This window comes from Actinoplanes sp. CA-252034 (genome assembly GCF_050956125.1).
Lineage (GTDB): Bacteria > Actinomycetota > Actinomycetes > Mycobacteriales > Micromonosporaceae > Actinoplanes.
The window spans coordinates 8,626,677-8,683,589 of sequence record NZ_CP191846.1; the positions used below are offsets into that span (position 1 = coordinate 8,626,677).

Genomic DNA, 56,913 nt, shown 5'->3' on the forward strand with positions numbered 1-56,913 from the left:
GGTAATGCGGGCCACGTCGGCGTCGTCCGTGACGTACGGCGGCATGGTGTAGATCAGATCCCGGAACGGCCGCAGCCAGACTCCCTCGGCCACCGCCGCCGCGGTCGCCCTCGCCATGTCCACCGGCCGGTCCAGCTGCACGACGCCGATGGCGCCGAGGACCCGCACGTCCGCGACTCCGCGCTGTCCGCGAAGCGGCTCCAGACCGCTTCTCAGGCCCGATTCGATGTTTTGTACGGCCGACGCCCACCCGCCCTCACGCAAGAGGCTCAGCGAGGCCAGGGCGACGGAACAGGCGAGCGGGTTTCCCATGAAGGTCGGCCCGTGCGCCAGTCCGCCCCCGTCCCCCGCTGAGATCGCGTCGGCCACCGCCCGCGTGCACAGGGTGGCCGCCAGGGTCAGATATCCCCCGGTCAGCGCCTTGCCCAGGCACATGATGTCCGGGCTGACCCCGGCGTGATCAGCGCCGAAGAACCGCCCGCTGCGCCCGAAGCCGGTCGCGATCTCGTCGAGGATCAGGAAGATCCCGTGAGCGGCCGTCACCTCACGCAGCACCCGCAGGTACTCCGGATGGTGAAACCGCATCCCCCCGGCGCCCTGGACCACCGGTTCGACGATCACCGCGGCGATCTCGTCCGCGTGACGCTCGATCGTGTCGGTCAGCCGCGCCGCGTAGCCTTCGTCCCAGTGGGTGGGAGGCGCCTCGGCGAAGACCTGAGTCGGCAGCACCCCCGTCCAGAGCGAGTGCATGCCGCCGACCGGGTCGCAGACGCTCATCGGGTGAAACGTGTCACCGTGATATCCGCCGCGCCAGGTCGCCAGACGGCTCCGGCCCGGCCGGCCGAGAGCCCGCTGAGCCTGCAGTGCCATCTTGATCGCCACCTCGACGCCGACCGAGCCGGAGTCGCAGAGGAAGACGTGCTCCAGCCCGGCCGGTGTGATCTCCACCAGCTCGGCGGCCAGCCGGATCGCCGGCTCGTGGGTGAGCCCGCCGAACATCACGTGGCTCATCCGGCCGGCCTGCTCGGCCAGCGCCGCGTCCAGGACCGGGTGCCGATAGCCGTGGATCGCCGCCCACCAGGACGACATCCCGTCGACCACCTCACGGCCCCCGGACAGGCGCAGCCGCACCCCCTCGGCGCTCTCCACCAGGTACGGCTCGCTGCGGCCGGGCATCGGGCCGTACGGATGCCAGACGTGCGCCCGATCGAGCGCCAGCAGCGCCGCCGCGCCGCCGTCGTCCGGCCGCGTGGAACCCGGCGCCGTCCCCGCCCCCGCGGAAGCCGGCGCCGAGGTGACGGACGACGGGCCGAGCGCAACGCGGTCGCGCTCGGCCGCGCTCATCGGGCCGCTGCCGCCCGCGACGGGCGGGCGCCCCGGGCGACCTCCAGGACCAGGTCCGGGCCCTTGTAGATGAACCCGGAGTAGAGCTGCACCAGAGCGGCGCCGGCGTCGAGCATCCGGGACGCGTCGTCGGCCGACATGATCCCGCCGACCCCGATGATCGGCAGCTTCCCGCCGCTCTCGGTGTGCACGAACCGGACCACCTCGCGGGACCTGGCGGTCAGCGGCGCCCCGGAGAGCCCGCCCGCCTCGTCCGCCAGATGACTGTCGGCCGGGGCCAGACCGTCGCGGGACAGCGTCGTGTTGGTGGCGATGATCCCGGCCGCGCCGTGGTCCAGGCAGACCCCGAGCAGCTCGGCGATGGCCGGCTCGGTCAGGTCGGGCGCGATCTTGACGAGCACCGGCACCGGGCCGGCCAGCGCCTTGAGCAGCGCCGCGATCGAGTCCCGGTCCTGCAGAGCGCGCAGACCCGGGGTGTTCGGCGACGACACGTTGACGGCGATGTAGTCGGCATACGGGTGCAGCAGCCGGTAGGACGTCAGGTAGTCCTCGACCGCGTCCGGAAGCGGCGTCACCTTCGACTTGCCGAGCGAGACGCCCAGCGGCACGTCGAGGGGGCCCAGCTCGGCCAGGCGGTCGGCCAGGGCGGCCGCGCCGGCGTTGTTGAAGCCCATCCGGTTGACGATGCCCTCGCTGGCCTTCGCCCGGAACAGGCGCGGCTTGTCGTTGCCGGGCTGCGGCTTCGCGGTGACCGTGCCGACCTCGACGAAGCCGAAGCCGAGCGCCGGCCACGCGGGCAGGGCGATCCCGTTCTTGTCGACACCGGCGGCCAGGCCGACCCGGTTCGGGAAGCGGACGCCGAAGACCTCGACCGGGTTGGAGAACCCGTACCAGCGGCGCATCGCGGCCAGCGCGGGCGCGGGCAGCCTGGCGAGCCGGTCGAGCGTCCACTCGTGGGCGTGCTCGGCGTCGCCGCCGCCCAGCCGGAACAGAGCCGGCCGGGCGACGCGCGTGAACAGGCTCACTCGTCACCTCGGAGCAGCTTGTGCAGCTCCTGCAGCGGGCGCACCGACATGTCGCCGGCGCGGAGGGCCTCGATGCCCATCACCGCGGCCGCGGCGCCGGGCACCGTGGTGATGCTCGGGACGTCGGCGGTGACGGCGGCGCTGCGGATCTCGTACCCGTCGCGGCGGGCGCTGGCGCCGGAGCCCTGCGGGGTGTTGATGATCAGCGAGATCTCGCCGGCCAGGATCAGCTCGACGGCGTTGCGCTCGCCCGGCTTCTCGTAGTGCTTCGGGACGATCTCGCAGTCGATGCCGTACCGTCGCAGCACCTCGCCGGTCCCGGCCGTGGTGACGATGGTGAAGCCCAGGTCGGCGAGCCGCTTCACCGGGAAGATCATCGACCGCTTGTCCCGGTTGGCGACCGAGACGAACACCTTGCCGCTGGTCGGCAGCGAACCGTAGGCCGCGGCCTGCGACTTGGCGAACGCGTGGCCGAAGCCGGCGTCGATGCCCATCACCTCACCGGTCGACTTCATCTCCGGGCTGAGCAGGCTGTCCACGTTCTTGCCGGAGAGGGTGCGGAACCGCTTGAACGGCAGCACCGCCTCCTTGATCGCGATCGGCGCGTTCGCCGGCACGTGACCGCCGTCGCCGGTGGGCAGCAGCATGCCCTCGGCCCGCAGCTCGGCGATGGTGGCGCCGAGCATGATCCGGGCGGCCGCCTTGGCCAGCGGCACCGCGGTCGCCTTGGAGACGAACGGCACGGTCCGCGAGGCCCGCGGGTTGGCCTCCAGCACGTAGAGGGCCTCGTCCTTGAGCGCGTACTGCACGTTCATCAGGCCGCGCACGCCGATGCCCCGGGCCAGCGCCTCGGTGTAGCGGCGAACCTCGGCGATGTGCGAGGCGGCCAGGGTGATCGGCGGCAGCGAGCAGGCCGAGTCGCCGGAGTGGATGCCGGCCTCCTCGATGTGCTCCATGACGCCGCCCAGGTAGACCTCACCGGTGGCGTCGCAGAGCGCGTCCACGTCGATCTCGACGGCGTCGTCGAGGAACCGGTCGACCAGCACCGGGTGGTCCGGTGAGATCTCGGTGGCCCGCTCGATGTAGCCCTTCAGGGTCGGCTCGTCGTAGACGATCTCCATGCCCCGGCCGCCCAGCACGTAGGAGGGGCGGACCAGGACCGGGTAGCCGATCGTGTCGGCGATCGCCTTGGCCTCGCCGAAGCTGGTCGCGGTGCCGTGGTCGGGCGAGCGCAGCCCGTTCTCGGCCAGCAGCGCGCCGAACAGGCCGCGGTCCTCGGCCAGGTCGATCGACTCGGGCGTGGTGCCGACGATCGGGATACCGGCCGCCTTGAGCCGGTTCGCCAGGCCGAGCGGGGTCTGCCCGCCCAGCTGCACGATCACGCCGACCACACCGGGCCCGCCGGCGGCCTTGCCGGAGCTGTCCTCGGCGTGGAAGACCTCGAGGACGTCCTCGAAGGTGAGCGGCTCGAAGTAGAGCCGGTCGGCGGTGTCGTAGTCGGTGGAGACCGTCTCCGGGTTGCAGTTGACCATGACGGTCTCGAAGTCGACGCCGCGGAGAGCCTGCACGGCGTGCACGCACGAGTAGTCGAACTCGATGCCCTGCCCGATCCGGTTCGGCCCGGAGCCCAGGATGATCACCTTGGGCCGGTCGCTCGGCACGACCTCGGTCTCCTCGTCGTACGACGAGTAGTGGTAGGGCGTGTTCGCCTCGAACTCGGCCGCGCACGTGTCGACGGTCTTGTAGACCGGCCGGATCCCGAGCCGGTGCCGCAGCGACCGGACGCCGTCCTCCCCGGCCAGCTCCGGCCGCAGCGCAGCGAGCTGCTTGTCGGAGAGCCCGGACCGCTTGGCCCGGCGCAGCAGCTCCTCGTCGAGGTAGGGCGCGGCCAGGATCTCGGCACGCAGGTCGACCAGGGCCTGGATCTCGTCGAGGAACCACGGGTCGATCCGGCCGGAGGCAGCGTGTACCTGCTCGACCGTGGCGCCGAGCCGCAGCGCCGCCTCGACCGTGTAGAGCCGGCCGTCGTGCGGGATCTTCAGCGCCTCCAGGGCCTCGTCGACGTCGGTGAAGGTGGGCGCGGTCCAGAAACCGGCGGCCTTGGTCTCCATCGAGCGCATGGCCTTGTTGAGCGCCTCGGCGAAGTTGCGGCCCAGGCTCATCGCCTCACCGACCGACTTCATCGTGGTGGTGAGCTCCTTGTCGGCGCCCGGGAACTTCTCGAACGCGAACCGCGGGATCTTCACGACCACGTAGTCCAGGGCCGGCTCGAAGGCGGCGGGCGTCTTGAGCGTGATGTCGTTGGGGATCTCGTCGAGCGTGTAGCCGATGGCCAGCTTCGCGGCGATCTTGGCGATCGGGAAGCCGGTGGCCTTCGACGCCAGCGCCGACGAGCGGGACACCCGCGGGTTCATCTCGATCACGATCATCCGGCCGTCGTCCGGGTTGATCGCGAACTGGATGTTGCAGCCGCCGGTGTCCACCCCGACCTCGCGCAGAACGGCGATGCCCAGGTCACGCAGCTTCTGATACTCCCGGTCGGTGAGCGTCATGGCCGGGGCCACGGTCACGCTGTCGCCGGTGTGCACGCCCATCGGGTCGATGTTCTCGATCGAGCAGACGACCACGACGTTGTCGTGCTTGTCGCGCATCAGCTCGAGCTCGTACTCCTTCCAGCCGAGCACGCTCTCCTCGATGAGCACCTCGTGCACCGGGGAGGCGGCCAGGCCGGCGCCGGCGATCTGCTCCAGGTCCTCAGCCGTGTGGGCCATGCCCGAGCCCAGGCCGCCCATCGTGAAGGACGGCCGGATGACGACCGGCAGGCCGATCTCGGCGACCGTCGATCGGACCTCGTCCATCGAGTGACAGACCCGCGACCGCGGGGTCTCGCCACCGGCCAGCGCCACGATGTCCTTGAAGAGCTGCCGGTCCTCGCCCTTGCGGATGGCGTCGACGTTCGCGCCGATCAGCTCGACGCCGTACTTGTCCAGGACGCCGCTCTCGTGCAGGGCGATCGCGGTGTTGAGGGCGGTCTGGCCGCCCAGCGTCGGCAGGATCGCGTCGGGGCGCTCCCTGGCGATGACCAGCTCGACGAACTCGGGTGTGATCGGCTCGACGTAGGTGGCGTCGGCGAACTCCGGGTCGGTCATGATCGTGGCCGGGTTGGAGTTGACCAGCGAGACGCGGATGCCCTCGGCGCGCAGCACCTGGCAGGCCTGGGTGCCGGAGTAGTCGAACTCGCAGGCCTGGCCGATGACGATCGGGCCGGACCCGATCACCATGACGTGCTTGAGATCTTCACGCTTCGGCACGTGCTCAGCCCTTCTTTTCCACAAGGTCGACGAAGCGGTCGAACAGGTAGTCCGCGTCGTGCGGGCCGGCGGCGGCCTCGGGGTGGTACTGGACGGTGAAAGCCGGGACCTCCAGGCCCCGCAGGCCCTCGACCACGTTGTCGTTCAGGCAGACGTGCGAGACCTCGACACCACCGAACTCGGTGTCGATCCGCTCGCCGATCGGGGCGTCCACGGCGAAACCGTGGTTGTGGCTGGTCACCTCGACCTTGCCGGTGGTCCTGTCGAGCACCGGCTGGTTGATGCCGCGGTGGCCGTACCCCAGCTTGTAGGTCCCGAAGCCGAGCGCGCGGCCGAGGATCTGGCTGCCGAAGCAGATGCCGAAGAGCGGCACCTGCCGGCGCATCACCTCCTGCGCGAGCGCGACCGGGCCGTCGGCGGTGGCCGGGTCGCCCGGGCCGGGTGAGAAGAACACCGCGTCCGGGCCGACCGCGAGCAGGTCCTCGATCGACGAGGAGGCCGGGAAGACGTGCGTGGTGACGCCGCGCGCGGCCAGCCGGCGGGAGACGTTGCGCTTGATGCCCAGGTCCAGCGCGGCGACCGTGTAGCGGTGCTCGCCCTCGGCCTGGACGGTGTAGCGCTCCGGCGTGCTGACCTGGGCGGACAGGTCGGCGCCGAGCATCTGCGGCTGGGCCAGGACACGCTGCTGCAGCGCCCGCGGGTCGAGGTCGACCGACGAGATGCCGACCCGCATGGCGCCGCGCTCGCGCAGGTGGCGGGTGAGGGCGCGGGTGTCGACGCCGCTGATGCCGACGACACCCTCGGCCTTGAGCCGGTCGCCGAGATCGCCGGTGGAGCGCCAGTTGGACGGGCGGCGGGCCGGGTCGCGGACCACGTAGCCGGCCACCCAGATGCGGTCCGACTCGTCGTCCTCGTCGTTGACGCCGGTGTTGCCGATCTGCGGGGCGGTCTGCACCACGACCTGCTTGTGGAACGACGGGTCGGTCAGCGTCTCCTGGTAGCCGGTCATGCCGGTGGTGAACACCGCCTCGCCGAACGTCTCACCCACCGCGCCGTACGCGCTGCCGTGGAACGTGCGCCCGTCCTCGAGCACGAGGATCGCCTTGCTCATTTGACTGCCTTCCCGTCCAGTACCGTCGCCTCGCCCCGCAGGAAGGTCGCCACGATGCGACCGGGCAGGGTCATGCCCGCGTACGGCGTGTTGCGGCTGCGGCTCGCCAGCTCCGACGGGTCGACGACCCGGCGCGCGGACGGGTCCACCAGCGTCAGGTTGGCCGGGGAGCCGACGGTGAGGTCACCGCCGTGCCCGGCCAGACCGGCGATCCGGGCCGGGGCCTGCGACATCCGGTCGGCGATCAGGTCCCACTGCGGGCCGTAGATGCTCAGCACGATCGGCAGCGCCGTCTCCAGGCCGAGCATGCCGGGACGCGCGTGCGACCACTCGCATTCCTTGTCCTGCACGGCGTGCGGGGCGTGGTCGGTGGCCACCACGTCGATCACCCCGTCCAGCAGCGCCTGGCGCAGGGCGTCGACGTCCTTGCGCGTACGCAACGGGGGGTTGACCTTGAAGACCGGGTCGTAACCGGCCGCGAGCTCGTCGGTGAGCAGTAGGTGGTGCGGGGTGACCTCGGCCGTCACGCGGACGCCGCGGGCCTTGGCCTGGCGCAGCACCTCGACCGAGCCGGCCGTGGAGACGTGGCAGACGTGCAGGCGGCTACCGACGTGCTCGGCCAGCAGCACGTCGCGGGCGATGATCGCCTCCTCGGCGACCGCGGGCCAGCCGGTCAGCCCGAGCCGGGTGCTGACCTCGCCCTCGTGCATCTGCGCGCCCTCGGTGAGGCGGTGCTCCTCGGCGTGCTGGGCGATGACGCCGTCGAACGCCTTCACGTACTCCAGGGCGCGGCGCATCAGCTTGGGGTCGGCGACGCAGAACCCGTCGTCGGAGAAGATCCGCACGTTCGCCGCCGAGGTGGCCATCGCGCCCAGCTCGGCCATCTGCTTGCCGGCCAGGCCGACCGTGACCGCGCCGATCGGCTGCACGTCGACCAGCCCGGCCTCACGGCCCAGGCGCCAGACCTGCTCGACCACGCCGGCGGTGTCGGCGACCGGCGAGGTGTTGGCCATCGCGCAGACCGCGGTGTAGCCGCCCAGGGCCGCGGCCCGGGAGCCGGTCTCGACGGTCTCGGCGTCCTCCCGGCCGGGCTCGCGCAGGTGGGTGTGCACGTCGACGAGGCCGGGCAGTGCGACCAGCCCGGCCGCGTCGATCACCTCGGCGTTCTCGACCGGAGCCGAGATCACGCCGTCGTTGATGTAGAGATCGGTCGGTTCGGCACCGAGGATCGAGACGCCCTTGAGCAGGTACGCCATCACTTGCCTCCCAGCAGCAGGTAGAGGACGGCCATCCGGACACTGACGCCGTTGGCGACCTGTTCGACGATCGTGGAGCGGGGTGAGTCGGCCACCTCGGGCGCGATCTCCATCCCGCGGTTCATCGGGCCGGGGTGCATCACGATCGCGTGCTCCGGCAGTTTCTTCATCCGGGCCACGTCGAGCCCGTAGCGGCGGCTGTACTCGCGCGCCGAGGGAAAGTACGAGTCCTGCATCCGCTCGGTCTGCACCCGCAGCATCATGACGACGTCGCTGTCCGGCAGCACCGAGTCCAGGTCGTAGGAGACCTGGGTCTTCTCGGCCAGCGCCGCGGCCACGTCGATCGGGATCAGGGTCGGCGGCCCGACCACGGTGACCTGCGCGCCGAGCGTGGTGAGCAGCAGCACGTTGGACCGGGCGACCCGGCTGTGCAGCACGTCGCCGACGATCGCGACCTTCAGCCCGTCGAGACGACCGAGGCGGGACCTCATGGTGTACGCGTCGAGCAGCGCCTGGGTCGGGTGCTCGTGGGTGCCGTCGCCGGCGTTGACCACCGACCCGTCCACCCAGTTGGCCAGCCGGTGCGGGGCGCCACTGGCCGAGTGGCGGATCACCACGGCGTCGGCGCCCATCGCCTGCAGGGTGAGCGCGGTGTCCTTGAGGCTCTCGCCCTTCGACACGCTGGAGCCCTTGGCGGAGAAGTTGATGACGTCCGCGGAGAGCCGCTTGGCGGCCGCCTCGAAGGAGATCCGGGTGCGGGTGGAGTCTTCGTAGAAGAGGTTGACCACGGTGCGGCCGCGCAGCGCGGGCAGCTTCTTCACCTCGCGGCCGGAGAGCGCGGCCATCTCGGCCGCGGTGTCCAGGATCAGCGTGGCGGTGGCGGCGTCCAGGTCGGCCGCGGAGCGCAGGTGCTTGATCACGACAGGCCTCCGAGCAGCTTGACCTCGTCGGCGCCGTCGGTCTCGGTGAGGGTCACCTTGACGCTCTCGCTGAGCGCGGTCGGAATGTTCTTGCCCACGTAGTCGGCGCGGATCGGCAACTGCCGGTGACCACGGTCGACCAGCACCGCGAGTTGCACCGAGCTGGGCCGGCCGATGTCGTTGAGCGCGTCGAGGGCGGCGCGCACCGACCGGCCGGAGAAGAGCACGTCGTCGACGAGGATGACCCGCAGGCCGTCGATCCCACCGGGCGGCAGCTCGGTGCGGCCGAGCGCGCGGGTGGCCTTGAGGCGCAGATCGTCGCGGTAGAGCGTGATGTCCAGCGAGCCGACCGGGACGTCGACACCCTCGAAGGCGTGAATCCGGGCGGCGAGGCGGTGGGCGAGCGGGACGCCCCGGGTCGGGATGCCGAGCAGCACGGTCCCGGTGGCGCCGGAGGTCTTCTCGAGAATCTGATGGGCGATCCGGTCGACGACCCGGTGCAGGTCGGACTCCGCCAGAATGATCTTGCTGGGTGTGTCTGCGCGTGGTTGTGCCACGGCGGACCTCCTTCCCCGCCTCACGGGACGGGTCGTTAAAGGATGTCAGTCGACGCTACGTTACCAGTGGACGCGGCGTTGACCATGGTGACGTGCCTGACTGGAACAGAACGGACAAATCACACCGACTAGGGATACAGCCGGTAACTTTGGTGCGGCCCGCGCGACTCATCGGTAACCAACACTTGACCGGCGGTCGCAAACTCCGTACCGTCACGCAGCGTAGCGATCCGTGAGGAAAGAACCCTCCGGGCCAGCACAGTACCGGGAGTGTCCGTATGCCGTCTGAGTACGCGAAGTCGCTGGGCGCCCGCCTGCGCTCCATCCGTCAGCAGCAGGGCCTGTCCCTGCAGGGTGTCGAAGAGAAGTCCAACGGCCGCTGGAAAGCGGTCGTGGTCGGCTCCTACGAGCGGGGCGACCGAGCCGTCACCGTGTCACGTCTGGCCGAACTGGCCGACTTCTACCGTGTGCCCGTCTCCGAACTGCTGCCCGACGGCAGTGGTATCCGGCTCGAGGCCACCAACAAGATCGTCCTCGACCTGGAGAAGCTGTACGACACCACGGGTGAGGACCTCGCCTACGTGGCGCGGTACGCCCGGGCTATCCAGCAGCAGCGTGGCGACTACAACGGTCGCGTGCTGTCCATCCGAGCCGACGACCTGCGCGCGCTCGCCATCGTCTACGACATCTCGCCGTCCGGCCTCATCGAGCGCCTGACCGAGCAGGGTGTCCTGGTGGCCGACCCGCGCGCGTTCTTCGCCAGCTGAACCGTTGAGCCGGCGTAACTGAACAAAATCAGCAACACCCTGTAGCGCCCCCCGTAAAGCCCGCGTCCCCCCGACGCGGGCTTTCGCCATTCTTGAACCGGATCGTCACCCTGCCCGTACCCCCGGGCATGAAGAAACGGCCCGCATCCGAGGATCCGAGCCGTTCCGTGGCGCGCGAGCCGGGTGGTTCAGCGGGTGGCGAAGGCCGCGATCCGGTCCAGCAACCCGTTCAGGAAACGGGGGCTGTCGTCGGTCGACATCTCCCTGGCCAGCTCGACCGCCTCGGTGATCGCCACCGGATCGTCCACGTCCGGCTCGAAGAGCAGCTCGTAGACCGCGATCCGGGCCAGGTTGCGGTCGACCGCGGGCATCCGGTCGATCGTCCAACCCTCGGCGTAACTGGCGATCAGCTCGTCGATCCGGTCGAGATGCTTGGCCACACCCTCGATGAGCGTCTTCGAGTACTCGAGGTGCTCCGGGTGTGGCTTCGCGATCCGGTCCAGGTACGTCAGGAGCACCTGGCCCGGCGGCAGATTACGCAGGTCAGCCTCGAAGAGGACGTCCAGCGCCCGCTTGCGGGCCTTGCGACGCGCGAGCCGTTCCTTCTTGGGACCTTCGGCCATCAGCTGCGGCCGAGGTAGCGGCCGTCGCGGGTGTCGACCTTGATCTTCTCACCGGTGGTGATGAAGAGCGGAACGTTGACGGTCGCGCCGGTCTCGACCGTGGCGGGCTTGGTGCCGCCGGTCGAGCGGTCGCCCTGCAGGCCCGGCTCGGTGTAGGTGACCTCGAGGAACACGCTGGTCGGCAGCTCGATGTAGAGCGGCACGCCCTCGTGCAACGCGACGGTGACCTCAGCCTCGGCCAACAGGTAGTTGGCGTTGTCACCGACCGTGGTGCCGGTGACGGGAATCTGGTCGTACGTGTCCAGGTCCATGAAGACGAAGTCCTCACCGTCCTTGTACAGGTACTGCATGGTGCGCTTGTCCACGGTCGCGGTCTCGACCTTGGTGCCGGCGTTGAAGGTCTTGTCCACCACCTTGCCGGACAGCACGTGCTTCAGCGTGGTCCGCACGAAGGCCGGACCCTTACCCGGCTTGACGTGCTGGAACTCGACGACGCTCCACAGCTCCTTGTCGAGGTTGAGCACAAGGCCGTTCTTCAGGTCGTTGGTGGAAGCCATGTCCTGCCTTGATCTTGATACGTATCGGTGACCGAACCACCTTACCGGCGGGAAGCTGGCCGGAGCGAATCGGGCCTACCGGGCGATGTGCTCCAGGGCCAGGCGATATCCGTCGAAACCCAGTCCCGCGATCACGCCCGTAGCGACAGCCGAGACGACCGAGTGGTGCCGGAACTCCTCCCGGGCGTGGACGTTGGAGATGTGCACCTCGACCAGCTTGCCGCGCAGCATCGCGCAGGCGTCGCGCACGGCGTAGTTGTAGTGCGTCCAGGCGCCCGGATTGAGCACCACGTCGGCGCCCTCGTCGGCCGCCTTGTACAGCCACTCCAGCATCTCGTGCTCGGCGTTCGTCTGCTTCACCTCGACGGTCACGCCCAGGTCGTCGGCGACGGCCTGGCACATCTCGACCAGGTCCTGGTAGGTCGACGACCCGTAGACGCCGGGCTCACGCAGGCCCAGCCGGCCCAGGTTCGGCCCGTTCAGCACGTAGATCATCGGGCCACCGCCGCATACGCCCGGCGCAGCAGGTCCTCGGCCGGCCCGGCCAGGATGCCCGGCTTCGCCAGGCCGTCCAGGACCACGAACCGCAGGGTGGCCGCCCGCGCCTTCTTGTCAACGCGCATGGCGGGCAGCAGGTCGCTCCAGGCCTCTTCGGCGTACGCCGTGGGTAGCCCCAGCGACTCCAGGATCGTCCGGTGCCGGTCGGCGGTGGCATCGTCCAGCCGCCCGGTGAGCCGGCCCAGCTCGGCCGCGAAGATCAGGCCCACCGCGATGGCGTGCCCGTGCTTCCAGGAGTATTTCTCCCGTCGCTCGATCGCGTGACCCAGCGTGTGCCCGTAGTTGAGGATCTCCCGCAGCCCGGACTCCTTGAGGTCCACCCCGACCACGCCGGCCTTCACCCGGATCTTGCGCTCGACCAGCTCGCGCAGCACGTCGCTGCGCGGGTCGAGAGCGGCGGCGGGATCGGCCTCGACCAGCTCGAGGATCCTCGGGTCGGCGATGAAGCCGCCCTTGACCACCTCGGCCAGGCCGGCCGCGATGTCCTCGGCGGGCAGCGTGTCCAGCGCGTCCAGGTCGCAGATCACCCCGGCGGGCGGATGGAACGCGCCGACCAGGTTCTTGCCGGCGGCGATGTTGACCGCGGTCTTGCCGCCGACGGCGGCGTCGACCATGCCGGCCACCGAGGTGGAGACCGGCACCCAGCGGACCCCGCGGAGCCAGGCCGCCGCGACATAGCCGGCGAGGTCGGTGGTCGCGCCACCCCCGACACCCACCACCACGTCGGTACGGGTGAAGCCCGCGGCCCCCAGCTCGTCCCAGCACCGGGCGGCGACCTCGATCGACTTGCCCCGCTCGGCGTCGGGCACCTCGATCGGCACCACCGTCGCGCCCCCGGCCGACTTCGCGACGGCCTCGGCGCGCTCGCGAAGGGTCGGCGGGTGCAGCACCGCCACCCGGGCCGCGCCCTCGATCATCGGGGGCAGCTCGTCCGCCAGCCCTCGGCCCACGACCACGTCATATGGACGGTCGCCCGCCACCGGAATCCGCGTCACCACGGTCTCCACCCTATTCGTACGCCCGCGGGCCTCCATGGGGTTATATACAGATGACCCCAAGCGGGTTACACATGATGCATGCCGAAAATCAACGTCTACCTCCCCGACGACCTCGCCGACGCGGTTCGCGAGACCGGCCTGCCCGTCTCCCCGATCTGCCAGCGCGCCCTGGAGCACGCGGTCCGCCGCATCACCACCATCCGGCAGGCCGTCCTGACCGACATCGACCCGGCCTGGGTCGCCGAGCGCCTGCCCAGCTTCACCGCCCGCCTGGTCACCGTCCTCAACCTGGCCGCCGCCCGCGCCCGGGAGGCCGGCGCCGCCTCGGTCACCACCGGTGACCTGCTGCACGGCCTGCTCGCCGAGGGACAGAACCTGGCACTGCAGATCCTCACCGCGATGGACGTCGCCCCCGGCTCGCTGACCGCCCCCGGCACCCCGAGCGGCCGGCGACCCCCGGCGCGCTGCGGTTCAGCGCCCCGGCCGCCGTCGCCCTCGAGCTCAGCGTCGGCGAGGCGATCGGTTTCGGACACAACTACGTCGGCTGCGAGCATCTACTGATCGGCCTGGCCGCCGAGCCCGACGGCGCCGCCGGTGACCTGCTGCGCTCCCGGGCCGTCGACGGCAAGGCCGCCCGCCGGACGGTGGCCGCCGCGCTCGCCGGCTACGACCACCTCCGCGCCACCACCTCCGACCAGGCGACTCCCCCCGCTCTGCTGAACGCCGTCCGCGCCGAGCTGGCCCCCCTCGTGCGCCGCATCGAAGCCCTGGAGACCCGGCTGCCGGACGCCGGTTCGCCGCCCGTCCCCTGACCGGCGGAACGAGATCACTCGAACCGCTGAACTTCCCGTTGCGGTCTTCCGATACTCTCGCTGACCGCAACGGGGGAACATGACAATGGGTATCAATCGACGTACGGTCATGCGGCGTGCACTCCTGGCCACCGGCGGGGTGGCCGTCGGCGCCGCCGGGGCGGTCGGTCTGCCCCGGCTGTTCGGCTGGGACCGGCCCCCGCTCAGCGGTGGGTACGCGGCGGCCGCCGACGCGCCCGCCGACCTGCAGAACCCCGGGCTGTCGGTGCGCTACTACGTGCAGACGACCGAGCCGGTGGTGGCGTTCACCTTCGACGACGGGCCGGCGCCGGACTGGACACCGATGGTGCTCGACGCCCTCGACGCGGCCGCGGTCCCGGCGACGTTCTTCATGGTCGGGCGCAACCTGGAGGCCAACGCCGATCTGGTCCGGGACCGGATGGGCCGGCACGAGATCGGCAACCACTCGTGGTCGCACGACGACCTCGCCACCCTGGACCGGGCCGGTGTGACGAGCGAGCTGTCCCGCACCCACGAGATGATCCAGAAGGTGTTCGGGCGGACGCCGACGCTGATGCGCCCGCCCTACGGGCACCTCGGCGGCTCGACCGTGCTGGCCGCCGACTGCATGGGCTACGACATCGTGCTCTGGTCGCACCTGATGCGCGAGCTGTACTTCGAGAAGGACCCGGACGGGCAGGTGCGCGACATCGTCGACAACGTACGCCCGGGGTCGATCGTCCTGGCCCACGACACCGGCAAGCAGCACCGGCTGGTGTCGCTGCGCGGTCTCCCCGCCATGTTCGCCGGACTGAAGGCGCGCGGCTTCCGCTTCGTGACCGTCTCCGAGCTGCTCGCCCTGGAGAACAAGACGACCCCGGCCGCCTAGCGCAGCAGGGCGACGACCTCGGCGGCCACGTCCTGCTCGGCACGGCCGTCGGTGGTGACGGTGTGGGCGGCCACCGACAGGTAGAGCGGACGCCGCTGGTCGAGCAGGTATTTCAGGGTGGCCCGCGGGTTGATCGCCAGCAGGGGACGGCCCGCGCCCAGACCGACCCGCTTGATCGCGTCGGCCAGCTCCACGGACAGGTAGACGACCGTGTGGTCGGTGAGGATCTTCCGCGTACCCTCGTCGAGGATCGCGCCGCCGCCCAGGGCGAGGACGCCGCCGAAGGTCTCCAGGGACTCGGCCACGACCTCGCGCTCGAGGGCGCGGAACGCGGCCTCGCCGTCGTCGACGAAGATCTCCGGGATCGGCTTGCCGGCCCGCTCCTCGATGATCGAGTCGGTGTCGCCGAAAGGCACGCCCAGCTCGGCCGCGACCGCCCGGCCGACGGTGGTCTTGCCGGCGCCCATCACACCGACCAGGACCGCGACCGGCGCCATCAGTGGATGATCAGATTGTCGAGGTACGACTGCAGGTTGCGCCGGATCTCCGCGACCGAGTCACCGCCGAACTTCTCCGTCGCCGCCTCGGCCAGGACCAGGGCGACCATCGCCTCGGCGACGACCGCGCCGGCCGGGACCGCGCAGACGTCGGACCGCTGGTTGATCGCGGTGGCCGCCTCGCCAGTGACCACGTCGACGGTCTGCAGCGCCCGGTTGAGCGACGAGATGGGCTTGAGCGCGGCACGCACGCGCAGCGGCTCGCCGTTGGTGATGCCACCCTCCAGGCCACCGGCCCGGTCGGTCACCCGCTTCACACCGTCGGGCGTCGGCACGATCTCGTCGTGGGCGACCGAGCCGCGCGAGCGGGCCTGGGTGAACCCGTCGCCGATCTCCACACCCTTGACGGACTGGATCGACATGAGCGCCGTGGCCAGACGGGCGTCGAGCTTGCGGTCCCACTGGACGTGCGAGCCGAGACCCGGCGGCACGTTGTAGGCCAGCACCTCGACGATGCCGCCGAGCGTGTCCGCGTCCTGCTTGGCCGCGTCGACCTCGGCCACCATGCGGGCGCTGGCCTCCGGGTCGAGGCAGCGCAACGGGTCCTCATCGATGCGGTCGAAGTCGTCCGGCGTCGGGATCACACCCGGCTTGGCGGCGACCGAGCCCAGCTCGATGACGTGCGAGACGATGTCGATGCCGAGCGCCTGCTTGATCAGCTGCTTGGCGACCACGCCGACGGCGACACGGGCCGCGGTCTCCCGGGCGCTGGCGCGCTCCAGGATCGGGCGGGCGTCGGTGTGCCCGTATTTCTGCATGCCGGCCAGGTCGGCGTGGCCGGGGCGCGGCCGGGTCAACGCCGCGTTACGCGACTGCGACGCCAGCACCTCCGGGTCCACCGGGTCGGCCGCCATGACCGTCTCCCACTTGGGCCACTCGGTGTTGCCGATCCGGATCGCGACCGGCGAGCCCTGCGTCACCCCGTGCCGGATGCCGCCGATGAGCTCCAGCTCGTCCTGCTCGAACTTCATCCGGGCGCCGCGGCCGTAACCCAGGCGGCGGCGCACCAGATCACGGGTGATGTCAGCGCTCGTCACCTCGATCCCGGCGGGGACACCCTCGAGCAGCGCGACGAGCGCCGGTCCATGCGATTCACCTGCAGTCAGCCAGCGCAACACGGCAACAGTCTGGCACGGCGCCGGTCCGTGCCGGCACGTGGCCGTCCGCATCCCGCCCTACGGACACCCGGCCGGCTGTCACCCCCGGGCCGCGACCGCCTCGCCGAGCGCCCTGCGCATCGCCTCCTGCGGCGCCTCCGCCACCCCGGTGAACTGCTCGAACTGACTGAGCGCCTGCGCCAGCAACAGGTCCAGCCCGGAGACCACCGGAATGTCGTGCTTGGTCGCGGAGGCGGCGAGCGGCGTGGGCCACGGGTCGTAGAGGGCGTCGAAATACACACTGCCGGGGCGCCAGGTGACCCGCTCGGCCAGCTCGTCGGCGGCGCCCTTGGGAACGGTGGACAGCACCGCGTCGGCGTCGAAGGCCCCCGCGGCGCCGGCCCAGTCGACACCGTCGACGGTCAGGCCGAGAGCCACCGCCACCGGTGCCAGCTCGTCATGGGCCCCGGGCCGGCGGGTGACCACGGTGACCGTCTCGGCGCCCAGCTCGGCCGCGGCGGCGAGCGCGGCCCGGGCGGTGCCGCCGCCGCCGAGCACGGTGATCCGCGGCGGCGCCTCCTTGACCGCGTGCCGGCCGCGGCTCAGGCCGAGACCCGCCTCCCGCAGCACGTGCACCATGCCGGGGACGTCGGTGTTGTCGGCGTGCCAGGAGCCGTCCGGCTGCCGCACCAGCGTGTTGGCCACACCGGCCGCGATGGCGACCGGGGACGCCGAGGTGGCCAGCCGCAGAGCGGCCTCCTTGAGCGGCATGGTCAGCGACAGACCGGCCCACTCCGGGCCCAGCCCGGCCACCAGGTCCGGCAGCTCGGACTCGGCGCATTCGATCGCCTCATACGTCCAGCCGGTCAGCCCGGCGGCGGCGAACCCGGCATTGTGGATCACCGGGGAGAGCGAGTGTGCGATCGGCTTACCGCACACGGCGGCCTTCCGGCCACCGGCCGGGGTCTCGTCTTGGCTCTGCACCCGGCCCACTTTACGGGGCCGGGGAACAGGCTCACTTCCCGCAGAGGTTGATGCCGTTGGCGCAGGCCTTCTGCACGTTCTTCTGGTGCTCGGCGTCGGTGACGGCGAACGCGGACCGGCCGCTCTTGTCGACCGCCACGAAGAACAGCCACGGCCCGTTCGTCGGCTTCAGCGAGCCGATCAGCGCCGCCTTGCCGGGGTTGTTGATCGGCCCGATCGGCAGGCCCTTGACGATCTCGGTGTTGTACGGGTTCTTCGGGTCGTCCATCTCCTTCTGCAGGAGCTGGCCCGAGTGCTTGGGGTCCTTGCCGTTGAGCTGGAGCCAGTAGTTCGTGGTGACGTCGAACTGCAGGGGCATGTCCTTGACGTACGCCCGGTTGTAGGCGACCCGGGCCACCTTCGGCAGATCCGCGGCGATGCCGGCCTCGGCCTGGGCCAGCGACGCCACGATCAGCGCCTCGTACGGCGACACCTTCCGGTTCTTCTGCACCTCGTCGGCGAAGCTCATGTCGCCGGTGACGGTGAGGAAGTGCTCCACCATGGTCCGCAGCGCCTGCTGGGCGGTCACCTTCGTGTCGAACTCGTAGGTGTCCGGGAAGAGGAAGCCCTCGATGCTCTTGGCCGACGGCTTGCCGTCGCCCCGGTTGAACCACCAGTCCGGCACGCCGAGCGCCACCGGGTCCTTCGCCGCATCCTCGAAGTCCTTGACCGGGATGCCGGTGCCCTTCGCGAGCAGCTCGAAGGTCTGCTTGGTGGTCTTGCCCTCGGGAACCGTCACGCCCTTGCTGAGCCGCGTGTTCGGGTCCAGCAGCTGGGCGAGCGCCTGCTTCGCCGCCATCTGCTTGCGCAGCACATAGGTGCCGGCCTGGATGTTCTTGCTCTTCGGCTCGGCGTCGGCGGCCTCGGTGAACGCCTTCGTGCTCTTCACCACATCGGCTTCGACCAGCTCGTTGCCGATCTCGGTGAGCGACAGGTTCTTCCGGATCGTCACCTCGACCGGCGTGGACCCGGAGCCCTCGTAGTCGGCGGCGACGAAGAAGCTCGCGACCTTGGTGTAGCCGAAGTAGACGCCACCACCCAGGACCGCGAAGAGCAACAGGGTCATGACCAGCGCAATGGCCGACCGACCCCGCCCTTTCTTGGCGCTGCCGCGCCGTGCCCCACTCGACTCGGCGTCCTCTTCAAACGCCACATCCAGTTCGTCGATCATCTCCGTCTGCCTCCGCTGCCCGTCCGGCCGACTCCGGTCAGAACACGACCAGCACTGACGCGCACCATACCCACATCGATGCCTTCGCGCCCACCCCTGCGTTCCTGCCTAACGCGACGTGGCCGACTGGAGCAACCCCGGCCGGCCACAGCACCCGTCAGAGGGTCAGCAGATCGGGATACCGTTCCTGCACGCGATCTGAATGTTGGCGTTGTGCTCGTCGAATGTCTTGCCGTACGCCATGGTGCCCTTCGCGTCGATCGTCACGAAGAAGAAGTAATCGCTCTTAGGCGCCTCGATCGCGCCGGTGAGGGCCACCTCGCCGGGGTTGCTGATCGGCCCGATCGACATGCCCGGCGCGTTGTACCGGTACGGGTTGTCCTCGCCGTGCATCTCGTCGATGGTGAGCTTCTCGGAGGACTTGCCCTGCTTGCCGTTCAGCCGCAGCCAGTAGTTGACCGTGCTGTCCAGCTGGAGGCAGCCGCAGGGGAAGTCACCGGAGTACGCCCGGTTGTAGAGCACCCGCGCCACCGGTCCCATGTCCACCTTCAGCAGCGCCTCCACCTGCGTGATCGAGGCGGCGACCAGCGCCTCGTACGGCGAGATCTTGAGCTTTGCGGCCTTGGCCTCGAAGTCGAGCTTCTTCATCTCGGCGTTGAAGTTCTTGACAAGCAGCTTCAGGATGTCCTCGGCCGTGGCGTTCTTCGGCAGCTCGTAGGTCGCCGGGTAGAGGAAGCCCTCGATGTTGGACTTGTCGACCTTCTTGCCGTCGGTCCGCTTGAGCCAGGCCGCCGTGACACCCAGCTTGGTGATGTCCGAGGCGGCCTTCTCGAAGTCCTCGTACTTGAGTCCGCTGGCCTTCGCGAGCTCGGTGAAGACCTGCATCTTCGTCCACCCCTCGGGGATGGTGACGGCGCCCTCGACGTACTTGTTCTTCAGGTCCAGCAGCGCCAGCACGGCGTCGCTGGCCTTCATCTCCTTGCGGATCTTGTATTGCCCGACCTGGATGCCGGTGCTGTCCGGGTTCTCGTTGGCCGCGTTGACGAACGCCCGGGTGCTCTTGACCACACCCGCGCCGTGCAGGGTCTCGGCGATCGCGGAGGCGCTGTCGTTCTTCTTCACCTCGACGATCACCTCGCCGGTGCCGGGACCGTCGAAGTCGGCGGCCAGGAACCGGCCCGCGAAGCGGTCGTAGCCATACCACCCGCCGGCGCCGAGAGCGCCGACCAGCAGCAGGACCATCACGAACGCGATGACGGAGCGGCCCTTGCCCTCATCACGGCGGTGACGCCACCGCCCGGGGTCCGGGTTGCTCTCGAACCTGAGTTCCATCTCGTCGCTCAATTAAGTCTGCCTCCGCTGCGCGTTCAGCCAGCCCTGCAGGATCTCCACGGCTGCCGCCTGGTCCACCACCGCGCGCTGGCGCTTGCCCTTCACACCGCGCTCGGACAACCGGCGGCTGGCCACGACCGTCGACATCCGCTCGTCGGCCAGCAGCACCGGAACCGGAGCGAGCACCGCGCTCAGCCTCTCCACGTACGCGCGGACGTGGCCCGCCGCCACACCCTCGCGCCCGTTGAGCGCCACCGGCAACCCGACGACCACCTCGGTCGCCTCGTGCTCGGCCACCAGGCGAGCCAGCTCCACCATGTCCTTCGGGGTGCCGTCGTCGCCGGTCTCCTGGTCCCGTGACACGGTCACCACCGGGCTGGCCAGGATCCCGTCCGGGTCGCACTTGGCGACACCGACCCGCACCTGACCAACGTCCACACCCAGGCGAACGCCCCGAGTGAAGCGCATGATCACGCTCCCACCCTGCACCGCAGCAACCCGCATCTCCCGTCCCCGATTACGCACTGATGCGAAGACCTGTGAACGATCCCTTTGATGATCGTCACCGATCGCGACCAAGAGCTTAGCCCCCTCGCTGGCCGCAGCGCCGCCACCCGGGGCAAGGCCTAAAGTTCCGCTAAGAAACGGAGTACCCAAACGACAGAGGACAATCACTCAGCGTGACAGCAAGAACGCCCCGGAAAGTGCTCCGGGGCGCTCTCACCACGTGAGACCTCAGCCCTCGTCGGCGATCGCCTGCTCGATCGCGGCGAGCAGCCGGGGCGCCTCCTCCGCCGGGACACCGCCGCCCTGCGCCAGATCGGCGTTGCCGCCGCCCCGGCCGGACAGCGCCGCCTTCACCAGGTCCTGCGCGGACACGCCGCGGCTCTTCGCCGCGCCGTTGATCGCGACGATCAACGACGCCTTGCCGTTGGACCGGGAGGTCACCGCGACCACCGCGGGACGCGCCGCGTCGATCTTGCCGCGGATCTCCTGCGCCAGCGTGCGCACGTCGTTGCCGGCCGCGCCCTCCGGCGCCTCGGTGCCGACGAACGCCACACCACGCACGTCCTTCGCCTGGCCGGCCAGCGCGGCCGCCCCGCCGAGGACCATCTGCGCCCGCAGCTTCTCCAGCTCCTTCTCCGCGTCGCGCAGCGCCGTGACGGTCTGCTCGACCCGGTCGGCGACCTGCTCGCCGGGCACCCGGAACAGGTCGGCCAGACGGGACACCAGCAGGTGCTCCTTCGCCAGGAAGCTGAACGCGTCGAGGCCCACGAGGGCCTCCACGCGGCGCACGCCGGAGCCGATCGACTGCTCGTTGAGGATCTTCACCAGGCCGAGCTGGCCGGACCGCGCCACGTGGGTGCCACCGCACAGCTCACGGGCGTAGTCACCGACCTCGACCACGCGGACCTCGTCGCCGTACTTCTCGCCGAACAGCGCCATCGCGCCGAGCCGCCGCGCCTCCTCCTGCGAGGTGACGAACGCGTTCACCTCGAGGTCGCGCAGCAGCACCTCGTTGATCTGCTGCTCCACGTCGAACAGCACCGACGGGTTGACCGCGCCCGGGGTGTGGAAGTCGAACCGCAGCCGGCCCGGCGCGTTCAGCGAACCCGCCTGGGTCGCCGACTCGCCGAGGAAGTTACGCATCGTCTGGTGCACCAGGTGCGTCGCGGTGTGCGAGCGGGAGATCGCCTTGCGCCGGTTCACGTCGATCTCGGCCAGCGCCGTCTCGCCCGCGCGCACCTCGCCACGGACCACCCGCGCCTTGTGCACGATCAGGCCGGGGATCGGCTGCTGAACGTCGACGATCTCCAGCCGGCCGTTGCCGACGTTGATCACACCGGTGTCGGCCTGCTGGCCGCCGCCCTCCGCGTAGAAGGGCGTGGTGTCCAGCACCAGCTCGACGAAGTCGCCCTCGCCGGCCACCTCGACCCGGCCCGAGTCACCGATCAGCGCCCGGACCCGGGTCTCCCGGGTGATCTCCTGGTACCCGGTGAACTCGACCGTGCCACCCGCGTCCAGCGCCGACCGGTACGCCGACAGGTCGGCGTGGCCGGTCTTGCGCGCCGCCGCGTCGGCCTTCGCCCGGGACCGCTGGTCGGCCATCAGCCGCCGGAAACCCTCCTGGTCGACCTGCAGGCCCTGCTCCTGCGCGATCTCCAGGGTCAGGTCGATCGGGAAACCGTACGTGTCGTGCAGCTGGAACGCCTTCTCCCCGGAGAGCCGGCCCTTGCCCTTGCTCTTGGACTCGGTGATCGCGGTGTCCAGGATGGTCGTGCCGGCCTTCAGTGTGGAGAGGAACGCCTCCTCCTCCGCGTAGGCGTAGGTGGAGATCCGGCCGAACTCCTTCTCGATCTCCGGGTACGACGGGGACATGCAGTCCCGCGCGATCGGCAGCAGGATCGGCAGCGCCGGCTCCTGCCAGCCGAGCAGGCGGATCGCCCGGATCGCCCGGCGCATGATGCGGCGCAGCACATAGCCGCGGCCCTCGTTGGACGGCACGATGCCGTCACTGATCAACATCAGCGCGGTACGGACGTGGTCCGCGATCACCCGCAGGCGCACGTCGTCCGGGTGGCTCTCCGACGCGGCGTGACCGGACTGCTTGCCGTACTCCCTGCCGGTCATCTCGGCGGCCTTCGCCAGGATCGGCTTGACCTCGTCGATCTCGTACAGGTTGTCGACACCCTGCAGGATCGACGCGATGCGCTCCAGGCCCATACCGGTGTCGATGTTCTGCTTCGGCAGGTCACCGACGATCGTGAACTCTTCCTTCGACTTCACATCGGTGATCTCGTTCTGCATGAAGACCAGGTTCCAGAACTCCAGGTACCGGTCCTCGTCGACCTCCGGGCCGCCCTCCTTGCCGTAGGCCGGCCCCCGGTCGTAGTACAGCTCGGAACACGGGCCCGCCGGACCCGGGATGCCCATCGACCAGAAGTTGTCCTTCTTGCCGCGGCGCACGATCCGCTCCGCGGGCAGACCGGTCCGCTTCCACAGCTCGATGGCCTCGTCGTCGTCCAGGTAGACGGTCGCCCAGATCTTCTCCGGGTCCAGACCGAAACCACCCTCCTCGACCGGCTTGGTGGACAGCTCCCACGCCAGGCGGATCGCATCCGCCTTGAAGTAGTCGCCGAACGAGAAGTTGCCGTTCATCTGGAAGAACGTGCCGTGCCGGCTGGTCTTGCCGACCTCGTCGATGTCCGGCGTCCGGATGCACTTCTGCACACTGGCCGCACGAGAATACGGCGGCGTCTGCTGCCCCAGGAAGAACGGGACGAACTGCACCATGCCGGCGTTGATGAACAGCAGGTTCGGGTCGTCGATGGCCGGCAGCGGGGCACTCGGGACCACCGTGTGCCCGTTCGCCTCGAAATGCGCCAGGAAGCGCCGCTTGACCTCTGCCGTCTTCATCGATTTCCCTCCTGCGAACCGGGCTGCGCGTCGTCACGCAACTCGGCGAATTTGTCCTCGTACAGCTCCCCCGCGGCGAACGCCTCGTGGATCTGCTGCTCCCGCTCGGCCATCCCGTCGCGGACGTCCTCCACGAAGCTACGCAGCGACTCGACGAGGCCGCCAGCGGATTCCGACAGAGACGTGGCGATGCCCGTCGGGGTGAACTCGTTGGCCTTCTGGTTCAGCTTGCGGACGACGAGGGCGCCGACGGCCAAGCCGACGCCGAGCCACAGCAGGCGCTTCATGATGAAGTGATACCTCTCTCGCGGAACAGGCTCAGCGGGCGCCCTTACGGCGCTGCTTGATCGCGGCGCGGACCTCACGCTCGTCCTCGGCCGACCGGCGCGCGTTGGCGGCCTTACGCAGGCCGTACCCGAACGAGGCGACCTTGACCAGCGGGTTCGCCGCGGCCGCGGACACGACGGTGACCAGGTTCGCGATGTTCGCGGACACGTTCTGCGCGTGCTCGGTCATCGTGTCGACCTTGGCGAGCTGCACGTTCACGCCGTCCAAAGAGACCTGGACCTGTCCGAGCGCGACATTGACGTTCTCGACCGTGGTGTTCACGTTCGACAGCAGCGGGCCGGTCCGGTCCACGGTGTCATTGATCGCATGGGTCGTGGCGTCGATCGTGCGCCCGAGCTTGAGGATCGGAACGGCCAGCACGAGAACGAGCATCAGAAAGGCGCCCGCCGCGATCAGACCTGCGATTTCTCCGGCATCCATGTGGCGCTTTCTCCTATTCGGGTGGTCACGGTTCGGCGGGTCGACCAACAGACCCTACCGTCCGTGACCACCGCACGCGTCACGACGCCTCGGGTGTCGGATTCGTCTGCTGGAAGATGGAATCGTCCGTAGGCAGCACCGGATCCGGCTGCACTCCCTGCGGGCCCGGCGCCGGATCCTCGCGACCGCGTTCGTCCTCGATCGCGTTCCACACCTTGATGCTCACCGTCGATCCCACACACGAGGCCGGATCGATCGGCTCCGGAGCCTCCGCCCCCGCCTGCGGATTCTGCTCCGCCGACACCTGGTCGACCGCGCAGCCCGGCAGGCTCACCGACAGATCCAGGGTCAGCTCGTCACGCTGCCAGCAGGTGTAGGTGCCCTCCTCGGCACGGACCGGCGTCTCCGGGCAGCCGGCGACCTTCCGCTCGGCCCACCCGGCATCGGAGAGAGCCTTCGAGTAGACCTTGGTCGTCTCCCCGAACGGCTGATCCGACTCGGACACCCGCTCCCGGAACTCGCACACCCCCAGGCACAGGCTGTTGCCGGTCTCGAAGTCCTTGTCGTTCTTCGACGCCCACTCCGGAACCGCCAGCGCGTCCAGCGACGCCAGCACCGGGTCCTGCGACACCGCACGCACCCCGAAGAACGCCGGAAGGACCAGCAGCACCAGCGCGGCCAGCGACATCAGGGTGACCAGCCGGAGCCGTCGTTGCGTGCGCAGCTTGTGCCGGAGCTCGGCGCTCGCCCCGCGAAGACCGCCTTCCGGCTCGTCCTCACCCGCCGGGCCCGCCTCCGCGCCACGTTCGGTCAGAACATCAGTGGGTACGCCCGGAGCGCTCGCCTTCGCACCGGCCACCACACGGCCGCTCGCGCCACCGACACCGGCCGGCGCCCCGGGACCGCCGCCCGCACCGCCTCGCCCGGCGCTCGTCTTCCCCGCTCCGGCGCCACCCGCGGTGCCGACACTCGCCGTGCCGACGCCTGCCTTGCCCACCGGGCCGGTACCGGCCGTCCCGGGCTCGCGGCCCACCGACGCCCGTCCGGGCGCGCCCACCGAGGCGGCACCCACGGACGCAGCACCCACCGACGCGGCACCCACGGACGCGGCACCGACCGACGCGGCACCCACGGCACCGGTCGTCGAGCCGCCATCGGGACCGGGGCCGCCACGGCCCGGCACCGTCGCGCCGCCACGTGCTCCGCCCTGACCACCGGGACCCATGTTCTGCCCGCCGGCACCCACACCGGGGCCACCGGCCATGCCGTCATCCGGCCCACGGCCGCCACGACCATCCGGCCCACGACCGGCGCCACCCATCGCCCGCGACGGACCGTCGGGACCGTCCGCTCCACGACCGGGAACGCTCGCGCCGCCCAACGCCCGCGACGGACCGTCTCCACCAGCCGGACCACGACCGGGAACGGCAGCACCACCGGCCGCCCGCGCCGGACCGTCAGCGCCCACCGGACCACGACCGGGAACGCTTGCGCCGCCCAACGCCCGCGACGGACCGTCTCCACCAGCCGGACCACGACCGGGGACGACAGCGCCACCGGCGGCTCGCGCCGGACCGTCAGCGCCCACCGGACCACGACCAGGAACGGCAGCACCACCGGCCGCCCGCGACGGACCGTCTCCACCAGCCGGACCACGACCGGGGACGACAGCGCCACCCATGGCGCGCGACGGGCCGTTCGGGCCGCGGCCGGGCAGGCCCGAAGGCTCCCCGTCCGGACCGGCGTGCGCGGCGCCCATGGCCACGGCCTGGTCGCCGTCCGGGCCGCCACGACCGGCGGCTCCGATCGCTCGTGAGGGCCCACCGTCCGGACCACGGCCCGGCTGTCCTGCGGGGCCGCCACCGGGGCCGGACATACCCGGCCGCACGGCATCCGGTCCACCTCTACCGGACCGAGGGCCGTCAGGCCCGCCCACACCGGATCGAGCGCCGTCGGGGCCGCCCATACCGGACCGCGAACCATCCGGGCCACCCATACCAGGCCGCGAACCATCCGCGCCACCCATACCGCGGGACGGCATGCCTGTCGGGCCGCCGTCGGGGTCTGCCGGGCCTCGGCCCGGTGCTCCGCCGGGGCCGGGACGTCCACGGCCGGGCGCGACGGCACCGGCGGCGCCCATCGCGGCGGCGGGCATGCCGTCCGGACCGGCCGGGGGCCGTCCGGGCACCGCCGCGCCGCCCCGTGCCGGGCCCTGACCGCGAGCCGGACCCTGACCCGGTACGCGAGCCCCACCTCGGGGAGGACCGTCGCCGGGACCGGGCGGGCCGACCGCGGCACGGCCGGGTGCGCCCATCGCCGGTGCGGGACCGCCGCCGGGCGGCAGCGCCTGTGCAGGACCGCCGCCGGGCGGCAGTGCCGGTGCGCCCGCCCGCACGGGACCCGTGCTGTCCGATCGGAGCCCGCTGTGACGGCCGGTGTGCTCCTCCGGCTCGGCCGGGACGGCACCCGGAGCGCCTGGAGCGCCCGGTCCGTCGCCGCGGCCACGCCGGCCGGGCCCTGCCTGCTCGGGCACGGCCACGGCACCGGTGCCCCGGTCCTCGCCGGGCTGCGCGCCACGTCCGCCGCGACCGGGACGCTGAATCACGCCGGAGGTGCTGTCCGCCATCGCTCCGGCACGTCCCGGAACGACCGGGGTACGCGCGCCCTGACGACCCGGGACGACCGGCGGCACCACCGCTGCGGCCCGCACCGGCCGTCCGTCGCCCGGCCCGATACGGCGCGGACCGGGGACGTCCGGTGTTCCGGTGAAACCGCCCGCCTCGGGCTCGTCGGGGTCGGCGCCCTGGTGCGCGTTACGCCGGCGGCGCTCCTCGCTCCGCGTGAGGCCCTCGCCCCCAGGCCGTGCCTGCCCTCCACGACGGACGACGTTCTGGGTGCCGGTCTCCCCGCCGGCCTGCACGAGACCGTGGGCGCCGGTGTCGCTTCCCGTCTGCACGAACCCGTGCGACCCCGTCTCGGTGCCGGCCTGCCCGAAACCACGCGAGCCGCCGTCGGAACCGGTCTGCCCGAAACCGCGCGAGTCCTGGTCGGAGCCCGGCCGCGGGTAACCGCGCGGGTCCTGGTCCGGGCCGGTCTGCCCGAAACCGCGCGGGTCCTGGTCGGGGCCGGGTCGCACGTAACCGTGTGAACCCGTGTCGGAGCCGGTCTGCACGAAGGCATGTGAGCCACTGCCGGACCTCAGCGCGCCGTCCGGCGAACCGTGGCGGCCGGGCCGCTCGGCGCCGGGGCCCGCCGGAGCGGCATGCCCGGGACGGTGCCCGGGGCTGCCGTCGGCGGCGTGGCCCGGACGGCGACCGGGGACATCGTCGGCGGCGTGGCCAGGCTGCCCGCCACGACCGGAATGCCGACCCGTCGGTCCCTCCGCCGTCCCCTCGTCAGCCGGCGCTCGCCGGGCCCGTGGCCTATCGGAACGCTCGCCACCCACGCCGGGCACCGAGGCGGCCCCATACGTGCCGGAAGCACCCCGGCCGCCCTGCTCATAGCCGTTCGGGATGGCCCCGGACTGATGCACGGCGTCGTAGCCGGTGGGAATCGCGCCCGATTGATGCACGGCGTCATAGCCGGTGGGAATCGCGCCCGACTGGTGCACTGCGTCGTAGCCGCTCGGCATCGGACCGGGCTGATGCCCACCGTCACGACCGCCAGGAATCGTCCCCGATCGATGCGCACCGTCTCGGGAACCAGGAATCGGGCCGGACTGGTTCACGGCGTCATAGCCACCCGGGATGGGCCCCTGTTGGCGAATGCCGTCACGACCACCCGGGATCGGACCGGACTGATGCCCGCCGTCGCGGCCGCTCGGGATCGGGCCGGACTGATGCACGGCGTCGCGGCCGCTCGGAATTGGGCCGGACTGGTCGTAGACGTTCGGAATCGGACCCGACTGATGCACGGCGTCGCGGCCGCTCGGGATCGGGCCGGACTGGTCGTAGACGTTCGGGATGGGGCCGGACTGGTGCACTGCGTCGTAGCCACTGGAGACCGGGCCGGTGTGGTGGACCCCGTCGGGACGGCCCGGGGACACCGGGTCCGATGGGCGGAAACGGTCACGCGCGGGAGCACCCGGCGACACCGGCCGGACGCCTGGGCCGGCGGACCGTGCGCCCGGGGAGACCGGGCGTGCGCCGGGCGGCACGTTCCGGCTCAGCGGAAGCTCGGGAGCATTGCCCGACTGCGGCACGACCGCACCACCCGCGGGCGGCTGCCCCGGGAACGTCTGACCGGACTGATCCGGGTTGATCGGCCGGCGGCCGCCACCCGTCTCCGGACCGACAGCGGCACGTCCACCCTGTGGGGGACCTCCACGGCGCGCACCGGGCGGAACAGCGCCAGGCGAAGGTGCACCGGGCGGAAAGCCGGGCGTCCCGTCACCAGGCGGAAAACCAGGAGAGCCGTTACCAGGCGGAAAACCAGGAGAGCGGGCCCCGGGCGGAACAGCGCCGGGCGAAGGCGCACCGGGCGGAAACCCCGGTGAGCCGGAACCGGGCGGAACAGCGCCGGGCGCGCCGGCACCAGGCGGTACGGCACCGGGCGGTACGGCACCGGGCGCGCCGGCTCCGGGCGGAACCGAGCCGGGCGGTCGTTGCCCACCCGGACCCTGGCCACGCCGGCCGCGGCCCTGCTGCTGGTCGAACGGAACCTGCCCCGCGGGCACGCCACCCGGCGGCATCTGACCGGGACCGACCGGGCCCGCAGGCATCCGACCAGGGCTGACCGGCCCCGCTGGCATCTGACCGGGCACCCCCGCACCGGGCCCCGCACCGGGCGGAAGCGCACCGGGCGGCACCGGACCGGACTGAGCGGGCCCCGGCGGCATCCCACCGGGACGCTGCCCCGGCCCGGCATTACCGGACGCGGGCCGCGGCCCACCACGGCCGGGCGGCATCTGACCGACGGGCGGAGCACCGGCCGGCGAACCACCGGCCGGAAGACCACCCGGCGGAAGAGCACCCGGCGGTAGACCACCGGAAGGGTGAGCCCCGCTGCGAGGAGCCCCGGACGGCCCCGAGCCGGGCGAAGCAAGACCGGGCGGCACGGCACCGGGCGGAACAGCACCGGGCGGAACAGGGCCCGGCGGCATGGCGCCGGGCGAGGCCTGAGCGGCTCGGGGCACCGGACCGGATCGCTGCCCCGGCGGCACCTGTCGTCCTCCGGGGCCCTCGCCGTCGGCCGGCCCGTCGCCGGGGAAGCCGTCGTCCGGCTCACCGGGGAAGGCGAAGTCGTCGTGGGGCTCTTCATCCGGACCGGGGGCCCTGCGCCCCGACTTGCTGGTCCGCGCTTCGCCGGGACGGACGCCGGGACCGATCGCCGCGGCTTCCTCCTTGGCCGTGCGCAGGTCGTCGAGCCAGCCGGTCTCCTCGCGCGGGACCTCCTGGGGAACGGCCGGCTGCTCGGCACGGCCGCCACCACGCCCGAAGCGCCGACGGCTCTTACCGCCCTGGCCGGCGTCGTCGTCGGGCCGTTCGGCACCCCGCCCTGTCACCGCTGTTCCTTCCCGGCACTGTCGCCGCTGTCGTCACTGCCCTCGGTGTCACCCTCGGCCGGGTCACGCCCGTCCACTCCGGTGACCCCGTCTCCGCTGCCGGCGGCGTCCGCCCCCGGCTCGTCCGCGGCAGCCGGAGCCTCCGCGACCGGGTCGCTCGCGGCAGCGGAAGCGCTCCCACTCGAGCCGGTCCCGGCCCCGGCCGCGACCGGTCCTGAACCCGCCGAAGACTGTGACTCATTCGCGGCCCGAGCACCACCCGCCGCGCGGTCCGCCGTCTCCGCCGAAGCGGTGACCGGCCCATTCGGCTGTTTACGTGTGGGGCCGAGGCCTCGCACGATCCGGCGAAGTCGCGGCACCCGTTCACCGACGGCGCGTTCGGCGCCATGATCGGTCGGCCGATAGTAGTCGGTCCCGACCAGATCGTCGGGAACATACTGCTGGCGGACCACGCCACGCGGGTCGTCGTGGGGGTAGCGGTAGCCCCGGCCGTGACCGAGCCCCCGCGAGCCCGGGTAGTGGGCGTCACGCAGGTGGGGTGGCACCGGGCCGCCCCGGCCGGCGCGGACGTCGGCCATCGCCTCGCCGAGGGCGATGGTGACGCTGTTGGACTTGGGCGCGGTGGCCAGGTGCACGACGGCGTGGGCGAGGTTGAGCCCGGCCTCGGGCAGTCCCACGTTCTGCACGGCCTGGGCGGCGGCGGTCGCCACGAGCAGCGCCTGTGGATCGGCCATGCCGACGTCCTCGCTGGCGAAGATGACGATGCGCCGGGCGATGAACCGTGGGTCCTCGCCGGCGACGAGCATCCGGGCCAGGTAGTGCAGGGCCGCGTCGGGGTCGCTGCCGCGCATGCTCTTGATGAATGCGCTGATCACGTCGTAGTGGGCGTCGCCGTCACGGTCGTAGCGGACGGCGGCCACGTCGACGGCTTTCTCCGCGGTGGCGAGATCGATCTCGGTGACGTCCTGGGCGAGCGCTGATCCGGCCGCCGCTTCGAGGGCGGTCAGGGCTTTGCGGACGTCGCCGCTCGCCAGCCGTACCAAATGGTCCTCGGCCTCTGAAGTAAGAGTGACGGCGCCGCCGAGGCCGCGCTCGTCGGTGGTCGCGCGCCGGAGCAGGTCGCGGACGTGATCCTCGCCGAGGGACTGGAGGGTGAGCAGCACACACCGGGAGAGCAGGGGCGAGATGACCGAGAAGTACGGGTTTTCGGTGGTCGCCGCGAGCAGGGTGACCGTCCGGTCCTCGACGGCGGCGAGCAGCGAGTCCTGTTGGGTCTTGCTGAAACGGTGCACCTCGTCGATGAACAGCACCGTCGGCGGCCCGCCGTAACGCCGCTCGCGCCGTGCCGTGTCGATCACCGCGCGCACGTCCTTGACCCCTGCGGTCAGGGCGGACATGGCGACGAACTTGCGGTCGGTGGCGTTGGCCACCAGGTGTGCGATGGTGGTCTTGCCGGTGCCGGGCGGCCCCCAGAGGATCACCGACATCGGGCTGGCGCCGGTGACCAGCTGGCGCAGTGGCGCACCGGGCGCGAGCAGATGCTCCTGCCCGATCAGCTCGTCGAGGGACGTGGGCCGCATCCGCACCGGCAGCGGCGCGTCACCGGCCGGCCGGCCGAAGCCGGCGGTCGCGGCGCCGGCCGGAGGCGCTGTCGGAGCATCCGGCGGTGCGAGGGAGAAGAGCCCGTCCGTTTCCATCACAACCGACAGTACCGGCCTTCCGGCATCGATCCGAAACACCGGCGACGACCCTGTGGACAACCCTTCGAGCAGCTACGGGTGCCTCACCGAGAGTGCCGGAAAAGGCTCCGGCCCGCCCCGGGGGAAAGGGCGGGCCGGAGTGGCCTGAGGACTCCCGACCACGGGGAGGTCGGGCCGACGTGGCCGGAGGACCTCCCCGTGAGCGGAGAGCGGAGCCGGGTTTGCGGAGGGCCGGCGGCGGTGACCGCGAGGGTCACCGCGGGCCGGCCGGGGTCAGCCGCGGCCGGGACGACGGCCGTAGAAGCGGCGGCCGCTGCCCGTGCCGGAGGACGCGCGGGGCCCGCTGCCGATGCCCGCCAGGTAGAGGGCGAGCAACAGCAGACCCAGCGACGCCATGGTGGAGAAGTTGAACAGGTCGGGTGCGCCGAAGTTGGTGTCGAACAGGTCGGCGAGCAGGTAGATGCCGAAGACTACGGCGGCGGCGATGGCGAGCATCGGTTCCTCCGGGGGGTGTCAGAGAGCCAGTGACTCGCTGGTACCCGAATGGGAGGGCTCCCGAAACACGGTCGCCGATTTCACCAGATAGAGCGGAGCGGCGGCGGTGAGCACCACCGCTCCGACGAGAATGGCCACCGGCGTCCCCGCTCCGGCGGCGACCGCGGTGAGCACGATCGCGCCGATCGAGAAGCCCGGTGCGGCGACCATCGAGTTGAGCGAGAGCAGGCTCGTCCGGTAGTCCCCTTCGGCCTGCCGGTGCAGCAGGCCGGAGTGCACCGGGTTGGCCGCGCCGTGCACGGCGTAGCAGAGCAGGAACGCACCGATCACCCCGATCGGACCGGCGAACAGGCCCATGCCGGCGACCATCAGGCCCTGCGCGATACGCAGCGTGAACCCGGCCCATCGCGCGCCGACACGGCGCACGAGCAGCGGCACGAGGGCGGCGCCGGCCGCGGAGGCGGCCCAGGCCACCGCGTTGACCGGCCCGATCAGCGGGCCCGCGGCGGTGGTGACCTCGTTGAGCCGCACCGGCATCAGCTTCTCGAAGGTGACCATGCCGAAACTCCACAGGAACTCCACGCCGACCAGTGCCTGCACGACCCGGGACCGGCGGGCCAGGGCCAGCGCCCCGCCGATCGCCACCGGCACACCGCGGAGCGAGGCCACGAACGCGGCCTTTCCGCGAGCGGGGCGACCCTCGGCCATCAGCAGCGCCACCGCGATCGTGCTGAGCAGGCTGAGAGCAAGGGCCATCAGCACGGGTACGGTCAACGCGCTCACCTGTCCGAGCGAGCCGAGGCGGACCGGCCCGAGCCAGACCAGGCCGCCGCTGGCCAGCGCCGCTCCGCCGATCGCCAGGCTGCACGCGACCTCACCACGGCTCAGGCCGGTCTCGATGTCGGCGGCCGGGTCGGCGGCCAGGGACTGATCGACGAACCACGACTCCAGCGGCCCCGAGTCCAGCGCCCGGTAGACGCCCTGCAACAGGTAGGACACGGCGAGCAGCAGAACCGAGTCGGCGGCCGCGAACAGCGCCAGCGCGGCCAGGTTGACCACGCCCGCGGCGAGCAGCACCGGTCGCCGTCCGAGCGCGTCGGCGAGCCCGCCGGTCGGCAGCTCCAGCAGCAGGACGACGAAGCCCTGCACGGCGACGGCGGCCCCGATCTGCGCGATGGTGAGACCCCGCTCCATCGGCAGGAGCACGAGGACCGGGATGAGCAACCCGACCGGGACCCAGCGCAGGCACAGCAGGATCAGGTAGCGGGAGCGGATCTGGGCGAGGCTCACCTGACCTCACCGACCCAGGGCATGGCGCCGTAGAAGAGCAGCACCTGACGGGTGCCGGGCTGCGGGTCGGCCAGCGCGCGGGCACGGTGCCGCTCGATCAGCTCCTCCAGGTCGGCCTGCAGGTCACGCAGCTGCTCCGGGGCCATGGCGAGCGAGTAGTCACCCAGGCCGGAGACGTCTCGCCACTGCTGGGTCTCGGACGGCGCGATCAGCCGCCATGCCTCGACCCGCTGGACCATCTGATTCAGCTGGTACGACTCCAGCCAGTCGACGGCCGCGGCCGCGCCGGGGTCGTCCTCGTAGTCGCTGCGCTGCCAGCTGGACAGCTCGTGCAGGGCCCGCCACCAGCGCTGCCGGCCACTGTCGGCCCGGGCCTCCTCGACGACCAGGCCGGCGTCGGCGAGCTGGCGCAGGTGGTAGCTGGTGGCGCCGGTGTTGGTGGCGAGGGCCCCGGCGAGACGGGTGGCGGTCGCCGGGCCGCGGACCCGCAGCTCACCGAGCAGGCGGATCCGCAGGGGGTGGGCGAGCACCCGGATCTGCCGGGCGCTCAGATGCACCTCGGTCATGCGCTCATCGCTCGTCATAGTTGCACAATAACTGTGCACAGTTTCTATGCACAAGTTCTGTGCATGCACGGCACGAAAAAGGCCGGCGACCCGGGTCGCCGGCCTTCCTCGCCGAGCTAGTTGGAGTGCTGGACCGGTGCCGCCTGCCCGTCCGTGCCCGGCGTGCCCGCCGCGGCCTTCGGTTTCGCGTCGATACCGGCCTCCAGGCGCTGCTGCGCGGTGATCGGGGTCGGCGCGGTGGTCAGCGGGTCGAAACCGCCCCGCGTCTTCGGGAAGGCGATCACCTCACGGATCGACTCGTTGCCGCTGAGCAGCATGCACGTGCGGTCCCAGCCGAGCGCGATGCCGGCGTGCGGCGGCGGGCCGTACTTGAAGGCCTCGAGCAGGAAGCCGAACTTGTCGGCGGCCTCCTCCGGCGTGATGCCGAGCAGGTCGAACACCCGGCTCTGCACGTCGCCCCGGTGGATACGGACCGAGCCGCCGCCGATCTCGTTGCCGTTGACCACGATGTCGTACGCATACGCCAGCGCCTTGTCGGGGGCGGACTCGAAGTTGTCGATCCACTCCTCGTTGGGCGAGGTGAACGGGTGGTGCACCGCGGTCCAGCCGCCGTCGTCCGTCTTCTCGAACATCGGGGCGTCGACCACCCAGCAGAACGCCCACGACGACTCGTCGATCAGGCCGGCCCGCTTGGCGATCTCGATCCGGGCCGCACCGAGGAGCTCCTGGGCCTCGCGGCGCTCGGTCGACGCGGCGAAGAAGACCGCGTCACCGGGCTTCGCACCGACCTGGTCGGCCAGACCGGACAGGTGCTCGGGCGACAGGTTCTTCGCGACCGGGCCCTTGGGCTCGCCGGTCTCGGCGTCGAGGACCACGTAGGCCAGGCCACGGGCGCCGCGCGCCTTCGCCCAGTCCTGCCAGCCGTCCAGCTCCTTGCGCGTCTGGGCGGCGCCGCCCGGCATGACGACCGCGCCGACGTAGCCACCGGCGTCGATCGCACCGGCGAACACCCGGAACGCGGTGCCACGGAGGTGGTCGGTCAGCTCGACCAGCTCCACCCCGTACCGCAGGTCGGGCTTGTCGGAACCGTAGCGGTTCATCGCGTCGGTCCAGGTGATCCGCGGGATCGGCAGCTGGACCTGGTAGTCGGCGAGCTCGCTCCACAGCCGGGAGACGATCTCCTCGCCCAGCTCGATGATGTCCTCCTGGGTGACGAAGGACATCTCGATGTCGAGCTGGGTGAACTCGGGCTGCCGGTCGGCGCGGAAGTCCTCGTCGCGGTAGCAGCGGGCGATCTGGTAGTAGCGCTCCATGCCGGCCACCATCAGCAACTGCTTGAACAGCTGCGGGGACTGCGGCAGCGCATACCAGGTGCCGGGTTGGAGGCGGACCGGGACCAGGAAGTCGCGGGCGCCCTCCGGCGTCGAGCGCGTCAGCGTCGGCGTCTCGATCTCGTTGAAGTCGCGGGCGTGCAGGACCTCGCGGGCGATCTGGTTGGCGCGGCTGCGCAGGCGCAGCGCCTTGGCCGGGCCGGAGCGGCGCAGGTCGAGGTAGCGGTACTTCAGGCGCAGGTCATCGGAGGCGGTGATCGTGTCGTCGACCGGCAGCGGCAGCGGAGCCGCCTCGGAGAGGACGATCAGCTCACTGGCGACCACCTCGATCTCGCCGGTCGCCAGATCCGGGTTCTCGTTGCCGGCCGGGCGGGCGTTGACCTCGCCGACGACCTTGACGCAGAACTCGTTGCGCAGCGCGTGCGCGTCCTCCTCGCGGAACACCACCTGGACCACGCCGGAGGCGTCACGGAGGTCGACGAAGATGACACCGCCGTGGTCGCGCCGGCGCGCGACCCACCCGGCCAGCGTCACCGTCGTGCCGGCGTCGCTCGCGCGCAGAGTGCCGGCGTCATGGGTACGGATCACGGAAACGTCTCCTAACAGAATTCGCGACCTGACAGAGTTCGCGGGGCGCACCCGACATTCTGTCAGGAGCGCCCCGCGCCGCGTGCCACGGGCCGGTCACCGGCCTTACGGAACCCGCCAGGATGTGGCACGCAGGCCGGCGGTGCCGGAGCCGCCGACGTCGATGATCTCCACGAGTACGAGCCCGGCCGGCACCGCCGCGGTGAGCACGCAGACGGCGGCACCCTCCTTGACCTCCACCTGCAGCCCGCGGCCGAGCGGACCGGTGCGGATGGCTCGGTCGCAGTCGGCCGCGTCGGCGTCGGCGGTCACCCGGCTGCTCCCGCCGGCCGCCCCCACGCCGAGGCTGAGCTGCGGCGGCCGGGTCCCGCAGCCGCCGTCGTACCGCAGATCGGCGAGCACCTCGGCCGCGTCCGCCCGCGGCTCGTCCAGGTCCATGTGCAGCACGGCGGCACACGCCACCTGCAGGCGGAGCGGCTCCTTGGCGTACGCCACCGGGTACCGCTCGGGCAGCGACGGCCGGTTCCGGACCGGCTCCGCGGCCACCGGCGCCGGAGCGTGCCGCGGCGTCGCGGCCGCCCGGGTCGCCTCCAGCACCCGCCACGAGAACCATCCGGCGGCACCGGACACCAGCAGCGCCGACAGACTGAACAGCACCGCCATGACGACACCGGGCCGGCGGCGCGCGCGCACCGGCGGGGGTGCCACCGGGGTGTCCCGGGCCACGTTCCCCCGGGCCGCCCGCTCCCGCGCCGCCCGCTCCCGGGCCGCCGCCTCCCCGAGCGGGGCCGCGCGCTCCCGGGGCGCCGCCTCGGCGAACGAGGCCGCCCGCTCCCGGGCCACGGCCTCCCCGAGCGGGTCCCGGCTCTCCTCGCCGCCCAGCGGCTCGGTCGGGCCGTCCGGATAGCCGTGCTCAGGGGCGCGCTGGTGCGGCACCCGATGCCCGGGCACCGCGGGACGCGGCGGGACGGGCGGTCGGTGGGCGGGTTCGCCGGCAGATGCGCGGAATACGGACATGGCGGACTCCAGCGGCGCAGTCGGTGAAAGCGCTCGATCAGCGCTCAACCACCGTAAACACCACCGACCCGGTGGGCCATCCCCCGCGAGGGGACGACCATCCATGAGTACGGCGATCCGCCCGCCGATTCACCCGGCCGCCGCAGTCGACGCCGGAAGTCGGTCACGGCGCCTCCTCAGAAGTAGGTGTGCAGCACGTCCACGACCCGCCGATCCTCGTCGACCAGGGGGATGTCGCGCCACTTGTCGAAGGCGGTGCACGGGTGCGACAGCCCGAAGCGGATCAGGTCCCCGGGGGTCAGGGGGACATCCCCGACGGCGAGGTACGTGTGGTGGTCGTTGAGCTTCGTCACCCGTACCCCCCGTGCCGTCTCGGTGTGACCGTCCGCCCGGCGGACGTCGAGCGGCTCCGGTAACCCCTCGTCGAAGGGCGCGTCGCGTTTGCCCATGCCGGCGATGGCCAGGCCGGGCTCGGGTGCCGAGATCACCTGCGCCCACATCTCCATCGCCGCGGTGAGCGGGCCCTCGGTGGGGACCCGGGTGAACGGCGTCCGCTCGCGGTAGAACCCGTCGTCGTGGGTGACGGTGGCGCCGCTGCGCAGGATCAGCCGCGCCCGGTCGTGGAGGCCGCCGAGCCGTGCCGTGACCCGGTCGAACCAGGCGCTGCCTCCACAGGCGACGATTCCGCGGCCGGGCAGCAGACCGGCCGCGGCCAGCCGGTTCACGCCTTCGGCGAGCTGATCGAGGTACGCGTCCACGCCGTCCTGATCACGCAGCTGGCCCTCGTAGCCGGCCACTCCGGCGAGCTCCAGCCCGGGCGCCGCGGCGACCGCGCGTGCGATGGTCTCCAGCTCGCCGAGACCCCGGACGCCGGTACGCCCGCCGTCGTGCCCCAGCTCGACGAGCACCCGCAGCGGCCCCCCGGTGGCGGCCGCGGCGGCGACCCCGGCGAGCGAGTCGACCTGGAAGAACACGTCCCACCCGGCGGCGCTCTCGGCGGCCAGCCAGCGCAGCGCCACCGGGTCGAGGACCTGGTTGGCGATCAGCACCCGCTCGATGCCGAGCCGCCGCAGCACCAGCGCCTGGTTCGGGGTGGCGACGGTCAGCCCCCACGCGCCGGCCCGCATCTGGGCGGCCAGCAGTCCCGGCGCCATCGTGGTCTTGGCGTGTGGGGCCAGGTCGAACCCGTGCCGCCGGGCGTACGCCGCCATGGTCGCGATGTTCGCCTCCACCGCGTCCCGGCGCAGCACCAGCAGCGGCCAGGTGAAACCACCCGCGAAGATGCTCGGCCGCTCAGCGGCGAGCCGCCCGGGATCGACCTCCCCGTCCGGCACCCAGAAGCCCTTGCTCCGCCAGTCGATCGTCATACCGCCCCCCGGTCGTCACACTTCTCACCATGGTCGACATCGCGCATTCGCCCGGATTCCGCCGCAACGTCGAGCAGACCTGGGGCGACACCGGGCGGACGTGGCTCGCGGAGCTGCCCGCCCTGTCCGCCCGGCTGATGACGGACTGGGAGCTGGCCCGGCCGGGCCGCTGCCACTGAGCATGAACTGGGTCGGCCGGGTCCGCCGCGCCGACGGGACCCCGGCCGTGCTGAAGCTGGGCGTGCCGTCGAGCGGCCATCTCGCCGACGAGGCCACGGCTCTGGAGTGTTTCGGCGGGCGCGCGGCGATCACGGTGCTGGCCCGCGACGACGCCCGTGGCGCGCTGCTGCTGGAGGAGGCCCGGCCGGGTACTCCGGCGGCGGCGCTGACCACCCACGACGACCCGGCGGCGACGGCGGTGCTGATCGAGGTGATCAAGCGGCTGCACCGGCCGGCCCGGACGGGGTGGCGCTGCCCGAGCTGTCCGGGCGCATCGCGTCGTTCCGCCGGCACCTGAGCCGGTTCCCCGGCGACGACCCGCTGCCCCGGCGCCTGGTGGAACGGGCCGCCGGCCTCTTCACCGAGCTGTGCGCGAGCGCGACCGAACGGGTGGTGTTGCACGGCGACCTGCATCACGACAACGTGCTGGCCGCGGAGCGGGAGCCGTGGCTGGCGATCGACCCGCACGGGGTGGTCGGCGATCCGGGCTACGAGATCGGGGCGCTGCTCTACAACCCCGACCCGAACGCGCCGCACGAGCCGGTGCTGAACGCCGCCGAGGCCCGCATCGAGCAGCTCGCCGACGGTCTCGGCATGCCGGTCGACCGGGTGGTGGCGTGGGGTTTCGTGCAGGCGGTGCTCTCCGAGGTGTGGACCTTCGAGGGCGACGGCATGGTCACCACCCGGCCGTTGATGCTGGCCCACCGGCTCCTGCCGATGCTGCCCTGACGTCGGCCCCGGCCCGGTCACGCCTGATCCCCGCGCAGGTCGGCGGTCATCTCGTGCAGCTCGGCGAGCCGGTCGGCCAGCTCACGGGGGTGTCCGGGCGCGCCCGGCCGGGCGTCCCCCGGGCGCGGGCCGGTGAGCGGGCGGTAGTTGACGCCCAGCGCGTCCAGCCGTTCCAGGTGCCCGGGCAGGCGTGCGGCGAAGTCGGCGAAGTCCCGCCCGGCCGGCCCCCACACCACCTCGGCCAGGGCGCACAGCCGGGGGAACGCCATGTACTCGACCCGGCGCAGCGACTCCATGTGCTCGGTCCAGATGTTGGCCTGCACCCCGAGGACCAGCGGCGAGTCGGGCGGCTCGTAGGCGTGGACGTCCTCCAGGGTGAGCAGTGTGCCGACCGGGGTGGGCTCGCCCGGGTCGTCGGACTGCCGATAGTCGAGGTAGAGCTTCACGTCCGGGCAGCAGACGACCCGGTGCCCGGCCCGGATCGCGGCCTCGGCCGGTTCGACGCCGCGCCAGGCGGCGACGACGGCCCCGTCCGGGGCGCCACCGGCCAGGATCTCGTCCCACCCGAAGAGGCGGCGGCCCCGCCCGGCCAGGTGCTCGGCCATCCGTGCGGTGAAGTCGGCCTGCAGCTCACGGCCGCCGGGCCACTCGTCGGTGGGGCACTCGTCGCCGCCGATGCCGATCAGCTCGGACGGGAAGACGTCACAGAGGTGGTCGAGGACCCGGCGGCAGAAGTCCAACGTCTCCGGTGACAGGTTGAGGACGTGGGTGGAGATCCCCCAGCCGGTCCGGACCGGGCCGTCGAAACCGTTGCCGAGCCGGGGGTACGCCGCGATCGCCGCCTGCATGTGGCCCGGCATGTCGACCTCGGGCACCACGGTGACGTGCCGTTCCGCCGCATATTCGACGATCTCCCGCAGGTCGTCGGTGGTGTAGAAGCCACCGTGCGGCTGATCGTCGTAACGGCCGTGGACGCGGGAGCCGAGCATGGTCGAGGAGCGCCACGCGCCGACCGAGGTGAGCCGTGGCCATCCCGGCACCTCGATCCGCCAGCCCTGGTCGTCGGTGAGGTGCAGATGCAGCACGTTCAGCCGGTGAAAGGCGATCAGATCAAGGAACCTCAGGACATCGGGTACGGGCATGAAGTGCCGTGCCACGTCGAGCATGACCCCCCGCCACGCGAACCGGGGAGCGTCCTCGACACGGCCGCACGGGGGCGGTGACCCCAGTCGCGCGAGAGTCTGCCGGCCGTAGAACAGCCCGGCCTCGGAGCCGCCGCGCAGCACGACGCCCTCGGGTGCGAGGTCCAGGACATACCCCTCGGGCGGGACGTCCGGGTCGAGGCGCGCGTCGACGGTGGCGCCCGCGGCGGTGCCGGGCTCCACCCGTACCGAATGAGGCTGGGGAATCAATCTTTGACCGCCCCTCCGAGACCCGCGACGAGGCGGCGCCGGACGACAAGGAAGAAGATCAGCACGGGCAGGGTCATCAGCGTCGACGCGGCCATGATCGCGCCCCAGTCGTTCTCGTCGGGCTTGAAGAAGACGAGCAACGCCATCGGCAGGGTCTGCCGGTCGGCTTCGCTGATGATGAAGGTACGCGCGAACAGGAAGTCGTTCCATGCGTGGATGAAGGAGAACACGCTGGTGGCGGCCAGTCCCGGAGCCACCAGTGGGAAGAGGATGCGCCACAGGACGGTGAACCGGCCGGCGCCGTCGAGCTGGGCGGCCTCGTCGAGCTCGTCGGGGATCGCCTGCACGAAGCCGCGCAGCATCCAGATCGCGAACGGCAGGGTGAACGCGGTGTGCACCAGCACGAGCGAGCCCAGCGTGTTCAGGCCGATCCCGGGCACCACCGCGCCGACGTCACGGACCAGGAAGAACAGCGGGATGGTCAGCGCCTCGATCGGCACCATCTGGGCGATCAGGAAGGACACCAGGATGGTGGTGCGGAACCTGAACCGGAAGCGGGTCAGCGCGACCGCGGCGAGGAAGGCGATCAGCCCGGAGACCGCGACCACGACGAGCGCCACGACGAGGCTGTTGAGCAGGTAGCGACCGAAGTCGTTGACCGCGAGCACACGGCGGAAGGCGTCCAGCGAGGGGGCGAGGGTCCACGGCCGCTGGTCCAGCGACTGGATCTCCCCGGCCGGTTTGACCGCGGCGAGGACCATCCAGTAGATCGGGAAGATCGTGACCAGCGCGATCAGCACCGCCACCGAGTCGAGCACACGTCGTCCGGGTCTCACAGCTGTTCTCCCGACCGGCGCAGCGCCCTGAGGTAGACGACGGTGACGGCGAGCAGGATCAGCATCGTCACGACCCCGATCGCGGCGCCGCGGCCGTACTCGCTGGACGCGAAGGCCTGCTGGTAGGCGTACACGTTGAGGGTGAGGTTCTGCCCGGCCAGGCCGCCGCCCCTGGTCATCACGTAGATCTGGGTGAAGACCTTGAAGTCCCAGATGATCGACTGGATGACGACGATGGCCAGCACCGGCCGCAGCATCGGCACCATGATCCGCCAGAAGGTGCGCCACACGCTCGCGCCGTCGAGGGCCGCCGCCTCCATCACCGACTTCGGGATGGCCTCGATGCCGGCGTAGAGGGTGACCATCACGAACGGGAAGGACGCCCACACCACCACGGCGCCGACCAGGCCGAAGGCGGTGTACCTGTCGTACATCCAGTTGAAGCCCTCGATGCCGAGGAGCTGGTTGACGAAGCCCAGATCGGTGTCGAAGAGGAACATCCAGGTCGTCGAGCCGGAGACGGACGGGACGGCCCATGCGGCCATCGCGGCCAGCGACAGCAGCAGGCGCGGGATCCGGCTGACCCGGGTGAGCAGCACGGCCAGGCCGGCGCCGACCGCGAGGGTGGCGAGCACGCACGCGGCGGCGAAGAGCACCGTGGCCAGCAGCACGTCCCAGAACCGGGAGTCGGAGAACAGCCGGGTGTAGTTGTCCCCCCGACGAACCGGGTCGGCTGCCCGCCGCTGACCTGCGCCTGGGTGAAGTCGAGCACCGAGAGCAGGCCGAGCTGGTACATCGGGTAGAGGAAGAGACCGCCGAGCACCACCGCGGCCGGCAGGAGCAGCCACAGTGGCGCCCGGGTGCGTACTCGGCTCACCTGGTCAGGGCTTCGTCGATCAGTTTCGCGGCCTCGGCGGTGGCCTGGTCGACGCTCGCCTTGCCGGTCGCCACCTTCTCGATCATGGTGGGCAGCACGGCGGAGGCGTCGATCCTGCCCCAGCCCGGGTCGAGTGGGACGAACCTCGTACCGGCGTCGATGGTGTCGGTGAACGGCTTGACGAAGGCGTCCTTGGCGACCACCTCGGTGCCGGCCGACTTCAGCGTCGGCAGGTTGCCCATCGCGTCGTACATCTCGGCCTGGTACTTCCTGCCCGCCAGCAGGGTGAGGAAGTCGGCGGCCAGGGCCGGGCGCTGGGCGTTCCGCATGATGCCGAGGTTGTTGCCACCGGCGAAGGCCGGAGCGATCGAGCCCGCGGCGACGCCGGGCAGCGGGACGACGGCGTACTTCCCCTTGGCCGTGCCCGCGTCGACGGCGGCCCGGTTGAAGTTGCCGAGGATGCCCATCGCCGCCTTGCCGCTCGCGAACAACTCGACGGTCTTGCCGCCGGTCAGGTCGGCACAGTTCTGCGGCGGGCAGTTGTCCTCGGCGATCAGGCCGGTGTAGGCCGTCAGCCCGGCCCGGGACTGCGCCGAGTCGATCGAGGTGATGTCGCCGCCGTGGGCCCAGACGAAGGGCAGGGCGCCGAACGTGTACTTGCCGCCGACCGCGACACCGAACATGTCCGGTCTCGCCGCCCGGACGGCCCGCGCCGTGGTGGTCAGCTCGGTCAGCGTGGCCGGCGGCTTGAGCCCCAGCTCGGAGAAGACGTCGGTGCGGTAGTAGAGCGCCCGCACACCCAGATACCACGGGACGCCGAGCAGTGTGCCCTGGTAGGTGGCACTGGCCTTGGCGTCGGCGGCCAGGTCGGCGCCCTCGTGCCAGTTGCCGACGACCGTGCCGAGGTCGGCGAGACCACCGGCGGTGGCGTACTCGGGCAGGTCGGTGTTGCCGTATTCGACCACGTCGGGGGCGCTGGCCGGATCATTGAAGGCGCCCTTGAACCGCTCGCTGCGGGTGTCCACCGCGATGTACTGGACGTCCACCGTGGTGTCCGGGTGCGCGGCGGTGAACTCGGCGATCACCTTCTTGACCACGGCTTCCTTCGGCCCGCGGTTGGGCTCGTCGAAGAGCCACACCTTGAGGGCGCCGGTCCTCGGGCCGCCGTCGGTCGCGCCGGACGACGGCGCCGAGGTGGAGGGGGCACAGGCGGTGATCGTCAGAGCAAGTGCGGCAGCCGCCGCAAGTCGCAGTCTCATCGGCACTCGCAGTCTCATCAGCGAACCAGGTTCGTTAATAGTTCGTATTCGATGCGCCCCAGAGTGCGGCCGCAAGCAGGCCACCGTCAAGACTTGACCGTTCGCGGTTGGTCGGACACGCTACGACGGCAATAACGAACCACTTGGGAACGAGACGGGAACGGCATGATCGGTTTGGTGGTGCACGCCGGGCACCGGGCACGCTTCGCCGACGCGGCACGCACCCTCACCGGTGTCGAGTTCGCCTGGGCCGTCTACGAGCGCGAGGACGAGATCCGCGACCGGGTGTCCGGGCTCCTCCGCGAGCACCGGCTCGACGGGCTACTCCTCGGCCTCGCCCCCTACGCCAGGGCCCGCGACCTGCTCCCCGCCGACCTGCCCGTCACCGTCACCCGCTCGGCCGCCCTCGACCTGGCGCTGGCCTGGGCCCGCGCCCGCGGCAACGGATGGCCCGCCACCCCGGTCAGCATCGACACCTTCACCACCGAGACGATCGACGAGGTGGCCGCCGCCCTCGACCTCGACCGGACGGCGATCTCGGCGCTCCCGTTCGACCCCGACCAGCCGATCGGCGAGGTCGTCGACTTCCACCGCGAGCACCTGGACCGCACCGGCGCGCCCTACGTGATCAGCGTCCGCATGGGCGTGGCGGCGGCTCTCGACGGCCGTACCGCCGTGCTGCACGCCCTCGCTACGCCCGGCACCATCCGCGCCGACCTGCACGAGCTCGCCCTCCGCGTGCACCGCAAACGGGCCGACGGCCAGCGCTTCGCCGCCGCGCTCTTCCTGGTCACCGAGCCCGCGCAGAGCGGCAACCCGGACCGGGCCCGCGCCGGGCTCCAGCACCTGCTACTCAACACACCCGAGCTCGCCGACGCCTGGATCGACAACCGCGGCGCACGCGGGGTGCTGGTCTTCGCGCCGGCGGCCCTGTTCGAGAGCGTCACCCAGCACTGGGTCGGCCTGCCCGTCCTGGCCGAGGCACGCGAGACGCTCGGCGTCCGGGCCGTCGCCGGGTTCGGCATCGGCGCGTCCGCCCGGCTCAGCGTCGCCCTCGCCGAACGTGCCGCGGCCCGCGCCGAACAGGACGCCGACCCCGGCGCCTACCTGTTCACCGGTGACGGGATGACGATCGGCCCGATGGGCGCGACGGCCGCCCCGCTCACCTACACCTACCGCGAACACGGGGAGATCGAGCGCCTCGCCGGCCGCGCCGGGCTCAGCCCCGCCACCCTCTCCCGGCTCGCCGCCATCGAACGCCGGCTCGACGGCCAGCCGCTCTCCCCCGCCGAGTTGGCCCGCACGCTCGGCATCACCGACCCCAGCGGGCGACGGCTGATCCGCAAACTGACCAGCGCCGACCTGGTGATCGAGACGGGCAGTGCGCAGGAGAGCCGCAAGGGCCGCCCCACCCGGTTGTACCGGCTCGCCATCACACCGGCCCTGGAGGCCGCCCGGTGACCTGGGACCTCCTGTTCACCGGCGGCACACCCGGCGACGTGGCCGTCCGGGACGGCCGGATCGCCGCGATCGGCGACCTGCGGCGTACCGCCCGCACCGTCGTCGACGTGACCGGCTGCCTGCTCACCCCGGGCCTGATCGACCTGCACACCCATGTCGGCCCCGGCTACTGGGGCATCGACCCCGACCCGGTCGCCTGGCGCACCGGCGTCACCACCTGGGTCGACGCCGGATCGGCGGGCGCCTACACCGCGGCCGGCCTGCGTGCCGTCGCCCGCAACGCCTCGGTGCGGGTCCACGCGCTGCTCAACATCTCCGCCGTCGGGCTGGCCGGGCGCACCGGCGAGAGCCGGGACCTCGCCAACTGCGACGTGGCCCTGGCCATCGACACCATCCAGGCCGACCGGGAGCTCTTCCACGGGGTCAAGGTGCGCATCGACTCCGAGACGGTCGGCGCCAACGGGGTCGAGCCGCTGCGCCGCGGGCTCGCCGCCGCCGAGACGTGCGGGGTCCCCCTCATGGTCCACATCGGCACAGCGCCGCCCGCCCTCGACGAGGTGCTCGACCTGCTGCGACCCGGTGACCTGGTGACCCACTGCGCCAGCGGGATCGCCGCGCCGCTCGGGCCGGCGGTCCGCGACGCCGCCGCGCGAGGAGTGCTGCTCGACCTCGGACACGGCTCCGGCGGCTTCGCCTTCGACGTCCTGGAGGCGCAACTGGAGGCGGGGCTGCGCCCCTACACGATCTCCACCGACCTGCACGCCCGGTCGCTGCACGGCCCGGTCTTCGACCTGCCCACCACCATGGCCAAACTGCTCGCCTGCGGTGTCACGCTGCCCGAGGTCATCGCGGCGGTCACCGAACACCCGGCCCGGGCGCTGGACCTGCCCGGCGGTTCCCTCACCGTCGGCGGCCCCGCCGATATTGCGATCTTCGAGGTACGGGCGGAGCCGCTCACCGTCGTCGACGCGCACCGGCAGACCCGTGTCTCCCCGGTAAGGCTGGTCAACCGGGCGACGTACGTGTCCGGCCGTCCCCTGCCACCCCGGCTGCCCGACGCCCCGGCGCCGTGGATCCCGCTCACCGGCGCGCAACGGGCCGCCCTGTCCCGCCGCGAACACGACATCCGTGCCCTGCTCGCCACCCCGCTCGTGGACGTGGACGGGCTGGCCGAACAGTTCCCCAGAACCGAACCGAGGAGTTCCTGATGCCCAAGCGCGCTGTGATCACCGACAAGGCGGCCCCGGCCGGTGGCCCGTACTCGCACGCCGTAGTCGCCGGCGACACCATCTACCTGGCCGGCGCGATCCCGGCCCTGCCCGACGGCACCCGGGTGACCGGCAGCTTCGCCGAGCAGGCGCACGCGGCCTTCCGCAACCTGGCCGCCGTCGCCGAGGCGGCCGGGGCGAGCCTCGACGACGCCGTCCGGGTCGGCGTCTACCTGCGCGACTTCGACGACTTCCCGGAGATGAACGAGATCTACCGCGAATACCTCAAAGGCGAGCACCTGCCGGTACGCACCACCCTGCCGGTCCCGCTGGTCGGCTTCGACATCGAGATCGACGCCGTTCTCTACACCGGCCCCTGACACGTCGCGGGTAACCGGGCGCTCTCCTGGGTAGAGGGACATCCATGCCTCACACCGGAGAGTTGCTCGGCGGACGTTACCGGCTCGACGATCGGATCGGCGCCGGTGGCATGGGCGAGGTGTGGCAGGCGACGGACACGGTGCTCGGGCGGGCGGTCGCGGTGAAGACGCTGCTCGCCGACCGGGCCACCGATCCCGGTTTCCAGCGGCGGTTCCGCCACGAGGCGCAGGCCCTCGCGGCACTGCGCCATCCGGGTGTGGTTCCGGTCTACGACTTCGGGAACACCGCGGTCGAGGACGCCTACCTGGTGATGGCCCGGGTCGAGGGGCAGCCGCTGAACCGGATGCTCGCCGAACGCGGGCGCCTGTCCCCCGCAGAGACCATGTCGGTGGTGGCGCAGGCGGCCCAGGCCCTCGAAGCGGCACACGAGGCGGGGATCGTCCACCGGGACGTCAAACCCGGCAACCTGCTCATCGAAGCGGACGGCACGGTGGTGCTCGTCGACTTCGGGGTGGCGCGGTCCGCGCACTCCGCCACGGTCACCGGCGCCGGCGAGGTCGTCGGCACCGCCCTCTACATCGCGCCGGAACAGGTCTCCCAGCATGTGGCCGGGCCACCGGCGGACGTGTACGCGCTGGGCGCCCTCGCCTACCACTGCCTGGCCGGGCATCCGCCGTTCCAGGGCAACAACCCGATCGCGATCGCCCTGCAGCACCTGGAGGACGAGCCGCCGGAACTGCCGGGAGACGTGCCGCCGGCGGTCCGTGACCTCGTCCGTACCGCCCTGTCGAAGCGGCCCGAGGACCGTTTCGCCTCGGCCGGAGTCATGGCCGAGGCGGCGTACTCGGCGGGCGCCTCGGCGGCCGGCGGCACCGGATCGCCGACCGGAACGGCCGTCACCGGATCGCCGGCCGGAACCGGCGCTGTCGGATCGCCGATCGGAGCGGGCACCATCGGATTCCCGGCCGGAGCGGACGCCATCGGCTCGGCGGGCGGAACCGGCGCCATCGGCTCGGCGGCCGGGGCGGACGCCATCGGATCGCCGGCCGGGGCGGGTGAAGACCTCGCCGCCACCCGGGCGGGATCGCCGTGGATCGGTGCCCTCGGGATGCAGCCGCTCGACGAAACCTCGATCAACTACGCGCTGGATCACACCGCGCCGGGCCCGGCCGTCGGGGACGCGACCGAGGCGGACGCCACCGGAATCCCCCGGCAACGGCCGGCACCCTCCGCCGGCGCGACCGGTGCCGGTGTCGCCGCCGGTGGGGCGGGCGCGGCGGGTGCCGCGGGTGCGGCGGGCGTCGCCGCGGGTGCGGCCGGTGCGGCCGGTGTCGCCGCCTCAGCGAACCGGAACGCCGACGCCGCAGCGGCCCTGCCCACGGCGGCCGGTGGCACCGGGACGACGACCCGGCCGGCGGCTCCCGAACGGACCTCGCCCGGCGCGCCGGGCGGTGCCACGACTGACCGCCGCCGTCCCCTGGCGCTGCTCGTGCTGGCCGCGGTCGTCCTGTTGGGCGGCCTGGGGGTGCTGGTGGCGACCGATCCGCTCGGCTGGTTCGCCGACGAGCCGAAGCCGGCCACGGGCGTCCCCGCCGCGCCGGTGAGCTCCGGACCGCGGTCGGCGGGCGCCCCGGCCGGCGGCGGAAACGGCGAGAAGGCGACGACCCGGCCGGAGCGGACCACCGAGACGGACGACGACGACCGTCCGACGAGCGCGGCGGCGACCACCCGGCCGGCCGAAGCGGCAACCACCGCCCCGACCGCGACGGCGACCACCGGCGACACCGCCACGCCGACGCAGACGACCACGACCCCACCGGAGACCGGCGAGCCGGAGGACGACGAGACCGAGCCGGGCGCAAACGACGGCGGTGCGAACGACGGTGGAAACCAGGCCGCCGACAACGAGGCCGCCGGAAACCCGGCCGGCTGACCCGGCGCCGGGGCCGTCATCCCGGCACCGCGCCGCCGAACCCGGGCCGCCGAAAACCAGGCCGGCCGACCCGGCGCCACGCCGCCGAATCAGGCCGCCGAAAACCAGGCCGCCAAAACCGGGCCGGCCGACCCGGCGCCACGCCGCCGAGTCAGGCGAAGACGTCCTGCTGGTAGCGGCCGGCCGCCTCGAGTGAGCGCAACCACGCTTCCGCCTCGACCGCGGTTCCTCCGGTGTGGCGGCGGAAGATGGCGTACAGCTCGTCGCGGACCGCCGGGGCCATCCGGGCGCCGTCGCCGCAGAGGTAGATGTGGCCGCCCTGTTCGAGCAGCTCCCACACGGCGTCGCCCTGTTCGGCGAGGGCCTCCTGGACGAACCGGTGCGGATGGCCCTCGACGGCGGAGAAGGCCAGGTGCAGGTCGGTCACCCCGTCGGCGGCCCACTGCTCCATCTCGGCGCGGTACAGCCAGTCGTGCTCCGGGTGCCGGCAGCCGTAGAACAGCTTGGCGGGGCCACGGCCGGCCGTGCGGGCCCGCTCCTGGAGGAAGCCGCGCAGCGGGGCGAAGCCGGTGCCCGGACCGATCAGGATCATCGGGGTGGCCGGGTCGGCGGGCAGCCGGAACGGCGGTGCGGGGACCCGGACGTGACCGTAGAAGACGTCACCGGGCGACAGCTTGGCCAGGTACTGCGAGCACATGCCGCGGTAGCGCCCGTTGCCGGTCCGGGACGGGCCGTCGACCAGGCCCACGGTGATCGTCACGAGTGACGGGTCGACCGCCGGCGAGGACGAGATCGAGTAGAACCGCGGCTTGATCGTGCCGACCAGCTCGAGGAAGACCGCGAACGGCATCTCGATCGCGGGGAACCGCTCCAGCAGGGACAGCACCGAGACCCGTTTGGCGAGGATCTCGTCGGCGTACAGCTCGGCCGAGGTGGTCCACGTGGTCAGCTGGCGGGTCGTCCACGGGCACTCGGTGTGCTCGGCGAGAACCGCGATCTGGCTGCGGGTGGCCGGCTCCTGCAGCTCGACGAAGTCGGTGAGCAGCAGACCGGCGGTGACCGGCACGCCGATCGGCAGCCCGGTCGGGCGCTCCCCGGTCTGTCCGAGACGGATTACCAGGTCGCGGGAGACGCGCAGGGTGTGCAGCGCCCAGTCGACGAGCTCGGGGTCGTTCTTGGCGTAGACGGCCAGGTGGTCGCCGGCGGAGTAGGAGACGCCGTCGGGAAGCTGGACGGTGATCGCCTTGACGCCGGGCGGGGCGCCTCACGGCTGAAGTCCCAGAGCCCGGCCGGGTCGCCGACCAGCTCCTCCACCGACATGATCATGACCGGGTGCGCCTGGGTGGAGACGACGGCGGGACGGATCTGGTCCTCGCCGAGCACCTCGACGCTGTACCGGGGGCCGGTCTCGGTCTGGGACGCCGCACCGAACTCGGCGGCCAGTGCGCTCCACAGCCCGTTGAGCCAGGCCTGCGCCATGCCGTCGAAGTCACCGGCGGCGTCGGTCTCACCCCGGTCGACGATCGGCCGGGCGCCCGCGGCGGCGAGCTTGTCGAAGACGCGACGGGGGTACGCCTGGTAGGTCGCCCATTGGGTGTTGCCGTTGCCCAGCACCGCGAACCGCACCGAGTCGAGCGCGCCGGCCGGGATGTCGAGGGAGTCGAAGGCCTGCGCGTTGTCCGGCGCCTTGCCGTTGTAGCTGGAGGTGACGACGGTGAGGACGCCCTCGGCCGGCAGGTCGGCGGCCAGGTCGTCGAGCGTCTGCACGGTCACGTCGAACCCGGAGCGCCGTGCCCGGTCGGCGATCTGCTGGGCCAGGTCCTCCGACGTGCCCAGGTTGGACCCGTAGGCGACGCGTAGCCGTACCCCCGAAGCGTGAACCTCGGCCGTCTCGGACGCCGCGGCGACCGGCTCGTCGAAGGAGAGGCGCTCGTGCGGGAGACGGGGACGGACCCGCAACCGGAAGCCGTCGGGCTTGATGGTGAGGGTCTGCTTGATCTGCAGCCGGTGGCCGGCCGGGTCGGCGATGGCGAACCGCTGGAGCAGCATGGCGAGCGCGAGGCGGGCCTCGGTGAGCGCGAACTGACGGCCGATGCAGGCCCGTTCGCCGTTGCCGAACGGCTTGTAGGCGTGCGGGTGGTGCTGGGCCTTGGCCTCCGGCAGCCACCGGTCGATGTCGAACGTCTCCGGGTCGGACCAGGCTTTGGGGTGGGTGTGCAGCGGCTTGAGGATGACCGCGACCTTCTGGTGCGCGGGGATCTCATAGCGGCCGCCCAGCGTGGTCGCCTCCCGTGAGGCCAGGCCGATCGCGGTGATCGGCGAGTGCAGGCGCAGGGTCTCGTCGAGGATCCGCGGGATCACGTCGAGCTTCATGATCAGCTCGTAGGTGGGCACGGTGTCGCCGGGCAGGATCCGGTCGACTTCGGCGTAGGCCTGGGCCAGCACGTGCGGGTTGCGCATCAGGTGGTGCAGGGCGAAGGAGAGGGTGCCGCTGGTGGTCTCGTGGCCGGCGATCAGGAACGTGAGGACCTGGTTGCGGATGTTCTCGTCGGAGAGCCGGGCGCCGGTGAGCGGGTCGGCCGCCTCGAGCATCAGCCCGAGCAGGTCGTTCGCCTTCTCGCCGGAGGCCCGGCGGGCCCGGATCACCTCGTCGACCGTGTCCTGCATAACCGCGATATCCGATTTGTACGCCGCATCGGCCCGCTTCTTCAGCCCGGTGATCATCGGCAGCTGCCGGGTCCGGTTCATCGCCTCGGTCAGCGCGCTGCCCATGGCCTGCAGGAACGGGTGCAGCTCGGCCTGCTCGAAGGAGCGGAACTGCTGCCCGAACCCGGCGAGCGTGATGGTGTCGAGGGCGAGCCGGGTCATGTCGTCGGAGACGTCCACCTCGGAGCGGCCCGACCAGGCGCCGACCAGGTTCTCGGCGATCTCCAGCATCTGCGGGAAATACGCCTTCATCGACCGCTGACTGAAGGCCGGCAGCAGGATGCGGTGCGCCTGGCCCCACACCTCCTCACCTTCACGCGCGGTGAACAGACCGTCACCGGCGAAGTCGCGGACGTGCGCGAGCGGCGGGTCGATCGGCTTGTAGAACCGTGACTCGTCGCAGACCTCGGCGACCAGGTCGGGGTCGTGGACGAACACGACGTGCCGGCCGGCGAGGTTGAGGCGGTAGATGCCGTCGGGGTGCTGTGCGGCCAGGTCGGCGAAGAACCGGTGGGTGCCCTCCACCGGGACCTGCAGTCCATTGCCGACCAGCGGCAGTCCGCGGGGGGTGGGGATCGCGGCGCTCACGGGGGTTCCTCCTCAGCCATACGGTGTATGGCTACTACCATACGGCGTATGGCTGAGATCGTTAAATCTGGTGATCAACGTTTAACAAGGGCCGCAATCCTCCAAGCGGCGCTGAAAATCGTCGACACCGATGGCGTGGACGGGCTGAGCATGCGCAAACTCGCTGGCCAACTGGGTGTGAACCCGATGTCCATCTACCACCACGTGGAGAACAAGGCGGCCCTTCTGGACGGCTTGACCCGACTGGTCACCGATGGCGCACGTCACATCGCGGTCGGGGAGGGAACGTGGCAGCAACAACTACGCAATCTCGCGTACGAGTTCCGCTCGCTCAGCCTCGCCCACCGCCACCTGATCCGGTACGCCTTCACGAGTGACGACTTCATCCAGCGCGACGGCCCGATGTGGCGGACGCTCTGCACGGTGCTGCGCAGCGCCGGCCTGCCCGAGACCGAGGTGGAGCGCACCGGAGCGGTCCTGGCCGTTCTCGTCGGGGGCCTGCTGCACACCGAGGTCAACGGCACGATGCGGCGGCTCGTCGGCTCCGGGCAGGCCGAGGACGCCGGGTTCGCCCTCGCCGTGGACCTCTTGATCGACGGGGTGGCAGCCGCGGTCACGAGGTGACCTCACTATGAAGTCGAGATGAAGGGCCTGTGGAAGACCTGTGTCATGGCAGGTAGGCTCGGCCCCCGTTCCCCCGGCCGGTAACTTCATCTAGGTAGGACATGTCGGTCATCCACGACACTCAGTCTGCTCCTGCTCAGCAGGAGTCGGGCTCGCAGAGCCCTCGACCGCACCTGGGCTTCCGGCCGGACATCGAGGGCATGCGTGCCATCGCGGTGACCCTCGTCGTGCTCTCGCACGCCGGCATCACCAGCCTGGAGGGTGGCTATGTCGGCGTCGACGTCTTCTTCGTCATCTCCGGCTTCCTGATCACCACCCTGCTGCTCAAGGAGCTGAGCCGCACCGGGCGGGTGTCACTGGCCACCTTCTACGCCCGGCGCGCGACCCGGCTGCTGCCCGCCTCGACCGTGGTCCTGCTGGTCACCGTGGCGGCGGCCTGGCTGTGGCTGCCGGCCACCCGGTTCAAGTCGATATCGCTGGACGCGATCTACGCGACCTTCTACGGGATCAACTGGCGCCTGGCGAACGAGGGCGTCCAGTACATGAACGCCAGCGCCGAGCCGTCCCCCCTGCAGCACTTCTGGTCGCTCGCGGTGGAGGAGCAGTTCTACCTGGTCTGGCCGCTCCTGCTGCTCGTGTTCGCGCTTGTCTGGGGCAAGCGCCGGGCACCGGTGATCATCACGTTGGTGCTGGTCGTCGCGGTGTCTCTCACGGTGAGCGTCCTGCAGACCTCGACGTCGGCGCCATGGGCCTACTTCGGAGCCCACACCCGCGCGTGGGAGCTGGCGGTCGGCGCGCTGATCGCGGTCGGCGCGGCCCGCCTGGCCGGACTGCCGCGCGGGATCGCCGCCGCGATGACCTGGGCCGGCATGGTGGCCGTGGTCGTCTCGGCGTTCCTCTACGACGAGGAGACCCCGTTCCCCGGCTCGGCCGCGCTGCTGCCGGTGCTCGGCGCTGCCGCGATCATCGCCGGCGGCTGCTCCGCACCGAGCGGGGGCGCCGTGACACTCCTCCGGACGTGGCCGTTCCAGCAGATCGGCAAGTACTCGTACAGCTGGTACCTCTGGCACTGGCCGGTCCTCATGATCGTCCCGCACATGCTGGACGTCGAGCCGAACGTTCCGCTCAACCTCGGGCTGGCCGCCGGTGCGCTGGTGCTGGCGATCGGGTCGTACCACCTCATCGAGAACCCGGCCCGCAACCAGGCGTGGGTGAAGGCCAAGGCCCGCCGCGGCCTGGCCGTCGGCCTGGCGCTCTCCTGTTTCGCCGCGCTCTTCGCCCAGGCCGGCGCGATGAAGCCGCCGCAGCTGGCCAAGGGCGCCCCGGCGATCGACACCGCGAAGGCGGTCGCCGCCGCCGACGATCCCGAGGCCGAGCTCCAGCGGATCATCGCGGCCTCGGTCGGCACCGGCGAGTTGCCGTCCAACACCACGCCGAAGGTGCAGACCGCCGGGAAGGACAAGCCGGCCTACTACGACGCCGGCTGCCACCTCGACTTCCTGGACGCGGTCATGCCCGGTCAGTGCGTGTTCGGTGACCCGGCCGGCGCCCGCACGGTGGTCCTCTTCGGCGACTCGCACGCCGCGCACTGGTTCCCGGCGGTCGACAAGATCGCCAAGGAGCGCGGCTGGAAGCTGCTGGTCCGCACCAAGAGCGCGTGCAACGCCGCGTCGGTGCTGACCTTCAGTCCCGGGCTCAAGCGGGACTACACCGAATGCCAGACCTGGCGCGCGGAGGTGCTCACCGAGATCAAGCGGGCGCAGCCGTACCTCGTGGTCATCTCCTCCAGCGGCAACGAAGGCAACCCCGTGGTGGACGAAGCCGGCAACCGGCCGTCCGGCCCCGGTCTGGACGCCGAGTGGGTGAAGGGCTGGGAGACCACGTACCGCGCGCTCAAGGGCGGGAAGACCAGGCTGGTGCAGATCCGGGACACTCCGTGGCCCGGCTACAACGTGCCGGAGTGCATCGCCGAGCACTCCGAGAAGGTCGCCCGGTGTGCCGCGCGGCCGGCCACGTCCATCGTGCTGCCGGACCGGTACGAGCTCATCGCCTCGGCCGCGAAGAGCAACGGCGTCCAGATGATCGACGCGCTCTCCTGGTTCTGCACCGCGGACGCCTGCCCCGGCCTGGTCGGCAACGTTCTCGTGTGGCGCGACGACGACCACATCACCACGCGGTACTCCACGATGCTGGCCCCGCTGCTGTCGGCGCGACTGCCGAAGTAAACAGTTCGGAAACGGCCCCGCCACCGGTACGGAAGCACCGGGTGACGGGGCCGTTCCATGTTTTGATCAATCCGGGGTTACACGTCCGAAACTTCCACCTGCGAGCATTCCGTGGCGCGATCAGCAGGAGGTTCCCTTTGTTCCTCAGCCAGCACGAGCAGGAACGGCTGCTCATCCACGTCGCGGCCGACGTCGCCCAGCGGCGCCGCGACCGGGGCCTGCGCCTCAACTATCCGGAGGCCACGGCGATCATCACCGCCTTCCTCCTGGAGGGGGCGCGCGACGGGCGGACGGTGGCCGACCTGATGGACGCCGGCCGGCGTGTGCTCACCCGCGACGACGTCCTCGACGGTGTGCCCGAGATGCTGGCCGAGGTGCAGGTCGAGGCGACGTTCCCGGACGGCACCAAGCTCGTCACCGTGCACGGGCCGATCTCGTGACCGGCTCCGGCATCATCCCCGGCGAGATCCTCTTCGGCGACGGCGACATCGAGATCAACGCCGGGCGGCCGACCGTCGACCTGACCGTCCGCAACACCGGCGACCGGCCCGTGCAGGTCGGCTCACACTTCCACTTCGCCGAGTCCAACGCGGCCCTGGAGTTCGACCGGGCCGCCGCCTGGGGCCACCGGCTCGCCATCCCGGCCGGGACGTCGGTGCGCTTCGAGCCCGGCATCCCCCGCGATGTCACCCTTGTGGCGCTCGCCGGCAACCGCATCGTGCCCGGCCTGCGCGGCCTGGCAGGCGGGCCGCTCGACCAGCCACCGCCGCCGATCGAGCCCGACCCCACCGACATCGAGCCGGCCGGCTCCCTCGACGAGGACACCGGCGAGGGCGAGCACAACGGGAGCCCGCGATGACCTTTCTCGACCGGACTCGCTACGCGTCACTGCTCGGGCCCACCAAGGGTGACCGGATCCGGCTCGCCGACACCAACCTGCTGATCGAGATCGAGGAGGACCGCAGCTCCGGCCCGGTCCCCGGCGACGAGGTCGTCTTCGGTGGCGGCAAGGTGATCCGCGAGTCGATGGGCCAGGGCCGGGCCACCCGCGCCGAGGGCGCCCCCGACACCGTCATCACCGGTGTCGTCGTCCTCGACCACTGGGGCATCGTCAAGGCCGACGTCGGCATCCGCGACGGCCGGATCGTCGCCATCGGCAAGGCCGGCAACCCGGACACCATGGACGGTGTGCACCCCGAGCTGGTCATCGGCCCCGGCACGCAGATCCTCGCCGGCAACGGCAAGATCCTCACGGCCGGCGCGATCGACAGCCACGTGCACCTGATCAGCCCGACCATCCTGGACACCGCGCTGGCCGCCGGCATCACCACCATCATCGGCGGCGGCACCGGCCCGGACGAGGGCACCAAGGCCACCACCGTCACCCCGAACGCCTGGCACCTGGCCCGGATGCTCGAGTCCCTGGACACCTGGCCGATCAACGTGCTGCTGCTCGGCAAGGGCAACACGATGTCCGCCGAGTCCATGTGGGAGCAACTGCGCGGCGGCGCCGGCGGGTTCAAACTGCACGAGGACTGGGGCACCACGCCCGCCGCGATCGACGCCTGCCTCAAGGTGTGCGACGCGTCCGGGGTGCAGGTGGCGATCCACACCGACACCCTGAACGAGGCCGGGTTCGTCGAGGAGACGCTACGGGCGATCGCCGGGCGGTCCATCCACGCCTACCACACCGAGGGCGCCGGGGGCGGGCACGCGCCGGACATCATCACCGTCGCGTCACAACCGAACATCCTGCCGTCGTCGACCAACCCGACCCGGCCGTACACCCGTAACACCCTCAGCGAGCATCTGGACATGCTGATGGTCTGCCACCACCTGAACTCCTCGGTGCCGGAGGACCTGGCGTTCGCCGAGAGCCGGATCCGCCCGTCCACCATGGCCGCCGAGGACTACCTGCACGACCTGGGCGCCATCTCGATGATCGGGTCGGACTCGCAGGCCATGGGGCGGGTGGGCGAGGTGGTCACCCGTACCTGGCAGACCGCGCACGTCATGAAGGCCCGCGTCGGCGCCCTGCCCGGCGACGGCACGGCCGACAACAACCGGGCCAAGCGGTACGTCGCGAAGTACACGATCTGCCCGGCCCGGGCGCACGGCATGGACGCCCAGGTCGGCTCGGTCGAGGCCGGCAAGCTCGCCGACCTGGTCCTCTGGGACCCGGCGTTCTTCGGGGTACGCCCGGCGGTCGTCCTCAAGGGCGGCATGATCGCCTACGCGCAGATGGGCGACGCCAACGCCTCGATCCCGACCCCGCAGCCGATGCTGCCCCGGCCGATGTTCGGCTCCTACGGCGTGGTCCCGGCGCAGACGTCCGTCGCGTTCGTCGCCCCGGCCGCCATCGACGCCCTGCTCAGCGACCGGATCGGGGTGAAGCGGGCGCTGGTGCCGGTCGGCGACACCCGCTCGGTCGGCAAGGCGGACATGCCACTGAACGACGCCATGCCCCGCATCGAGGTCAAGGCCGACACGTTCGAGGTGCGCATC

At 71.6% G+C, this 56,913-nt stretch carries 53 protein-coding genes (2 of these 53 running past the window's edge); 19 read left to right on the top strand and 34 right to left on the bottom strand.

The window, feature by feature from the left end:
* The 7 genes from ACQPZW_RS39055 to pyrR form a co-directional block, all read right to left on the bottom strand.
* On the bottom strand, positions 1–1,176 hold the 5' portion of the coding sequence (locus ACQPZW_RS39055; RefSeq protein WP_433797746.1) for an adenosylmethionine--8-amino-7-oxononanoate transaminase. 33 nt of this gene lie to the left of the window's left edge; 1,176 of the gene's 1,209 nt are visible here — the first part of the coding sequence; its start codon is at positions 1,174–1,176; its stop codon lies off the left edge, out of view.
* 164 nt (positions 1,177–1,340) lie between these two features.
* Positions 1,341–2,369 (bottom strand): quinone-dependent dihydroorotate dehydrogenase, encoded by a 1,029-nt coding sequence (locus ACQPZW_RS39060; RefSeq protein WP_433791047.1) that lies wholly within the window; start codon positions 2,367–2,369, stop codon positions 1,341–1,343.
* Positions 2,366–5,680, bottom strand: coding sequence for a carbamoyl-phosphate synthase large subunit (gene carB, locus ACQPZW_RS39065; RefSeq protein WP_433791048.1), 3,315 nt, complete (start codon positions 5,678–5,680; stop codon positions 2,366–2,368). Before carB ends, ACQPZW_RS39060 begins: the two co-directional genes overlap by 4 nt.
* A 4-nt stretch (positions 5,681–5,684) precedes the next feature.
* On the bottom strand, positions 5,685–6,791 hold the full coding sequence (gene carA / locus ACQPZW_RS39070) for a glutamine-hydrolyzing carbamoyl-phosphate synthase small subunit (protein WP_433791049.1): 1,107 nt from the start codon (positions 6,789–6,791) through the stop codon (positions 5,685–5,687).
* Positions 6,788–8,050, bottom strand: coding sequence for a dihydroorotase (locus ACQPZW_RS39075; RefSeq protein ID WP_433791050.1), 1,263 nt, complete (start codon positions 8,048–8,050; stop codon positions 6,788–6,790). Before ACQPZW_RS39075 ends, carA begins: the two co-directional genes overlap by 4 nt.
* On the bottom strand, positions 8,047–8,967 hold the full coding sequence (locus tag ACQPZW_RS39080) for an aspartate carbamoyltransferase catalytic subunit (RefSeq protein ID WP_433791051.1): 921 nt from the start codon (positions 8,965–8,967) through the stop codon (positions 8,047–8,049). Before ACQPZW_RS39080 ends, ACQPZW_RS39075 begins: the two co-directional genes overlap by 4 nt.
* The gene (gene pyrR / locus ACQPZW_RS39085) at positions 8,964–9,524 is read right to left on the bottom strand and encodes a bifunctional pyr operon transcriptional regulator/uracil phosphoribosyltransferase PyrR (protein WP_433791052.1); all 561 of its coding nucleotides are present in this window, start codon (positions 9,522–9,524) and stop codon (positions 8,964–8,966) included. The genes ACQPZW_RS39080 and pyrR overlap by 4 nt, the downstream gene beginning before the upstream one ends.
* Before the next feature lie 278 nt (positions 9,525–9,802).
* On the opposite strand from pyrR, the gene bldD reads away from it, so the two are divergent.
* Positions 9,803–10,291 (top strand): transcriptional regulator BldD, encoded by a 489-nt coding sequence (bldD, locus tag ACQPZW_RS39090; protein WP_014446326.1) that lies wholly within the window; start codon positions 9,803–9,805, stop codon positions 10,289–10,291.
* Positions 10,292–10,479: 188 nt separating this feature from the next.
* Here the strand turns inward: bldD and nusB are convergent, their stop codons facing one another.
* From nusB to aroB, 4 genes are all read right to left on the bottom strand, one after another.
* On the bottom strand, positions 10,480–10,914 hold the full coding sequence (gene nusB, locus ACQPZW_RS39095; protein ID WP_433791053.1) for a transcription antitermination factor NusB: 435 nt from the start codon (positions 10,912–10,914) through the stop codon (positions 10,480–10,482).
* Positions 10,914–11,471 (bottom strand): elongation factor P, encoded by a 558-nt coding sequence (efp, locus tag ACQPZW_RS39100; protein WP_433791054.1) that lies wholly within the window; start codon positions 11,469–11,471, stop codon positions 10,914–10,916. The genes nusB and efp overlap by 1 nt, the downstream gene beginning before the upstream one ends.
* Before the next feature lie 75 nt (positions 11,472–11,546).
* The gene (gene aroQ, locus ACQPZW_RS39105; protein ID WP_433791055.1) at positions 11,547–11,966 is read right to left on the bottom strand and encodes a type II 3-dehydroquinate dehydratase; all 420 of its coding nucleotides are present in this window, start codon (positions 11,964–11,966) and stop codon (positions 11,547–11,549) included.
* Positions 11,963–13,063 carry a 3-dehydroquinate synthase gene (gene aroB, locus ACQPZW_RS39110; protein WP_433791056.1) on the bottom strand — a complete coding sequence of 367 codons (1,101 nt, stop codon included), beginning with the start codon at positions 13,061–13,063 and terminating at the stop codon, positions 11,963–11,965. Before aroB ends, aroQ begins: the two co-directional genes overlap by 4 nt.
* 42 nt (positions 13,064–13,105) lie before the next feature.
* On the opposite strand from aroB, the gene ACQPZW_RS39115 reads away from it, so the two are divergent.
* From ACQPZW_RS39115 to ACQPZW_RS39125, 3 genes are all read left to right on the top strand, one after another.
* Entirely contained in the window at positions 13,106–13,588 is a 483-nt protein-coding gene (locus ACQPZW_RS39115) for a hypothetical protein (RefSeq protein WP_433791057.1), read from the top strand.
* 83 nt (positions 13,589–13,671) lie between these two features.
* Positions 13,672–13,839 carry a hypothetical protein gene (locus tag ACQPZW_RS39120; protein WP_433791059.1) on the top strand — a complete coding sequence of 56 codons (168 nt, stop codon included), beginning with the start codon at positions 13,672–13,674 and terminating at the stop codon, positions 13,837–13,839.
* Positions 13,840–13,948: 109 nt separating this feature from the next.
* On the top strand, positions 13,949–14,728 hold the full coding sequence (locus tag ACQPZW_RS39125; RefSeq protein ID WP_433791061.1) for a polysaccharide deacetylase family protein: 780 nt from the start codon (positions 13,949–13,951) through the stop codon (positions 14,726–14,728).
* On the opposite strand, the gene ACQPZW_RS39130 is transcribed toward ACQPZW_RS39125, so the two are convergent.
* The 10 genes from ACQPZW_RS39130 to ACQPZW_RS39175 form a co-directional block, all read right to left on the bottom strand.
* A complete protein-coding gene (locus ACQPZW_RS39130; RefSeq protein ID WP_433791062.1) occupies positions 14,725–15,225 on the bottom strand; it encodes a shikimate kinase in 501 nt (166 codons plus the stop codon). The genes ACQPZW_RS39125 and ACQPZW_RS39130 overlap by 4 nt on opposite strands.
* On the bottom strand, positions 15,225–16,403 hold the full coding sequence (gene aroC / locus ACQPZW_RS39135) for a chorismate synthase (protein WP_433791063.1): 1,179 nt from the start codon (positions 16,401–16,403) through the stop codon (positions 15,225–15,227). The genes ACQPZW_RS39130 and aroC overlap by 1 nt, the downstream gene beginning before the upstream one ends.
* Positions 16,404–16,481: 78 nt before the next feature.
* Positions 16,482–17,366, bottom strand: a complete 885-nt coding sequence (locus ACQPZW_RS39140; protein ID WP_433791064.1) for a shikimate dehydrogenase — start codon at positions 17,364–17,366, stop codon at positions 16,482–16,484.
* Between the two features lie 31 nt (positions 17,367–17,397).
* Positions 17,398–18,576 (bottom strand): endolytic transglycosylase MltG, encoded by a 1,179-nt coding sequence (gene mltG / locus ACQPZW_RS39145; RefSeq protein WP_433791065.1) that lies wholly within the window; start codon positions 18,574–18,576, stop codon positions 17,398–17,400.
* Positions 18,577–18,741: 165 nt separating this feature from the next.
* Positions 18,742–19,908: an endolytic transglycosylase MltG gene (mltG, locus tag ACQPZW_RS39150; RefSeq protein WP_433791066.1), complete on the bottom strand. Its 1,167-nt coding sequence runs from the start codon at positions 19,906–19,908 to the stop codon at positions 18,742–18,744.
* Between the two features lie 12 nt (positions 19,909–19,920).
* Complete coding sequence (gene ruvX / locus ACQPZW_RS39155) at positions 19,921–20,376, bottom strand: Holliday junction resolvase RuvX (protein WP_433791067.1); 456 nt, start codon at positions 20,374–20,376, stop codon at positions 19,921–19,923.
* Positions 20,377–20,643: 267 nt separating this feature from the next.
* Positions 20,644–23,325 (bottom strand): alanine--tRNA ligase, encoded by a 2,682-nt coding sequence (alaS, locus tag ACQPZW_RS39160; RefSeq protein WP_433791068.1) that lies wholly within the window; start codon positions 23,323–23,325, stop codon positions 20,644–20,646.
* The gene (locus ACQPZW_RS39165; RefSeq protein ID WP_433791069.1) at positions 23,322–23,612 is read right to left on the bottom strand and encodes a hypothetical protein; all 291 of its coding nucleotides are present in this window, start codon (positions 23,610–23,612) and stop codon (positions 23,322–23,324) included. Before ACQPZW_RS39165 ends, alaS begins: the two co-directional genes overlap by 4 nt.
* Before the next feature lie 31 nt (positions 23,613–23,643).
* Complete coding sequence (locus tag ACQPZW_RS39170; RefSeq protein WP_433797747.1) at positions 23,644–24,093, bottom strand: DUF948 domain-containing protein; 450 nt, start codon at positions 24,091–24,093, stop codon at positions 23,644–23,646.
* A 79-nt stretch (positions 24,094–24,172) separates the two neighbouring features.
* The gene (locus tag ACQPZW_RS39175) at positions 24,173–24,781 is read right to left on the bottom strand and encodes a hypothetical protein (protein WP_433791070.1); all 609 of its coding nucleotides are present in this window, start codon (positions 24,779–24,781) and stop codon (positions 24,173–24,175) included.
* A gap of 24 nt (positions 24,782–24,805) precedes the next feature.
* Here ACQPZW_RS39175 and ACQPZW_RS39180 point away from each other — a divergent pair, with 24 nt between their 5' ends.
* The 3 genes from ACQPZW_RS39180 to ACQPZW_RS39190 all read left to right on the top strand — a co-directional run bounded on the left by ACQPZW_RS39180 (position 24,806) and on the right by ACQPZW_RS39190 (position 29,074).
* Positions 24,806–25,909, top strand: coding sequence for a hypothetical protein (locus ACQPZW_RS39180; RefSeq protein ID WP_433791071.1), 1,104 nt, complete (start codon positions 24,806–24,808; stop codon positions 25,907–25,909).
* A 609-nt stretch (positions 25,910–26,518) separates the two neighbouring features.
* Positions 26,519–27,241: a hypothetical protein gene (locus ACQPZW_RS39185; protein ID WP_433791072.1), complete on the top strand. Its 723-nt coding sequence runs from the start codon at positions 26,519–26,521 to the stop codon at positions 27,239–27,241.
* A 1,455-nt stretch (positions 27,242–28,696) separates the two neighbouring features.
* Positions 28,697–29,074 carry a hypothetical protein gene (locus tag ACQPZW_RS39190; RefSeq protein WP_433791074.1) on the top strand — a complete coding sequence of 126 codons (378 nt, stop codon included), beginning with the start codon at positions 28,697–28,699 and terminating at the stop codon, positions 29,072–29,074.
* A gap of 518 nt (positions 29,075–29,592) precedes the next feature.
* Here ACQPZW_RS39190 and ACQPZW_RS39195 read toward each other — a convergent pair.
* From ACQPZW_RS39195 to ACQPZW_RS39225, 7 genes are all read right to left on the bottom strand, one after another.
* Positions 29,593–31,293 carry a replication-associated recombination protein A gene (locus ACQPZW_RS39195; protein WP_433791075.1) on the bottom strand — a complete coding sequence of 567 codons (1,701 nt, stop codon included), beginning with the start codon at positions 31,291–31,293 and terminating at the stop codon, positions 29,593–29,595.
* A gap of 276 nt (positions 31,294–31,569) precedes the next feature.
* On the bottom strand, positions 31,570–31,791 hold the full coding sequence (locus ACQPZW_RS39200; RefSeq protein WP_433791076.1) for a hypothetical protein: 222 nt from the start codon (positions 31,789–31,791) through the stop codon (positions 31,570–31,572).
* A gap of 18 nt (positions 31,792–31,809) precedes the next feature.
* Entirely contained in the window at positions 31,810–33,081 is a 1,272-nt protein-coding gene (locus tag ACQPZW_RS39205) for an MFS transporter (RefSeq protein WP_433791077.1), read from the bottom strand.
* The gene (locus tag ACQPZW_RS39210) at positions 33,078–33,665 is read right to left on the bottom strand and encodes an ArsR/SmtB family transcription factor (RefSeq protein WP_433791078.1); all 588 of its coding nucleotides are present in this window, start codon (positions 33,663–33,665) and stop codon (positions 33,078–33,080) included. The genes ACQPZW_RS39205 and ACQPZW_RS39210 overlap by 4 nt, the downstream gene beginning before the upstream one ends.
* A 98-nt stretch (positions 33,666–33,763) precedes the next feature.
* Positions 33,764–35,566, bottom strand: a complete 1,803-nt coding sequence (aspS, locus tag ACQPZW_RS39215) for an aspartate--tRNA ligase (RefSeq protein WP_433791079.1) — start codon at positions 35,564–35,566, stop codon at positions 33,764–33,766.
* Positions 35,567–35,671: 105 nt separating this feature from the next.
* The gene (locus ACQPZW_RS39220; RefSeq protein WP_433791080.1) at positions 35,672–36,583 is read right to left on the bottom strand and encodes a hypothetical protein; all 912 of its coding nucleotides are present in this window, start codon (positions 36,581–36,583) and stop codon (positions 35,672–35,674) included.
* Between the two features lie 176 nt (positions 36,584–36,759).
* A complete protein-coding gene (locus tag ACQPZW_RS39225) occupies positions 36,760–37,950 on the bottom strand; it encodes an alanine racemase (protein ID WP_433791081.1) in 1,191 nt (396 codons plus the stop codon).
* A 29-nt stretch (positions 37,951–37,979) separates the two neighbouring features.
* Here ACQPZW_RS39225 and ACQPZW_RS39230 point away from each other — a divergent pair, with 29 nt between their 5' ends.
* Genes ACQPZW_RS39230 through ACQPZW_RS39240 form a run of 3 tightly spaced genes read left to right on the top strand, consistent with a single transcriptional unit; the run spans position 37,980 to position 38,898 of the window.
* Positions 37,980–38,129: a hypothetical protein gene (locus ACQPZW_RS39230; protein WP_433791082.1), complete on the top strand. Its 150-nt coding sequence runs from the start codon at positions 37,980–37,982 to the stop codon at positions 38,127–38,129.
* Positions 38,130–38,131: 2 nt separating this feature from the next.
* Positions 38,132–38,467 carry an aminoglycoside phosphotransferase family protein gene (locus ACQPZW_RS39235; protein ID WP_433791083.1) on the top strand — a complete coding sequence of 112 codons (336 nt, stop codon included), beginning with the start codon at positions 38,132–38,134 and terminating at the stop codon, positions 38,465–38,467.
* Positions 38,416–38,898, top strand: a complete 483-nt coding sequence (locus ACQPZW_RS39240; RefSeq protein WP_433791084.1) for an aminoglycoside phosphotransferase family protein — start codon at positions 38,416–38,418, stop codon at positions 38,896–38,898. Before ACQPZW_RS39235 ends, ACQPZW_RS39240 begins: the two co-directional genes overlap by 52 nt.
* A gap of 17 nt (positions 38,899–38,915) precedes the next feature.
* Here ACQPZW_RS39240 and ACQPZW_RS39245 read toward each other — a convergent pair whose 3' ends face one another.
* From ACQPZW_RS39245 to ACQPZW_RS39260, 4 genes are all read right to left on the bottom strand, one after another.
* On the bottom strand, positions 38,916–40,283 hold the full coding sequence (locus tag ACQPZW_RS39245; RefSeq protein WP_433791085.1) for a beta-N-acetylhexosaminidase: 1,368 nt from the start codon (positions 40,281–40,283) through the stop codon (positions 38,916–38,918).
* A gap of 23 nt (positions 40,284–40,306) precedes the next feature.
* Positions 40,307–41,146, bottom strand: coding sequence for a carbohydrate ABC transporter permease (locus ACQPZW_RS39250; RefSeq protein ID WP_433791086.1), 840 nt, complete (start codon positions 41,144–41,146; stop codon positions 40,307–40,309).
* Entirely contained in the window at positions 41,143–41,817 is a 675-nt protein-coding gene (locus ACQPZW_RS39255; RefSeq protein ID WP_433791087.1) for a carbohydrate ABC transporter permease, read from the bottom strand. The genes ACQPZW_RS39250 and ACQPZW_RS39255 overlap by 4 nt, the downstream gene beginning before the upstream one ends.
* 202 nt (positions 41,818–42,019) lie before the next feature.
* Positions 42,020–43,282 (bottom strand): extracellular solute-binding protein, encoded by a 1,263-nt coding sequence (locus tag ACQPZW_RS39260; RefSeq protein ID WP_433791088.1) that lies wholly within the window; start codon positions 43,280–43,282, stop codon positions 42,020–42,022.
* A 165-nt stretch (positions 43,283–43,447) separates the two neighbouring features.
* Between ACQPZW_RS39260 and ACQPZW_RS39265 the strand changes: the two genes are divergently transcribed.
* From ACQPZW_RS39265 to ACQPZW_RS39280, 4 genes are read left to right on the top strand one after another with little or no spacing between them, the layout of a single operon-like run.
* A complete protein-coding gene (locus tag ACQPZW_RS39265; RefSeq protein WP_433791090.1) occupies positions 43,448–44,743 on the top strand; it encodes a MarR family transcriptional regulator in 1,296 nt (431 codons plus the stop codon).
* Positions 44,740–45,951, top strand: a complete 1,212-nt coding sequence (locus tag ACQPZW_RS39270; RefSeq protein WP_433791091.1) for an amidohydrolase family protein — start codon at positions 44,740–44,742, stop codon at positions 45,949–45,951. The genes ACQPZW_RS39265 and ACQPZW_RS39270 overlap by 4 nt, the downstream gene beginning before the upstream one ends.
* Positions 45,951–46,331, top strand: a complete 381-nt coding sequence (locus tag ACQPZW_RS39275) for a RidA family protein (protein WP_433791093.1) — start codon at positions 45,951–45,953, stop codon at positions 46,329–46,331. The genes ACQPZW_RS39270 and ACQPZW_RS39275 overlap by 1 nt, the downstream gene beginning before the upstream one ends.
* 44 nt (positions 46,332–46,375) lie before the next feature.
* The gene (locus ACQPZW_RS39280; protein WP_433791094.1) at positions 46,376–48,265 is read left to right on the top strand and encodes a serine/threonine-protein kinase; all 1,890 of its coding nucleotides are present in this window, start codon (positions 46,376–46,378) and stop codon (positions 48,263–48,265) included.
* Positions 48,266–48,416: 151 nt separating this feature from the next.
* Here the strand turns inward: ACQPZW_RS39280 and ACQPZW_RS39285 are convergent, their stop codons facing one another.
* Both ACQPZW_RS39285 and ACQPZW_RS39290 read right to left on the bottom strand, forming a co-directional pair.
* A complete protein-coding gene (locus ACQPZW_RS39285) occupies positions 48,417–49,457 on the bottom strand; it encodes a hypothetical protein (protein WP_433797748.1) in 1,041 nt (346 codons plus the stop codon).
* On the bottom strand, positions 49,379–51,559 hold the full coding sequence (locus ACQPZW_RS39290) for a cytochrome P450 (protein WP_433791095.1): 2,181 nt from the start codon (positions 51,557–51,559) through the stop codon (positions 49,379–49,381). The genes ACQPZW_RS39285 and ACQPZW_RS39290 overlap by 79 nt, the downstream gene beginning before the upstream one ends.
* A gap of 48 nt (positions 51,560–51,607) precedes the next feature.
* Between ACQPZW_RS39290 and ACQPZW_RS39295 the strand changes: the two genes are divergently transcribed.
* The 5 genes from ACQPZW_RS39295 to ACQPZW_RS39315 all read left to right on the top strand — a co-directional run.
* On the top strand, positions 51,608–52,183 hold the full coding sequence (locus ACQPZW_RS39295; RefSeq protein ID WP_433791096.1) for a TetR family transcriptional regulator: 576 nt from the start codon (positions 51,608–51,610) through the stop codon (positions 52,181–52,183).
* 101 nt (positions 52,184–52,284) lie between these two features.
* Positions 52,285–54,408, top strand: a complete 2,124-nt coding sequence (locus tag ACQPZW_RS39300; RefSeq protein ID WP_433791097.1) for an acyltransferase family protein — start codon at positions 52,285–52,287, stop codon at positions 54,406–54,408.
* Between the two features lie 137 nt (positions 54,409–54,545).
* Positions 54,546–54,848, top strand: a complete 303-nt coding sequence (locus ACQPZW_RS39305) for an urease subunit gamma (protein WP_433791098.1) — start codon at positions 54,546–54,548, stop codon at positions 54,846–54,848.
* A complete protein-coding gene (locus ACQPZW_RS39310; RefSeq protein ID WP_433791100.1) occupies positions 54,845–55,267 on the top strand; it encodes an urease subunit beta in 423 nt (140 codons plus the stop codon). The genes ACQPZW_RS39305 and ACQPZW_RS39310 overlap by 4 nt, the downstream gene beginning before the upstream one ends.
* Positions 55,264–56,913 carry the 5' portion of an urease subunit alpha gene (locus ACQPZW_RS39315; RefSeq protein WP_433791101.1) on the top strand. Its footprint extends 69 nt past the window's final position, so only the first 1,650 of its 1,719 coding nucleotides appear in the window; it begins with the start codon at positions 55,264–55,266; its stop codon lies beyond the right edge, outside the window. The genes ACQPZW_RS39310 and ACQPZW_RS39315 overlap by 4 nt, the downstream gene beginning before the upstream one ends.

What these genes read in the sequence shown, in the direction of transcription:
- ACQPZW_RS39195 (WP_433791075.1), bottom strand. Translation starts at nt 31,293, where the DNA reads ATGGAAACGGACGGGCTCTTCTCCCTCGCACCGCCGGATGCTCCGACA.
- nusB (WP_433791053.1), bottom strand. Translation starts at nt 10,914, where the DNA reads ATGGCCGAAGGTCCCAAGAAGGAACGGCTCGCGCGTCGCAAGGCCCGC.
- ACQPZW_RS39265 (WP_433791090.1), top strand. Translation starts at nt 43,448, where the DNA reads ATGATCGGTTTGGTGGTGCACGCCGGGCACCGGGCACGCTTCGCCGAC.
- ACQPZW_RS39275 (WP_433791093.1), top strand. Translation starts at nt 45,951, where the DNA reads ATGCCCAAGCGCGCTGTGATCACCGACAAGGCGGCCCCGGCCGGTGGC.
- ACQPZW_RS39230 (WP_433791082.1), top strand. Translation starts at nt 37,980, where the DNA reads ATGGTCGACATCGCGCATTCGCCCGGATTCCGCCGCAACGTCGAGCAG.
- aroB (WP_433791056.1), bottom strand. Translation starts at nt 13,063, where the DNA reads ATGGAGGCCCGCGGGCGTACGAATAGGGTGGAGACCGTGGTGACGCGG.
- ACQPZW_RS39220 (WP_433791080.1), bottom strand. Translation starts at nt 36,583, where the DNA reads ATGTCCGTATTCCGCGCATCTGCCGGCGAACCCGCCCACCGACCGCCC.
- ACQPZW_RS39165 (WP_433791069.1), bottom strand. Translation starts at nt 23,612, where the DNA reads ATGAAGCGCCTGCTGTGGCTCGGCGTCGGCTTGGCCGTCGGCGCCCTC.
- ACQPZW_RS39210 (WP_433791078.1), bottom strand. Translation starts at nt 33,665, where the DNA reads ATGACGAGCGATGAGCGCATGACCGAGGTGCATCTGAGCGCCCGGCAG.
- aroQ (WP_433791055.1), bottom strand. Translation starts at nt 11,966, where the DNA reads ATGATCTACGTGCTGAACGGGCCGAACCTGGGCCGGCTGGGCCTGCGT.
- ACQPZW_RS39175 (WP_433791070.1), bottom strand. Translation starts at nt 24,781, where the DNA reads ATGTCGCTGGCCGCGCTGGTGCTGCTGGTCCTTCCGGCGTTCTTCGGG.
- ruvX (WP_433791067.1), bottom strand. Translation starts at nt 20,376, where the DNA reads ATGCGCTTCACTCGGGGCGTTCGCCTGGGTGTGGACGTTGGTCAGGTG.
- ACQPZW_RS39125 (WP_433791061.1), top strand. Translation starts at nt 13,949, where the DNA reads ATGCGGCGTGCACTCCTGGCCACCGGCGGGGTGGCCGTCGGCGCCGCC.
- efp (WP_433791054.1), bottom strand. Translation starts at nt 11,471, where the DNA reads ATGGCTTCCACCAACGACCTGAAGAACGGCCTTGTGCTCAACCTCGAC.
- mltG (WP_433791066.1), bottom strand. Translation starts at nt 19,908, where the DNA reads ATGGAACTCAGGTTCGAGAGCAACCCGGACCCCGGGCGGTGGCGTCAC.
- carA (WP_433791049.1), bottom strand. Translation starts at nt 6,791, where the DNA reads ATGAGCAAGGCGATCCTCGTGCTCGAGGACGGGCGCACGTTCCACGGC.
- ACQPZW_RS39170 (WP_433797747.1), bottom strand. Translation starts at nt 24,093, where the DNA reads ATGGATGCCGGAGAAATCGCAGGTCTGATCGCGGCGGGCGCCTTTCTG.
- ACQPZW_RS39115 (WP_433791057.1), top strand. Translation starts at nt 13,106, where the DNA reads ATGCCGAAAATCAACGTCTACCTCCCCGACGACCTCGCCGACGCGGTT.
- ACQPZW_RS39295 (WP_433791096.1), top strand. Translation starts at nt 51,608, where the DNA reads ATGGCTGAGATCGTTAAATCTGGTGATCAACGTTTAACAAGGGCCGCA.
- alaS (WP_433791068.1), bottom strand. Translation starts at nt 23,325, where the DNA reads ATGAAGACGGCAGAGGTCAAGCGGCGCTTCCTGGCGCATTTCGAGGCG.
- mltG (WP_433791065.1), bottom strand. Translation starts at nt 18,576, where the DNA reads ATGATCGACGAACTGGATGTGGCGTTTGAAGAGGACGCCGAGTCGAGT.
- ACQPZW_RS39280 (WP_433791094.1), top strand. Translation starts at nt 46,376, where the DNA reads ATGCCTCACACCGGAGAGTTGCTCGGCGGACGTTACCGGCTCGACGAT.
- ACQPZW_RS39130 (WP_433791062.1), bottom strand. Translation starts at nt 15,225, where the DNA reads ATGGCGCCGGTCGCGGTCCTGGTCGGTGTGATGGGCGCCGGCAAGACC.
- ACQPZW_RS39225 (WP_433791081.1), bottom strand. Translation starts at nt 37,950, where the DNA reads ATGACGATCGACTGGCGGAGCAAGGGCTTCTGGGTGCCGGACGGGGAG.
- ACQPZW_RS39260 (WP_433791088.1), bottom strand. Translation starts at nt 43,282, where the DNA reads ATGAGACTGCGACTTGCGGCGGCTGCCGCACTTGCTCTGACGATCACC.
- bldD (WP_014446326.1), top strand. Translation starts at nt 9,803, where the DNA reads ATGCCGTCTGAGTACGCGAAGTCGCTGGGCGCCCGCCTGCGCTCCATC.
- ACQPZW_RS39235 (WP_433791083.1), top strand. Translation starts at nt 38,132, where the DNA reads ATGAACTGGGTCGGCCGGGTCCGCCGCGCCGACGGGACCCCGGCCGTG.
- ACQPZW_RS39300 (WP_433791097.1), top strand. Translation starts at nt 52,285, where the DNA reads ATGTCGGTCATCCACGACACTCAGTCTGCTCCTGCTCAGCAGGAGTCG.
- ACQPZW_RS39200 (WP_433791076.1), bottom strand. Translation starts at nt 31,791, where the DNA reads ATGCTCGCCATCGCCGCCGCCGTAGTCTTCGGCATCTACCTGCTCGCC.